This window comes from Xanthobacter flavus (assembly GCF_017875275.1).
In the GTDB taxonomy this organism is placed as follows: domain Bacteria; phylum Pseudomonadota; class Alphaproteobacteria; order Rhizobiales; family Xanthobacteraceae; genus Xanthobacter; species Xanthobacter flavus_A.
In genome coordinates this window covers 3,334,879-3,391,912 of the sequence record NZ_JAGGML010000001.1, presented here as the reverse complement: position 1 = coordinate 3,391,912, position 57,034 = coordinate 3,334,879, and the positions used below count along the sequence as shown (strand labels likewise).

At 67.6% G+C, this 57,034-nt stretch carries 49 protein-coding genes and 2 tRNA genes (2 of these 51 running past the window's edge); 27 read left to right on the top strand and 24 right to left on the bottom strand.

Features of this window, described 5'->3' with window-relative positions:
- Together J2126_RS16120 and J2126_RS16115 are read right to left on the bottom strand one after the other, a co-directional pair.
- Nucleotides 1–758, bottom strand: partial view of an aldo/keto reductase gene (locus tag J2126_RS16120; protein ID WP_432445341.1) — the 5' portion only. The gene continues 217 nt to the left of window position 1, outside the view; the window shows 758 of its 975 coding nt (coding positions 1–758); it begins with the start codon at nt 756–758; its stop codon lies beyond the left edge, outside the window.
- A 148-nt stretch (nt 759–906) separates the two neighbouring features.
- Nucleotides 907–1,899, bottom strand: coding sequence for an MBL fold metallo-hydrolase (locus J2126_RS16115; protein WP_209487911.1), 993 nt, complete (start codon nt 1,897–1,899; stop codon nt 907–909).
- A 175-nt stretch (nt 1,900–2,074) separates the two neighbouring features.
- Here J2126_RS16115 and J2126_RS16110 point away from each other — a divergent pair, with 175 nt between their 5' ends.
- Entirely contained in the window at nt 2,075–2,980 is a 906-nt protein-coding gene (locus J2126_RS16110; protein WP_209487910.1) for a LysR family transcriptional regulator, read from the top strand.
- 247 nt (nt 2,981–3,227) lie between these two features.
- On the opposite strand, the gene J2126_RS16105 is transcribed toward J2126_RS16110, so the two are convergent.
- Nucleotides 3,228–4,124: a LysR substrate-binding domain-containing protein gene (locus J2126_RS16105; RefSeq protein ID WP_209487909.1), complete on the bottom strand. Its 897-nt coding sequence runs from the start codon at nt 4,122–4,124 to the stop codon at nt 3,228–3,230.
- 219 nt (nt 4,125–4,343) lie between these two features.
- Between J2126_RS16105 and J2126_RS16100 the strand changes: the two genes are divergently transcribed.
- The 4 genes from J2126_RS16100 to hpaI are packed head-to-tail and all read left to right on the top strand — an operon-like array spanning nt 4,344 to nt 8,015.
- Nucleotides 4,344–5,603 (top strand): MFS transporter, encoded by a 1,260-nt coding sequence (locus J2126_RS16100; RefSeq protein WP_209487908.1) that lies wholly within the window; start codon nt 4,344–4,346, stop codon nt 5,601–5,603.
- The gene (locus tag J2126_RS16095; RefSeq protein WP_209487907.1) at nt 5,600–6,439 is read left to right on the top strand and encodes a cyclase family protein; all 840 of its coding nucleotides are present in this window, start codon (nt 5,600–5,602) and stop codon (nt 6,437–6,439) included. The genes J2126_RS16100 and J2126_RS16095 overlap by 4 nt, the downstream gene beginning before the upstream one ends.
- 22 nt (nt 6,440–6,461) lie before the next feature.
- Nucleotides 6,462–7,244 (top strand): 2-oxo-hept-4-ene-1,7-dioate hydratase, encoded by a 783-nt coding sequence (gene hpaH / locus J2126_RS16090; RefSeq protein WP_209487906.1) that lies wholly within the window; start codon nt 6,462–6,464, stop codon nt 7,242–7,244.
- Between the two features lie 9 nt (nt 7,245–7,253).
- Nucleotides 7,254–8,015, top strand: a complete 762-nt coding sequence (hpaI, locus tag J2126_RS16085) for a 4-hydroxy-2-oxoheptanedioate aldolase (protein ID WP_209487905.1) — start codon at nt 7,254–7,256, stop codon at nt 8,013–8,015.
- On the opposite strand, the gene J2126_RS16080 is transcribed toward hpaI, so the two are convergent.
- The gene (locus tag J2126_RS16080; protein ID WP_245327957.1) at nt 8,012–8,914 is read right to left on the bottom strand and encodes a LysR family transcriptional regulator; all 903 of its coding nucleotides are present in this window, start codon (nt 8,912–8,914) and stop codon (nt 8,012–8,014) included. The genes hpaI and J2126_RS16080 overlap by 4 nt on opposite strands.
- Before the next feature lie 172 nt (nt 8,915–9,086).
- On the opposite strand from J2126_RS16080, the gene J2126_RS16075 reads away from it, so the two are divergent.
- Together J2126_RS16075 and J2126_RS16070 are read left to right on the top strand one after the other, a co-directional pair.
- Nucleotides 9,087–9,935, top strand: coding sequence for an MFS transporter (locus tag J2126_RS16075; RefSeq protein WP_209487903.1), 849 nt, complete (start codon nt 9,087–9,089; stop codon nt 9,933–9,935).
- A 23-nt stretch (nt 9,936–9,958) separates the two neighbouring features.
- Complete coding sequence (locus J2126_RS16070; RefSeq protein ID WP_209487902.1) at nt 9,959–10,729, top strand: siderophore-interacting protein; 771 nt, start codon at nt 9,959–9,961, stop codon at nt 10,727–10,729.
- A gap of 476 nt (nt 10,730–11,205) precedes the next feature.
- On the opposite strand, the gene J2126_RS16065 is transcribed toward J2126_RS16070, so the two are convergent.
- The 7 genes from J2126_RS16065 to J2126_RS16035 form a co-directional block, all read right to left on the bottom strand.
- Nucleotides 11,206–11,282: transfer RNA gene (locus J2126_RS16065), tRNA-Arg, on the bottom strand.
- A gap of 177 nt (nt 11,283–11,459) precedes the next feature.
- Complete coding sequence (locus J2126_RS16060) at nt 11,460–12,944, bottom strand: ATP-binding protein (RefSeq protein ID WP_209487901.1); 1,485 nt, start codon at nt 12,942–12,944, stop codon at nt 11,460–11,462.
- Nucleotides 12,945–13,125: 181 nt separating this feature from the next.
- Nucleotides 13,126–13,425, bottom strand: coding sequence for an HPr family phosphocarrier protein (locus tag J2126_RS16055; RefSeq protein ID WP_348634403.1), 300 nt, complete (start codon nt 13,423–13,425; stop codon nt 13,126–13,128).
- A 52-nt stretch (nt 13,426–13,477) separates the two neighbouring features.
- A complete protein-coding gene (locus J2126_RS16050; RefSeq protein WP_209487899.1) occupies nt 13,478–13,879 on the bottom strand; it encodes a PTS sugar transporter subunit IIA in 402 nt (133 codons plus the stop codon).
- A gap of 108 nt (nt 13,880–13,987) precedes the next feature.
- Nucleotides 13,988–14,443, bottom strand: coding sequence for an HPr kinase/phosphorylase (locus tag J2126_RS16045; RefSeq protein WP_209487898.1), 456 nt, complete (start codon nt 14,441–14,443; stop codon nt 13,988–13,990).
- Nucleotide 14,444: 1 nt separating this feature from the next.
- On the bottom strand, nt 14,445–16,208 hold the full coding sequence (locus tag J2126_RS16040; protein ID WP_209487897.1) for a sensor histidine kinase: 1,764 nt from the start codon (nt 16,206–16,208) through the stop codon (nt 14,445–14,447).
- A 31-nt stretch (nt 16,209–16,239) separates the two neighbouring features.
- Nucleotides 16,240–16,938, bottom strand: coding sequence for a response regulator transcription factor (locus tag J2126_RS16035; protein ID WP_029557293.1), 699 nt, complete (start codon nt 16,936–16,938; stop codon nt 16,240–16,242).
- Between the two features lie 272 nt (nt 16,939–17,210).
- Between J2126_RS16035 and J2126_RS16030 the strand changes: the two genes are divergently transcribed.
- Entirely contained in the window at nt 17,211–17,927 is a 717-nt protein-coding gene (locus tag J2126_RS16030) for a HugZ family protein (RefSeq protein ID WP_209487896.1), read from the top strand.
- A gap of 184 nt (nt 17,928–18,111) precedes the next feature.
- On the top strand, nt 18,112–19,725 hold the full coding sequence (locus tag J2126_RS16025; RefSeq protein WP_348634321.1) for a phosphoenolpyruvate carboxykinase: 1,614 nt from the start codon (nt 18,112–18,114) through the stop codon (nt 19,723–19,725).
- Between the two features lie 75 nt (nt 19,726–19,800).
- Here J2126_RS16025 and J2126_RS16020 read toward each other — a convergent pair whose 3' ends face one another.
- Nucleotides 19,801–20,214, bottom strand: a complete 414-nt coding sequence (locus tag J2126_RS16020) for a MucR family transcriptional regulator (RefSeq protein ID WP_209487894.1) — start codon at nt 20,212–20,214, stop codon at nt 19,801–19,803.
- A 491-nt stretch (nt 20,215–20,705) separates the two neighbouring features.
- On the opposite strand from J2126_RS16020, the gene msrB reads away from it, so the two are divergent.
- The 8 genes from msrB (at nt 20,706) to rsmA (ending at nt 31,397) form a co-directional block, all read left to right on the top strand.
- On the top strand, nt 20,706–21,149 hold the full coding sequence (gene msrB / locus J2126_RS16015) for a peptide-methionine (R)-S-oxide reductase MsrB (RefSeq protein WP_209487893.1): 444 nt from the start codon (nt 20,706–20,708) through the stop codon (nt 21,147–21,149).
- Complete coding sequence (locus tag J2126_RS16010) at nt 21,124–23,235, top strand: S9 family peptidase (RefSeq protein WP_209487892.1); 2,112 nt, start codon at nt 21,124–21,126, stop codon at nt 23,233–23,235. The genes msrB and J2126_RS16010 overlap by 26 nt, the downstream gene beginning before the upstream one ends.
- Nucleotides 23,236–23,375: 140 nt before the next feature.
- On the top strand, nt 23,376–24,683 hold the full coding sequence (locus J2126_RS16005; RefSeq protein WP_209487891.1) for an LptF/LptG family permease: 1,308 nt from the start codon (nt 23,376–23,378) through the stop codon (nt 24,681–24,683).
- Nucleotides 24,684–24,685: 2 nt separating this feature from the next.
- Nucleotides 24,686–25,783, top strand: coding sequence for an LPS export ABC transporter permease LptG (lptG, locus tag J2126_RS16000; protein ID WP_209487890.1), 1,098 nt, complete (start codon nt 24,686–24,688; stop codon nt 25,781–25,783).
- A gap of 110 nt (nt 25,784–25,893) precedes the next feature.
- Nucleotides 25,894–28,317: an LPS-assembly protein LptD gene (locus J2126_RS15995; RefSeq protein WP_348634319.1), complete on the top strand. Its 2,424-nt coding sequence runs from the start codon at nt 25,894–25,896 to the stop codon at nt 28,315–28,317.
- Nucleotides 28,318–28,414: 97 nt separating this feature from the next.
- The gene (locus J2126_RS15990; RefSeq protein ID WP_209487888.1) at nt 28,415–29,323 is read left to right on the top strand and encodes a peptidylprolyl isomerase; all 909 of its coding nucleotides are present in this window, start codon (nt 28,415–28,417) and stop codon (nt 29,321–29,323) included.
- A gap of 149 nt (nt 29,324–29,472) precedes the next feature.
- Nucleotides 29,473–30,522 carry a 4-hydroxythreonine-4-phosphate dehydrogenase PdxA gene (pdxA, locus tag J2126_RS15985; RefSeq protein ID WP_209487887.1) on the top strand — a complete coding sequence of 350 codons (1,050 nt, stop codon included), beginning with the start codon at nt 29,473–29,475 and terminating at the stop codon, nt 30,520–30,522.
- The gene (rsmA, locus tag J2126_RS15980; protein WP_209487886.1) at nt 30,519–31,397 is read left to right on the top strand and encodes a 16S rRNA (adenine(1518)-N(6)/adenine(1519)-N(6))-dimethyltransferase RsmA; all 879 of its coding nucleotides are present in this window, start codon (nt 30,519–30,521) and stop codon (nt 31,395–31,397) included. Before pdxA ends, rsmA begins: the two co-directional genes overlap by 4 nt.
- A 14-nt stretch (nt 31,398–31,411) precedes the next feature.
- On the opposite strand, the gene metH is transcribed toward rsmA, so the two are convergent.
- The 3 genes from metH to J2126_RS15965 form a co-directional block, all read right to left on the bottom strand.
- Entirely contained in the window at nt 31,412–35,176 is a 3,765-nt protein-coding gene (gene metH / locus J2126_RS15975; protein WP_432445340.1) for a methionine synthase, read from the bottom strand.
- 93 nt (nt 35,177–35,269) lie between these two features.
- Entirely contained in the window at nt 35,270–36,211 is a 942-nt protein-coding gene (gene metF / locus J2126_RS15970; RefSeq protein WP_209487885.1) for a methylenetetrahydrofolate reductase [NAD(P)H], read from the bottom strand.
- The gene (locus J2126_RS15965; RefSeq protein WP_209487884.1) at nt 36,211–37,230 is read right to left on the bottom strand and encodes an ArsR/SmtB family transcription factor; all 1,020 of its coding nucleotides are present in this window, start codon (nt 37,228–37,230) and stop codon (nt 36,211–36,213) included. Before J2126_RS15965 ends, metF begins: the two co-directional genes overlap by 1 nt.
- Before the next feature lie 248 nt (nt 37,231–37,478).
- Between J2126_RS15965 and J2126_RS25380 the strand changes: the two genes are divergently transcribed.
- Together J2126_RS25380 and J2126_RS15955 are read left to right on the top strand one after the other, a co-directional pair.
- Nucleotides 37,479–38,675 carry a L,D-transpeptidase family protein gene (locus J2126_RS25380; RefSeq protein WP_245327375.1) on the top strand — a complete coding sequence of 399 codons (1,197 nt, stop codon included), beginning with the start codon at nt 37,479–37,481 and terminating at the stop codon, nt 38,673–38,675.
- 184 nt (nt 38,676–38,859) lie between these two features.
- Nucleotides 38,860–39,435: an HdeD family acid-resistance protein gene (locus tag J2126_RS15955; RefSeq protein ID WP_209487883.1), complete on the top strand. Its 576-nt coding sequence runs from the start codon at nt 38,860–38,862 to the stop codon at nt 39,433–39,435.
- Between the two features lie 124 nt (nt 39,436–39,559).
- Here J2126_RS15955 and J2126_RS15950 read toward each other — a convergent pair whose 3' ends face one another.
- The 3 genes from J2126_RS15950 to J2126_RS15940 all read right to left on the bottom strand — a co-directional run bounded on the left by J2126_RS15950 (nt 39,560) and on the right by J2126_RS15940 (nt 44,659).
- Nucleotides 39,560–42,703, bottom strand: a complete 3,144-nt coding sequence (locus J2126_RS15950) for an efflux RND transporter permease subunit (RefSeq protein ID WP_348634318.1) — start codon at nt 42,701–42,703, stop codon at nt 39,560–39,562.
- Nucleotides 42,700–43,938, bottom strand: a complete 1,239-nt coding sequence (locus J2126_RS15945; protein WP_209487882.1) for an efflux RND transporter periplasmic adaptor subunit — start codon at nt 43,936–43,938, stop codon at nt 42,700–42,702. Before J2126_RS15945 ends, J2126_RS15950 begins: the two co-directional genes overlap by 4 nt.
- Nucleotides 43,939–44,041: 103 nt before the next feature.
- A complete protein-coding gene (locus J2126_RS15940) occupies nt 44,042–44,659 on the bottom strand; it encodes a TetR/AcrR family transcriptional regulator (RefSeq protein WP_209487881.1) in 618 nt (205 codons plus the stop codon).
- Between the two features lie 157 nt (nt 44,660–44,816).
- On the opposite strand from J2126_RS15940, the gene J2126_RS15935 reads away from it, so the two are divergent.
- Nucleotides 44,817–45,902 (top strand): WD40/YVTN/BNR-like repeat-containing protein, encoded by a 1,086-nt coding sequence (locus J2126_RS15935; RefSeq protein WP_209487880.1) that lies wholly within the window; start codon nt 44,817–44,819, stop codon nt 45,900–45,902.
- Between the two features lie 3 nt (nt 45,903–45,905).
- Nucleotides 45,906–46,187 carry a MoaD/ThiS family protein gene (locus J2126_RS15930; protein WP_209487879.1) on the top strand — a complete coding sequence of 94 codons (282 nt, stop codon included), beginning with the start codon at nt 45,906–45,908 and terminating at the stop codon, nt 46,185–46,187.
- A 2-nt stretch (nt 46,188–46,189) separates the two neighbouring features.
- Here the strand turns inward: J2126_RS15930 and J2126_RS15925 are convergent, their stop codons facing one another.
- Both J2126_RS15925 and J2126_RS15920 read right to left on the bottom strand, forming a co-directional pair.
- Nucleotides 46,190–47,176 (bottom strand): phosphoglycerate dehydrogenase, encoded by a 987-nt coding sequence (locus tag J2126_RS15925; RefSeq protein ID WP_209487878.1) that lies wholly within the window; start codon nt 47,174–47,176, stop codon nt 46,190–46,192.
- Nucleotides 47,177–47,346: 170 nt separating this feature from the next.
- Complete coding sequence (locus J2126_RS15920) at nt 47,347–47,844, bottom strand: Hsp20 family protein (protein WP_209487877.1); 498 nt, start codon at nt 47,842–47,844, stop codon at nt 47,347–47,349.
- Between the two features lie 262 nt (nt 47,845–48,106).
- Here J2126_RS15920 and J2126_RS15915 point away from each other — a divergent pair, with 262 nt between their 5' ends.
- Together J2126_RS15915 and J2126_RS15910 are read left to right on the top strand one after the other, a co-directional pair.
- Nucleotides 48,107–48,607 carry a hypothetical protein gene (locus tag J2126_RS15915; protein ID WP_209487876.1) on the top strand — a complete coding sequence of 167 codons (501 nt, stop codon included), beginning with the start codon at nt 48,107–48,109 and terminating at the stop codon, nt 48,605–48,607.
- Nucleotides 48,608–48,722: 115 nt separating this feature from the next.
- Nucleotides 48,723–49,664 (top strand): alpha/beta fold hydrolase, encoded by a 942-nt coding sequence (locus J2126_RS15910; RefSeq protein ID WP_209487875.1) that lies wholly within the window; start codon nt 48,723–48,725, stop codon nt 49,662–49,664.
- Nucleotides 49,665–49,843: 179 nt separating this feature from the next.
- Here J2126_RS15910 and hisN read toward each other — a convergent pair whose 3' ends face one another.
- A complete protein-coding gene (gene hisN, locus J2126_RS15905) occupies nt 49,844–50,629 on the bottom strand; it encodes a histidinol-phosphatase (RefSeq protein ID WP_209487874.1) in 786 nt (261 codons plus the stop codon).
- Between the two features lie 1,139 nt (nt 50,630–51,768).
- Nucleotides 51,769–52,656, bottom strand: coding sequence for an N-formylglutamate amidohydrolase (locus J2126_RS15900; protein WP_209487873.1), 888 nt, complete (start codon nt 52,654–52,656; stop codon nt 51,769–51,771).
- 190 nt (nt 52,657–52,846) lie between these two features.
- Here J2126_RS15900 and cpdR point away from each other — a divergent pair, with 190 nt between their 5' ends.
- From cpdR to hemH, 3 genes are all read left to right on the top strand, one after another.
- Nucleotides 52,847–53,209 carry a cell cycle two-component system response regulator CpdR gene (gene cpdR / locus J2126_RS15895; protein ID WP_209487872.1) on the top strand — a complete coding sequence of 121 codons (363 nt, stop codon included), beginning with the start codon at nt 52,847–52,849 and terminating at the stop codon, nt 53,207–53,209.
- 86 nt (nt 53,210–53,295) lie between these two features.
- Nucleotides 53,296–53,370: transfer RNA gene (locus tag J2126_RS15890), tRNA-Val, on the top strand.
- A gap of 175 nt (nt 53,371–53,545) precedes the next feature.
- Complete coding sequence (hemH, locus tag J2126_RS15885) at nt 53,546–54,604, top strand: ferrochelatase (protein ID WP_209487871.1); 1,059 nt, start codon at nt 53,546–53,548, stop codon at nt 54,602–54,604.
- 10 nt (nt 54,605–54,614) lie between these two features.
- Here hemH and J2126_RS15880 read toward each other — a convergent pair whose 3' ends face one another.
- Together J2126_RS15880 and J2126_RS15875 are read right to left on the bottom strand one after the other, a co-directional pair.
- Nucleotides 54,615–55,544: a methylated-DNA--[protein]-cysteine S-methyltransferase gene (locus J2126_RS15880; protein ID WP_209487870.1), complete on the bottom strand. Its 930-nt coding sequence runs from the start codon at nt 55,542–55,544 to the stop codon at nt 54,615–54,617.
- Nucleotides 55,545–55,631: 87 nt separating this feature from the next.
- Nucleotides 55,632–56,405: an SDR family NAD(P)-dependent oxidoreductase gene (locus J2126_RS15875; RefSeq protein WP_209487869.1), complete on the bottom strand. Its 774-nt coding sequence runs from the start codon at nt 56,403–56,405 to the stop codon at nt 55,632–55,634.
- Nucleotides 56,406–56,708: 303 nt separating this feature from the next.
- Here J2126_RS15875 and J2126_RS15870 point away from each other — a divergent pair, with 303 nt between their 5' ends.
- Nucleotides 56,709–57,034, top strand: the 5' portion of a protein-coding gene (locus J2126_RS15870) for a protease inhibitor Inh/omp19 family protein (protein WP_209487868.1). 235 nt of this gene lie beyond the right edge of the window; 326 of the gene's 561 nt are visible here — the first part of the coding sequence; its start codon is at nt 56,709–56,711; its stop codon lies beyond the right edge, outside the window.

Genomic DNA, 57,034 nt, shown 5'->3' with positions numbered 1-57,034 from the left:
AGTACGGTCGTGACGGAAGGATGCGCCATGACCCACTTCAGGAAGAATTGCGCCCAGCTGGTGACGCCGAACTCTTGCGCGAAGCCCGGCAGCGGCCGTCCTTCGACCAACTTCATCAGGCGCGCCTTCTCGAGCGGCAGATTGATGAGCACGCCCATGCCCTTGTCGGCCGCCGCCGGGAGCAGGCGGCTCTCGGCCGTGCGGTTGAAGATCGAATAGTCGGTCTGGACGAAGTCCACATCGTCGCGTTCCACTATGGTGGTCAGCTGGTCCTGCGCCGCCGATTCGTGGTGGGTCACGCCCACGTGGCGGATCAGGCCCTCCCGCTTCCAGGCCTTCATCAGGGGGATGATGACGGGCGCGTTGGTGATGCTGTGGCATTGCATCATATTGATCGTGTCGCGCCAGGTGCGCAGCCGCGACTGCCGCAGGCTATCCTCGGCATGGCTCTCATGACCGAGATATTCTCCGGTGGCCCAGACCTTGTTGGCGAGGAACATCCCGTCCGATCCCGCATACTCCCCCATGAACTGACCGACACTGCCCTCGGCCGAGCCATAGAGCGGCGAGGTGTCGACGACGGGGCCGCCCGCGGCAACATACCGCTCGAATACTTGACGCAAAGCGTCGCGGCGCGCGCCGGGCTTCAGATCGAAGGTCAGGAAGGTACCGAGGCCGAGCGCCGTGAGCTGCTCGCCCGTGCGCGGCAGGGTGCGGGTCAACGCAGCCGGGCTGGGACCGGAAGCGGGCGAGGCCACCCCTGTCCCCTGGGTCTGTGCTGTCCCCTGGGTCTCGGCATTGGCCTGCGTGGCGAGGCCGAGCCCTGTTGCCGCCGCGCCCATCGTGCCGGGAAACCGCGTCGGTTGATCTTGGACTGGTTCATGAGGTCCTCCTCTGTCCCGAGCGTCAAAATTGCCAATTGGCCGGCACCCAGACGTAGGCGCCATCGGTCTTGAGCAGCCGGCCGAGGCCAGGAAACGGAAAGTGGAAGCCGAGCACGGGTACGCGATCCGCCGCCGCCCGGTCGAAGATGCGCCGGCGGGAGGCAAGGGCCGTGTCCTTGTCGCGGTCCGGGCCCGGGACCCAGGGCCGGTCAATGTTGACGACGGGGTGATAGGCGAGGTCGGCCGTCAGGAGCAGTTGGTCGTTGCCGGAATGGACGAGAAACGTGGCCATTCCGGGCGTATGGCCGGATGCGGCGATGGTCGTGAGGCCGGGCAGGATCTCGGCGCCGGCTCCATAGAGCGTGACATCGTTCTTCACCGGCTCAAGGCTGGTCTTGATGGCCGACGCGAAGCGCACGCGGAAATCCTGCGGGACCGGCATGTAGGAGAGATCGGGGTCGGTGCGGACGAAGAAATCCCAGTCCGCCTTCGGCACTAAGACGATGGCGCGGGGGAAGGCTTTGCCGCCGTCCGCCGTTCTCAGATTGCCCACATGGTCGGGATGGGTGTGCGAGATGACGATCGCATCGATATCGGCAGGACCGAGCCCGATTACGGCCAGATTTTCAAAGATGCGGCCACCATTCGGACCCATCGTCTTGCCCGCGCCAGCCTCGATCAGTATCCGCCGGCCGCCGGTTTCGATCAGCAGCGTGTTGAGATTAAGCGTCATGTGGTCCGTGGGGAGAAATGCGCGCCGGAGCACCGCCTGGAGCTCCGCCTCGGGCGCATCGCTGGCATAGACACGCGGCGGGCCGCCAATGACACCGTCACTCAAGACCGTTGCCCGGATGTCGCCGACACGGAAGCGGTAGCAGCCGGAATTGCCATCCGGCGCGGGTGCGGCCTTAGCCTTCGCGCTGCCGGAACCGCCAATGACAGGGACGATCGCACCCGATGCGCCTGCGACGGCGGACAGCATGATGGCGCGTCGGTTGAGGGTGAAGGCATTCATCGGTCTTCCCTTGCGGTTGGACGCACGTGCTTCATTCCAGCAGCAGGGCCGGAGGGGCCGGCGAGCGGACACCGGCCAGCGGCGCGCGTCAGTTACCCTTAAGGCAACCATGACATGCGGCCATTGAGCCGATAAGGTGCGCACCCACGATCAGCTTGATTAGTCCTGCTTCGCAATGAACCGGATCCGCCTGGACAGCTTCGACGTGTTCGTCTCGATCGTCCGCTGTGGCGGTTTCCGCGCTGCGGCGCTCGAGCGCGGCGTGTCGTCATCGGCCCTGAGCCAAACGATGAACGCGCTCGAAGAGACCCTGGGCATCCGGCTCCTCAATCGCACGACGAGGAGCGTGTCGCCCACGCAAGCCGGACAGCGCCTCCTCGAACGATTGACCCCCGCATTGAGTGACATCAGGCTGGCGATCGCGGAAGTCGACGAGTTGCGGGACACGCCGTCCGGAACGCTTCGGATCAACGCCCCGGCGCCGGCGGTCGATCATTTTCTTTGCCCGTTGGCGTTCGATTTCATGGATGCTTATCGCGAGGTGAACATCGACATCATCAGCGATGCGGCGGTCATCGACATTGTGGAACAAGGCTTCGATGCCGGCGTGAGGTTCGGCAATCAACTGGCACAGGACATGATCGCGCTGCCGCTCGGCCCGCCGCTGCGCTATGCGATCGTGGCCTCACCGGATTACGTCGAAAAGCATGGCCATCCACGGACACCACAAGACCTCATCGATCACGACTGCATCAGGCGCAGGTTTCCCGGCGGCACACTGGTCACGTGGCGGTTTTCCAATGGACATGACGAGATTGAAGCAACCCCTGTCGGCCGGCTGTTGGTCAGCTCCGCGCACAACGAGTTGCAGGCGGCGCTTGCCGGCAGAGGGATCGCGCATGTCTTCGATGACTATGCCAAACCTCATATCCGGGACGGCCGGCTCGTCGAGCTCCTCCCCGATTGGAGCCCGGCATTGCCGCACTGGTTCCTGTACTATCCGAGCCGCCGCCTCCCGAGCGCTGCGATGCGTGCCTTTCTCGATTTCGTCAGGCGCTATGAGTGGGAAGCCCAAGCGTAACAGCGCCTGTGTCTGTCTTCACGAGGACCGAATAGCGGCCGATGCCCGCCAGGGGCGGAAGCATGTCGGCCCATCGAGTGTCGCGCTCGCCGTCAGGCCGGTCCGGGTGCGATCCAGCTGGAGCTTCTCGGTCTATTGCCGCGCGAATGGCCTGCTGACGGTCGCCGCCTTCCCGAGTGCTGCAGCGGTTGCGGAGGGAACTGGGCGCCCCCCGGCAGGCGGGGGCGATCTCGCACCAAATCCGTGACTATCGCAGCGCGCGCATCTCGCCAACGATCCAGGCGATCTGATCGGCGTATTGCGTGCGCACGTCCTGACTGCGGCAGGCGAGGTGATAGGAGAAGATGCCGGGCACCGAGAGATCGAACAGGCGGACCAGTTCGCCGGTCCGCAGATAGTCCCGCACGACCAGCGAGCGGGCCATGGCGATGCCCTGGCCGGCGAGCGCACCACGGATGGTGAGGGCGATGTCGTCCAGCAGGGTCGACTGGGTTGGATAGAGGATCGGCAGGTCCGCCTTCTCAAGCCACAGGTTCCACGTCACCTGGGAATGCAGCAGCAATGGCACCTCGGGCATGCGCTCCAGCGACAGGTCGGGATAGCGCGCGAGGAAGGCGCGGCTGCAGACCGGAAACACCTCTTCGTCCACGATCTTTTCCACGATCATGCCGGGCACGTCCCCGGTGCCGTAGACGAGGGCGATATCGGTGTCGTCCGGGCACTTTTCCTCGAGGTCGGGCAGGCTCGTCATGCGCAGCACGACCGGGCCGAGCACCTGCTTGAACGCGTTGAGGCGGGGCAGCAGGAAATGCTCGGCCAGCGCCACCTGGAGTGACAGGTTCAGCATTTCGGGCCGCGGCACCGCCTGCGCATGGGCGACCGCATAGGCTTGGCTCAGATAGTCGAGCGCACGCCGGGTCTCGGCGGCCAGACTCCGGCCGACCATGGTCAGCGCCATGCGGTTGCCCTGCCGCGTGAACAGCGGCTGGCCGACGGCCTCCTCCATCGCGCGGATCTGGTGGCTCACGGCGCTGTGGGTGATGCACATCTCCTCGGCCGCCGACGTGAAGCTGCCAAGCCGCGCCGCCGCCTCGAAGCAGCGCAGCGTCTGGAGCGACGGCAGGGAGCGATAGAGTTGAGACATTCCAATTTCACACGCGGCCACGGACAAATGGCCTTGAGGCATGGGGCTCCGCCGCGTGCATGTCAATTCCGCTCACATCCCGCTTGAAAATTGACCAATTGCGGCCCGCACCCGCCATTCCTATCAAGGTCCAAAGCCCTGTCCGCCAAGGCAATTCATGGCCGAGGCGGAAAGGCCCGCGCAAAAGGCGCGGCAAGCAATAATCGTGGAGGAATTCCGATGAGCCTCGATGTTTCCGGCAGCCGCCCCGCGGCCGCCGGCACACGCTGGTATGTGGGCGCCACCAAAGCCCAATGGCAGTCGTTCTGGTCCGCCTATCTCGGCTGGGCCCTCGACATCATGGACCTGTTGCTGTTCGCGATGCTGATCAGCCACATCAGCGCGGACCTCGGCATGGAGCGCTCCACGGCGGGCGTGATCGCCTCGGCAAGCCTCGTGGCCACGGCTTTCGGCGGTCTCGTCTTCGGCTTCCTCGCCGACCGCATCGGCCGCACCCGCTCCATGGTGCTCTCGATCCTGTGCTACTCGGTGGGCACGCTGCTGTGCGGCTTCTCCCAGAGCGTGGCGCAGCTGATTCTGTTCCGCATGGTGGTCGGCCTCGGCGTCGGCGGTGAATGGTCGGCGGGCGCCGCGCTCATCACCGAGACATGGCCGGCCCAGCACCGCGGCAAGGTGATGGCCTGGGTGCAGAGCGCGTTCGCGTCGGGCTACGCGCTCGCCGCCATCGTCGCGGCGGTGCTGCTGCCGGTGATCGGCTGGCGCGGCGTGTTCTTCTTCGGCATCGCACCGGCGCTCCTCGCCTTCTGGATCCGCCGCCACACGCCGGAGCCGGAAATCTGGAAGCAGCAGACCCGCCGCCTGACCTTCATGGAGACGGTCAAGATGCTGAGCGGCGAGCACGGGCGCAGCACGCTGGTGTGCTTCGCCTTCACGGCGGCGGCCATGTGCGGCTACTGGGGCCTGTTCACCTGGATTCCCACCTGGCTCGCGACCCCCGTGGCCAATGGCGGCCCCGGTCTCGATCTCGTGAAGTCCACCACCTGGATCGTGGTGATGCAGGTGGGCGCGGCGCTCGGCTTCATTTCCTTCGGTTATGTGGCGGATTCGCTGGGCCGCAAGGTGGCCTTCATAGTCTACTTCGTGCTGTCGGCCATCGCGGTGCCGGCCTACACGATGATCTCGAGCCCCACGGTGCTGCTGGCCTTCGGCCCAGTGGTGGCCTTCTTCGGCACCGGCTTCTATTCCGGGTTTGCCCCCACCTTCGCCGAGCTCTTCCCCACCAATGTGCGGGCCACGGCGCAGGGCTTCATCTACAACGCGGGACGCGCGGTGAGCGCCCTCGCCCCCATGATGGTGGGCTTCCTCTCGGCGGGCTACGGCCTCTCGGGAGCCCTCGCCTTCACCGCCGGCTTCTTCCTCATCGCCGGCCTCATCGTCCTCATCTTCCTGCCTGAGACGAAGGGAGCCAAGCTCCAATGAATGCCGTCACTCCCGCGCCGTCCCGCAGCTTCGATTTCGACGACTGGCTGAAGGCCGCGCAGGCTGCCCGCCGGATCGACCTCAGCCACCCGATGCAGAAGGGCATGCCCATTCACCCGGCGCATCCGCCCTTCCACATCACCCTCAACAACCGGCACGGCGACGTGCTGCGCTCTTGTGGCCATTCCTCGTCGAACGAGCTGATGGTGACGAGCACCCACTCGTCCACCCACATCGATGCCCTGTGCCACGTCTCCGAGCATGGCGCGCTCTACGGCAAATATGATGCGGGCCGCGAGCAGCAGGGCACAGGCCTGTTCAAGGTGCACGGGGCGGAAACCATCGCCCCCATTTTCCGGCGTGGCGTGCTGCTCGATGTGGCGCGCGCGCTGGGCGTGGACGCGCTCGATCCCGCCCACGAGATCACCGTCGCGGAGCTGGAGGCGGCCGAGGCCGCGTCCGGCACGCGGGTGGGGGAAGGGGACGTGGTGCTGGTGCGCACCGGCTGGGCGGCCTACTGGCAGGATTCGCCGAAATATCTCGGCCTTGATTCCGCCGGCGCGCCGGGACCGGGCGTCGATGGCGGGCGCTGGCTCGCGGCGCGCAAGCCGTTCTCCGTGGGCTCCGATACGTCGGCTTTCGAGGTGATGAACCACCACAACATCACGTTGGAGGTGCACATGATCCTCATCGCCCAGAACGGCATCCACATCATCGAGAACCTGACCCTCGACGAGCTGGGCGCGGCGGGCCAGGGCGCCTTCGCCTTCGTCGCCCAGCCGCTGCGGATCACCGGCGCCACGGGCTCGCCGGTCCGCCCCCTCGCCCTCCTGTGACCACGCGCCGGAACACGCATCCATGATGACCGAAGAGGAGCGCCGTCTCGGCGCTGAATCGATTCTCAAGGCCGAGCGCGAGGGCAAGCCCGTCGTCCAGCTCAGCCGCACCTTCCCGCACATGGAGATCGAGGACGCCTACCGCGTTCAGGATCTGTGGGCGCAGGCGCGCATCGCCAACGGTGCCCGCGTGGCCGGCCACAAGATCGGCCTCACCTCCCGCGCCATGCAGATGGCCTCGAAGATGACCGAGCCGGACTATGGCCGCATCCTCGACGACGCCCTGTTCAATGACGGCGCCCAGATCCCCGCCGCGCGCTTCATCAAGCCGCGCCTTGAGGTGGAACTGGCCTTCGTGATGGGCGAGGACCTCGAAGGGCCGGGCGTGCGCATCTATGACGTGATGCGCGCCACCGAGTTCGTCGTGCCGGCGCTGGAGATCATCGACTATCGCACCGAGGTTCCCCGCGCCAGCGTCGACACCATCGCCGACAATGCCGCCTTCGCCGCCATCGTGGTGGGCGGCCGCGTCATCCGCCCCATGGACATCGACATCCGCTGGGTGGGCGCGACGCTGAGCAAGAACGGCATCATCGAGGAGAGCGGCGTCTCGGCCGCCATCATGGGCCATCCGGCGGCGGGGATCGCCTGGCTGGTGAACAAGCTCTCCGCCGTGGGCGCGAAGCTCCAGAAGGGGCAGATCGTGCTGGCCGGGTCCTTCACCCGCCCCGTGGATGTCGCCGCCGGCGACGTGATAACGGCCGATTATGGACCGGTGGGCGCCATCAGCGTCTCCTTCACCTGAGGCCTTCCCATGGACCTGCCCCGCAATGCCTTCAAGGCAGCCCTGATCGAGGGCCGCCAGCAGCTCGGCCTCTGGTGCACCCTCTCCAGCGCCTACGCCACCGAGGTGGTGGCCGGGGCCGGTTTTGACTGGCTGCTCCTCGACACGGAGCATTCCCCGGCCGAATTGACGACCGTGCTCGCGCAATTGCAGGCGGTGTCGGCCTATCCCGTCTCCCCGGTGGTGCGGCCGGCGGCCAACGACGCCGTGCTCATCAAGCGCCTGCTCGACATCGGCGCGCAGAGCCTGCTCATCCCCTATGTGCAAAATGCCGAGGAAGCCCGCGCGGCTGTCGCGGCCACGCGCTATCCGCCCGATGGCATAAGGGGCGTGTCCGCGCTCACCCGCGCCACCCGCTTCGGCCGGGTGAAGAACTATGCCCGCGAGGCCGCGCGGGAACTGTGTCTTCTGGTGCAGGTGGAGACGCAGGAGGCGCTGGACCAGATCGAGGCTATCGCTGCGGTGGAAGGCGTGGACGGCATCTTCATCGGCCCCGGCGACCTTGCGGCGAGTCTCGGGCACGTGGGCGACCTGAAGCACACCCGCGTGGTGGACGCCGTGGAAAATGCCGTCTCCCACATCCGCGCCGCCGGCAAACCCGCGGGCATCCTCACGGGCGATGCCGCCTTCGCGAAGCGCTGCATTGATCTCGGTACCACGTTCACCGCTATCGGCGTCGATGCGGGCATCCTCGCGCGGAACTTGGAGCAGTTGCTCTCGGCGTTTCGCTAGCCAAGTCCGGCGGGCCCGCGGCGCCTCGCAGCGTGGGAACTGCAGGCCGCCCGCAGGGTCGCGCGCAGCCATTTGTGGGCGGGGTCGGCATCGAAGCGGGGATGCCAGGCAAGTGACACGGCGAGCGCGTCGGTCTTCACCGGCAGGTCGAAGCTGTGGAGGCCGGCACGCGCCGGCTCCGTCAGCCGGGCGGGCACCGCGGCGACGTGGTCAGAGGTGCGCACGATGGCCAGCGCATCGTTGAAGTTGGCGACCGCAATGGCCACGAAGCGCTGCAGTCCCAGCGCGGCCAGCGCCACGTCAATGGGTCCCGAAAACCGGCCCCGGCGCGAGACGGAGACATGGGGAAAGGCAGCGAACCGCTCCGGCGTCACCTCCCCGGCGAGCGGATGGCCTGGGCGCACCACTCCGACGAAACGGTCGAAGAACAGCGCCTGCAACTGGATCTCCGGCCCCATGGCGCCGATGACGCCCACATCAGCGTCGATCCGCCCCTCGCGCAGGGCCTCCACATCCTCCTTGTCCTGATGGGCGAAGCGCAGCCGGACGTGCGGCGCCTGCTGCGCAGCCACTGAAGCCAGCGTCGCGCCGAAGGTGCCGACGAAACCGTCATTGGCGCGGATGACAAAGGTGCGCTCAAGGGTCGAAAGCTCGATCCCGTCGCCCCGCACCAGCGCCTCGGCCTCAGCCACGAGGCCGCGCAGCCGCTCGCGCAGGCCCTCGGCACGCGGGGTCGGCACGAGCCCCCGCCCCGCCCGCACCAGCACCGGATCGCCCAGGAGGTGACGAATGCGCGCGAGCTGGCGGCTCATGGCCGGCGGCGAGAGGTTCAGCCGCTGCGCCGCCCCCACGACGCTGCCTTCCGAGAGAAGCGCGTCGAGCGTCACCAGCAGGTTCATGTCGAGCGGCGGCACACGATGTCTTGTCGGTTTGGCGGGCAAGAGGGCGCCTCCGCATCAGTGCGTCTGATGCACTCATATAATAGCGACATTGCACTGTATGCAAACAAGGCCCGCCCCTATCGAAAGACCAGTTCAACGCGCCTGCGCGCTCCTTTCGACAGGATCCCACATGACCCGACAAACCTCTTCCCCCACCGCCCAACCGCACGCCACGGCCGCACACCGGCCCATCCATTCCGGCATGGTGCTGACCGGGCTTTGCCTTGCCATCCTGCTGTCGCAGCTCGGCACCAACATCATCAACGTCGCCCTGCCCACCTTGGTGAAGAGCCTCGGCGTGGACTTCGGGGCCGTCCAATGGGTGGTGGTGAGCTATCTGCTCGTCGTCACCGCCCTCATCGTCGGCGTGGGCCGTTTCGGCGACCAGCTCGGCAAGAAGCGCCTCTATCTGTGGGGGCTCGCCGTCTTCATGGCGACCCTGGTGCTGGGGCCGTTCTTCCTCTCGAAGGCGCTCGGCCTCGACACCCGCATGGTCGGCCTGGTGATGACGATCGGTCCCCTCGCCGCAGCCATCATGGGCGTGCCGGCCGGCACCTTGGCCGACCGCATCGGCCCACGGCGCGCCATGGTCATCGGGCTGGCGCTGTTCGCCATCGGGGCTTTCGCCATGTCCTGGGTGTCGCGTGATGGCGGCGTCGCCATCTACATCGTCGCCATCCTGTTCATCAGCATTGGCCTCGCCTTCTTCCAGACGCCGAACAACACCGCCGTGATGACCGATGCGCGCCCCGAACAGCGCGGCCTCGTTTCCGGCCTGCTGGCCCTTGCCCGCAATCTCGGCCTCATCACCGGCGCCTCGCTCATGGGCGCGCTCTTCGCCAGCGTCGCCGGCGATACGGCCACCGCCAACCCGGACCTCGTGACGGATGCCATGCGCTTCGCCTTCCGCATCGCCGCGTCCATGGCGGCTGCCGCCTTCCTTCTCTCCCTCACCACGCTGCGCGGACGTGGCGCCTGACGCGGTCACCAAGGACCTATCCAATGAAACAGAACAACACCGCCCTCGCGGGCACCGAACGCCCGGTGCCGCCCGAACGCCGGCTGAGGATCGCCGAGGTCCGGAAGGTCACCGAGGTGAGCCCGCACATGCGGCGCATCACCCTCGCCTCGACGGCGCTGATGGACTTTCCCGTCCGCCGCCCGGCCCAGTGGGTCAAGGTCTTCGTGCCGACGGCCGATGGCGGGAAGCCCAGCGGACGCGCCTACACCATCCGTCATTTCCGCGAGACGCTGTGCGAGATGGACATCGATTTCGTCCTGCATGGGGATGGCCCCTGCTCCACCTGGGCGCAGTACGCGGCGCCCGGCGATGTGGTGCAGATCGCCGGCCCGCGCGGCGGCTTCCGGCTCGATCCGGACGTCTCGCATCTGCTGATCGGCGGCGACGAAACGGCGCTTCCGGCGATCGGCGCGATTCTCGAGGCCCTGCCGGCCGGGCTTTCCGTCGATGCCTTCGTGGAAATTCCCGAGGACGCCGATGCCCAGATCATCCACTCGAAGGCCGATGTGGAGATCACCTGGCTCCCGCGCGGCAGCGGCGATGCCGGACAGCGCTCCACGCTCGCCGAGGCGGTGACGGAGGCGGAGGTCCCACACGACTCAGGCACTGTGTGGTTCGCCGCCGAAGCCTCGGTCGTGCGATCGGTGCGCCGCCACTTCCAACTTGATCGCAACATGCCGCGCGACCGTCTCATCGTTGCCGGCTACTGGAAGAACGGCGAGTCCGACTTCAGGGATAGCGAAGGCAGTTAGAACGACCGACGATGGCGACATGGCGACTCTCAGTCTGTCGTCAACTAGACGGGCAGAAGAGCGGGTCGTGTGGCAAGGCATCGGGCCAGACCGACCCGCGCTCTCCTCCGTCGACTGACAAACGCCCGCCCTCTCCGCAATGGCATGCTCGCCCATGTTCCGGCTGAGGCGGGGGATGCTTCCCACGCTTGCACCATGCGGCTTGGGGGTGAAGCTCTCGGTATTCGGCTGAGGCTCCGGCCTCTGGCACGGCGGTGTCGTCGCATACACGATCGTCCTGCCCGGACGCCAATCGGGTGCCGGAGGAGACGGCATGAGCCGGCTGCCTCTGCCCGCCCAGCTTCATCCGAGACAGCCAACTACGCCAGTCCAAACGCTGCTTCTGGTGATGACCCGGTGATGACCCGACCGCGCCAGGACGCCTTTACGCACCCGAGCATGCGGGGGAAATTATCGTTTATTGTCTTTAATTTAGGTGGCGCGCCGGGGAAGATTCGAACTCCCGACCCCCAGATTCGTAGTCTGGTGCTCTATCCAGCTGAGCTACCGGCGCCTATGCCCGGGACCGGCTGGGCCGGTCGAGAAAGCGGGGAGCTTTCCGGGACGTTCGCGGCTTGGAATTCCGCGAGGCCCGTCTGCTACTCCTTTTCACCGGAGGGTGCAAGGCCCCTGCGCCGGATCGCATGAGCGGCAGGCTGCAAAGCGTCCGCCTTGTGGAAAACTCGGCGCATCACGCCCGGATGCGCTCGCGGCGGTGATGGCGGCTTTCCGGCTGGTCGGGGATGGTGATGCTGAAGGTCGTGCCGGTCTTGGTGTCCAAAAGGCGGATGTGGCCGCCGTGGGCGCGCACGAGTTCGTCGGCGATGGGCAGGCCCAGCCCGGTCCCGCCGCGTCGCGCCGAGGAGACGAAGGCCTCGAACAGATGGTCTCGCCGGGCTGCGGGGATGCCGGGGCCGGTGTCGCTCAGTTCGATCTCCACAACAGGCCCCTTGCGGCGGGCGCGGATGCGGATCTGGTCGCGCTCGGGATCGAGCGGCGCCCGCGCCTCCAGCGCCTGAAGGGCATTGCGGGTGATGTTGAGGATGACCCGGAACAGTTGGTCGGGATCCGCGTCCGCGGTAAGGCCGCGCTCCACGTCCACCACCCAGCCAACGCTGGCACCGCTGCCAGACGAAAGGCCGAGGGTCTCGCGCACCTCCTCGAACAGATGGGCCAGCTGCACGTCGCGCCGCTCCGGCAGCGGCTCCTTGGCGCGGCCGTAGGAGAGGGTCTGCTCGCAATAATGGATGGCGCGGTCGAGGGCGGCGAGCAGCTTCGGCGCGAACCGCTGGACCGTCGGGTCCGGCACGGACGCGAGGCGGTCCGACAGCAGCTGAGCCGATGACAGGAGGTTGCGCAGATCGTGGTTGATCTTCGACACGGCGAGGCCGAGGGCCGCGAGGTGGCTCTTCTGGTGCAGGGTGTGGGAGAGCTCGCGCTGCATCTCCGCCAGCGCCTCCTCCGCCGTGCCGATCTCGTCCGAACGGCCGGAGGGCACGATGATGCGCGAGGCGTCCTCCGGATCGTTCTGGAAGGCGGACATGCGCTCGGTGAGGCGCCGCATGGGGCGCACGAACAGCCAGTTGAGGCTGACATAGACCAGCACGCCCGCCGCCACCGCCACGGCCAGCGAGATCAGCAGCACGGTGGCCGCGAACCGCAGCAGCGCGATGCGCAGTGGCGTCTCGCTCAGCACGATCTCGATGAAGTCCGCACCGCGCGGCGGCTCGCCGACAATGCGCAGGATGCGACCATTCTCCGAGACCAGCGTGTCCAGCGCATCGTGCACCGCGCTCCACAGCGTGGTCTCGCGCATGTCGATATGCACATTGGCCTCGGGCGGCATGTCGGAGGCGGCGAGAAGGCGGCGGGTGCCTTCGCGCTTCACCACGATCACCTTGGCGCCCACGCTGTCCAGAAGCTCGCGGGTGAGGTCCGCCGTCACGCCATCCTGGGGCGCGGCGTCGAGGACGAGGGCGGCGGTGCGGGCGGCGGCGAGGCGGTCGGACAGCCAGGCGATGCGGTAGTTGGCGATGGTCGGCACCAGCACGGCGATTTCCGCCGTGGCCACCACCGCCACCGTCAAGGCGAGCAGCTTTGCCGACAAGCCGAGGCTCCACCGGCGGCGCTTGGGCGCCGGTGCCTCCTCGGGCTTATGGCTCCTCGGCTCGAACATCGTATCTGATACGGGGGGAAGGCCCGTCCCGGATCCATCGGGCCCAGTGCGCGAGGGATCAGAATTAAGAAATAGGCAACCATTCGGGGCTGAGCCAGAGCAACCTCAATTTGAGGTAAACGGCCGAGCGGCAGCGCTCGCGCTTTTGCGTGCCCGCCGACGTGCGGGCTGGGCGCCTGCCCTATTCTTCCTCGCCGAAGCGATCCGCGACGAGGGTCCCGAGGGCCTCGATGACATCAGAGGCTTCGCGGCCGGTTGCGGTGACGGTGACGCAGGTGCCTGGCCCGGCTGCAAGCATCATCAGGCCCATGATGGAGTTTCCGCCCACCGCCTCGCCGCTGCGGCACACGGTGACCATGGCGTCGAAGCGCTCCACCGTCTGCACGAACTTGGCGGAGGCGCGGGCGTGGAGGCCGCGCTTGTTGATGATGGGTAGCACGCGCACCAGCGCCTCGGGGGCGATGGGCCGGCCGCAGGCAATGGCCGGGTCTTCGACACAGCCGGCCGGCTCACAGCCGGCGTCGGCGAAAAGCTCAGTTACCGGAGAGGACGCGGCTTGCGACATTGATGTATTTCCTACCGGCTTCCTGGGCGACGTCCACGGCCTGGGCCAGCGGCATCTCCCCGCGCACCTTGGCGAGCTTGACCAGCATGGGCAGGTTGATGCCCGCCACCACTTCGACGTCGGGCGTGTTCATCACCGAGATCGCGAGGTTCGAGGGCGTTCCCCCGAACATGTCGGTCAGGATCACCACCCCGTCGCCGGTGCGCACGCGGTCCACCGCGTCGATGATGTCCTGACGCCGCCGCTCCATGTCGTCTTCAGGACCGATGGTGACAGCGGCGATCTGGGCCTGCGGGCCCATAACGTGCTCCAGCGCGGAGCAGAATTCATCTGCCAGACGGCCATGTGTGACGAGGACGAGACCGATCATGCTTCCTCCGCCCTCACCTCCCCCGGATGAAGGCCTCCCGCGCTGCGGGATGGCCATATTCAGAGGGGCTCAAAAATTACGCAAGGGGTGCAACGCACAAAAGCACATTTAGTTTTCGTAAGCCTGCGTTCTGAGAATGCAAGCGATTACGAGCGGCGCGAGCGCTAGGTCACGGACGGGAATCCGCGAAATTTCAATACCTTGGATGTTGTCCCGGAGTTCGGCCGGCTCCGGCATCCGCGCCATTTCCGATGCCCTCAGATCGACCACGTGCCGCACTGCGACGTGCGAACGGTGCGCCATGCGCCGCACACCAATACCGCGAAGCTCGATGAGGCCCGCAAGCAGAGGCGGTGGACGAGCGATCAGCATACCACCCTCGACCGCAAGCACCACCCGGTCGTCCGCCACAAGCTCGGCCGGTGGCAGGACGCTGGGGCCGTCGAGGATAAGGCGCAGCGCGAGCGTGGATTTTCCGGAGCCCGACGGCCCGCGGATGAGGAGCCCCGCATCCCCCACGGCGACGCAGCTGGCGTGGAGGGTGGGCGGCGCGTCCGCTGTCATGTCAGCCGGCCGGCAGGCGCACGATGAAGCGGGCGCCGGTCACATGGGGGGTGCCGTCGGGGTCGGTGACGGTGCGGTTCTCGGCCCAGATGCGCCCGCCGTGGGCCTCCACGATCTGCCGCGAGATGGAGAGGCCGAGGCCGGAATTCTGGCCGAAGCCCTGATGCGGGCGATCGGTGTAGAAGCGCTCGAAGATGCGCGAGAGGGCGTCGGGGCGGATGCCCGGCCCGTCGTCGTCCACAACGATCTCGGCCCCGTCCTTGACGCGCCGGCAGATGACGCGAACCGAGCCGCCCTGGGGCGAGAAGGAGCGGGCGTTGGAGACGAGATTGTCCACCACCTGCCCGAGGCGGGAGGCGTGGCCGGCGATATTGAAGTCCTGCGGCGCCCCCGCCGCGCGTTCGAAGGCGAGGGAGACGTTCACGCCATCGTCCTTGCGCACGTCCTGGGCAAGGCCGACCACCATCTCCAGAAGCTGCTTCAGGTCCACCGTCACGGCCTCCTGCCGCTGCAGCTCGGCGTCGAGGCGGCTGGCGTCGGAGATGTCGGAGATCAGGCGGTCGAGACGCTTCACGTCGTGCTGGATCACCTCCAGCAGCCGCGAGCGGGAGGAATCGGTCTTGGCGAGCGGAAGCGTTTCCACCGCGCTGCGCAGGGAGGTGAGCGGATTCTTCAATTCGTGCGCCACATCCGCCGCGAAACTCTCGATGGCCTCGATGCGGTTGTAGAGCGCGCTCGTCATGTCGCGCAGGGCGCCGGAGAGATGGCCGATTTCGTCGGCGCGGGCGGTGAAATCGGGAATTTCCACGCGGGTCTTGATACGCCGGCGCACCCGCTCGGCGGCGGCCGCCAGCTTGCGCACGGGATCGGCGATGGTGCCGGCGAGCAGCACGGAGAGCAGCACCATCACCGCCGCCGCGACAAGGAAGACGCGCACGATGACGAAGCGCTCGGCCTTCACCGCCGCGTCGATCTCGCCACTCTGGGTCGAGAGCAGCAGCACGCCGAGGATGGCGCGGAAGCGCTGGATGGGCACCGCGACGGAGACAACCACCTGCCCGCGCTCGTCCACCCGCACCTCGCTGGCCTTGGTGCCGAGCGCCGCGGAGGCGACCTCCGGATAGCTCTTGCCGGCCTGCGGCCCCATCTCCCGGTAGAGCGGCAGGTCGCCCCGACCGAACCACAGCTGAAGCCCCAGCCACGCGCGCTCCAGGAAACCGGGCTTCGGCTCGTTGGGCGAGGGCAGATCGAAGCGCAGGATCTCGCCGCGCGAATAGAGCGAGCGGGAATCCAGCAGCAGCTGGCCTTCCCGATCGTAAATGCGGGCGCGGGTGCGGGTGGGGCCGACGAGGCGGCGCAGCACGGGGGCGACCCGCTCGGGATTGATGGGGAATTCCAGCGGCGCGAAGCCGTCCTCGGGGCCGTAGCTCTCCCCCGCCTGCAATTCCAGCAGGCGATCGGGATCGAGCGTGATGGCGTTGGTCTCCACCTGCGCCGAGGAGGCGATGGCCGCGGCAATGATCTCGCCCTGCACCAGAAGGCTCTGGATGCGCGCGTCGATGAGGCCGGAGCGGAATTCCGACAGATACAGGATGCCGGAGACCAGCGCGCACAGGCCAGCAAGGTTCAGGAGCACGATGCGCCGCGTAAGCGACGAGAAGCCCTTGAACGCCACAAAGCGGCGCACCCGCCGGACGGTGGCGAGAATGCCGCCCGCCGGCTCGCTCGGGCGCTCCAGCGGCGCTTCGTTGGTCTCGACCGTCATTTGGCGCCGAACCTGCCGCGCGCGGCCCGGATCACTCCTTGAACCGGTAGCCGACGCCGTACAGGGTCTCGATCATCTCGAAGGAATCGTCCACCGACTTGAACTTCTTGCGCAGCCGCTTGATGTGGCTGTCGATGGTGCGGTCGTCCACATAGACCTGATCGTCATAGGCCGCGTCCATCAGGGCGTTGCGGCTCTTGACCACGCCCGGGCGCTGGGCGAGCGCCTGGAGGATCAGGAATTCGGTGACGGTGAGCGTCACCGGCTCGGCCTTCCAGGTGCAGGTGTGGCGTTCGGGGTCCATGCGCAGGTTGCCGCGCTCGAGAACCTTGGCGCTGTCCACCTCACGCGGGGCGGCGCCGTCCTTGGCTCCGGCGCGGCGCAGCACCGCCTTCACCCGCTCCACCAGCAGGCGCTGGGAGAACGGCTTCTTGATGAAATCGTCGGCGCCCATCTTGAGGCCGAACAATTCGTCGATCTCCTCGTCCTTGGAGGTGAGGAAGATCACCGGCATGTCGGTCTTCTGGCGCAGGCGGCGCAGCAGCTCCATGCCGTCCATGCGGGGCATCTTGATATCCAGGATGGCGAGGTCCGGCGGGTTGGTCTTGAACCCGTCGAGAGCCGAGGCGCCGTCCGTGTAGGTGTCGATGCGGTAGCCCTCCGCCTCCAGGGCGATGGAGACCGAGGTCAGGATGTTGCGGTCGTCGTCGACAAGGGCGATCGTGGGCATGACACCTCTTTGGAGCCGTCCGGGCGGTCCGCTGAACACGGGCCTTCAAGCCGGCCACCTGTTGCGGCCGCATCTTGCGGTGAACCGCGTTCGCGTGGCCGAAATGTGACACACAAGACTCGTTTGACGCAAAGTAGCGGGATTCTCCACCGACACCAAATGGCGTCGGCGGAATAGCCTTAATCAGCGTTGCACTTTCCCCAGCGGCGCGTCGCCCCTTGCGCCGGCACGCCGCGCGGGAGCATCGTGGCACCGCCCCGTGGGAGGAGACCATGACCAAGCCGTCCGCGACCGCCGTCCGCCACCTCGTGCGCGAGGCCCGATTCGGCGCCCTTGCAACGCTGGAGGGTGACGGCGCGCCTTATGCCTCCCTGGTGGCCGTGGCCACAGACCCCGAGGGCAGGCCGACGCTGCTCATCTCCCGCCTTGCCCGGCACACCCGCAACATCGCCGGCGACGCGCGCGTCTCCCTCCTCGTTTCGGCCGCCGGCGCCGACGACCCGTTGAACGCCCCGCGCGCCAGCCTTGTCGGGCGCATCGTCCCCGCCCCGGCCCCGGAGGTGCGCGCCCGCTATCTCGCCCGGCATGAGGCCGCTGCGGGCTATGCCGATTTTACGGATTTCGCCTTCTATGCCATCGACATATCCGAGGCGCATCTGGTCGAGGGCTTCGGCCGCATCGTCGACGTGCCGGGAGAAATGCTGGTCACCTCCTGGCAGGGAGCGGAGGCGCTGGCCGGTGGGGCGGAGGGCGTGATCGCGCACATGAACGAGGACCATGCCGACGCCGTGCATCTCTACGCCACCGTTCTCCTCGGCGCGCCCGATGGCAAGTGGCGGATGCTGTCGCTCGATCCTGAGGGCTGCGAACTGATCTGCGGCGATCTTGTGCGGCGCCTGGATTTCACCCGACGCACCGAAGACCTTGCTGCAGTGCGGCAAGAACTGGTGAAGCTTGTCACTGACGCTCGACGCGGGACGGCAGCCTGAATTTAAACGTTTAATCTGCTTTCGTCGGAGTTTCCTTGACGGCCAACTCCCTCTAGCGTGCTCGCCGCGGCTTCGAGGGATGCGCAAAGACATCCCCGGCCCGACACCTCCCGCATAACTCTGTGAGAGCGGGATGGCGGCTTGAATGCCGGCGTCACGCCGGCGGGAATTTGGAGGATTTTTCGTGCTCGAAACCGGTCACCGGAACAGCGCCTGCGGCGCGGACACGTTCGGCCTCAAGCATCTCACGGCGGTGCATTGGAATCTTCTGGAGCCCGCCCTCTACGAGCACGCGCTGGCGCACAAGGAGGGGCATCTGTCCTCCGGCGGCGCGCTGATGGCCGTGACCGGCGCCCACACCGGCCGCAGCCCCAAGGACAAGTTCGTGGTGCGCGACGCCAATACCGAGAGCGAGGTCTGGTGGGACAACAACGGCGCCATCACGCCGGCGCAGTTCGAGGCGCTCTATCAGGACTTCCTGAAGGAGGCCGAGGACAAGACCCTGTTCGCGCAGGATCTCTATGGCGGCGCCGATCCGGCCTCGCGCATCAAGGTGCGCGTCTACACCGAGTTCGCCTGGCACTCCCTGTTCATCCGCACCATGCTGCGCCGCCCCGAGCGGGCCGAGCTTGACGGCTTCGTGCCGGAAATGACCATCATCGACCTGCCGTCGTTCAAGGCCGATCCGGCGCGCCACGGGGTTCGCTCGGAGACGGTGATCGCGGTGGATTTCTCTCGCGGCATCGTGCTCATCGGCAATTCGTCCTACGCGGGCGAGATGAAGAAGTCGGTGTTCACCGCGCTGAACTACATCCTGCCGAAGAAGGGCATCATGCCCATGCACTGCTCGGCCAACGTCGGAGAGCAGGGCGACGTCTGCCTGTTCTTCGGCCTGTCCGGCACCGGCAAGACCACGCTTTCGGCCGATCCCAACCGCACGCTTATCGGCGATGACGAGCACGGCTGGAGCAAGGACGGCGTCTTCAACTTCGAGGGCGGCTGCTACGCCAAGACCATCCGCCTCTCGGCGGAGGCCGAGCCCGAGATTTTCGCCGCCTCCAACCGCTTCGGCACGGTGCTGGAGAATGTGGTGCTCGACAAGGTGACCGGCGTGCCCGACTTCGACGACGGCAGCCTCACCGAGAACACCCGCTCCTGCTATCCCCTCGCCTTCATCCCCAACGCCAGCCCCACCGGCCGCGCCGGCCAGCCGAAGAACGTGGTGATGCTTACCTGCGACGCGTTCGGCGTGCTGCCGCCCATCGCGCGGCTCACCCCGGCGCAGGCGATGTATCACTTCCTCTCCGGCTACACGGCGAAGGTCGCGGGCACCGAGAAGGGCGTGAAGGACCCCGAAGCCACCTTCTCCACCTGCTTCGGCGCGCCCTTCATGCCGCGACATCCGTCCGTCTACGGCAATCTGCTGCGCGACCTCATCGCCGAGCACGGCGTGGACTGCTGGCTGGTGAACACCGGCTGGACCGGCGGCAAGTTCGGCACCGGCCGGCGCATGCCCATCAAGGTGACCCGCACGCTGCTGACTGCGGTGCTCGACGGCTCGCTCAAGGGCGCCTCGTTCCGCACCGATCCCTATTTCGGCTTCGAGGTGCCCACCTCCGTGCCGGGCATCGAGCCGCACATCCTCTATCCGTCCAAGACCTGGGCGGACAAAGCGGAGTTCGACGCCACTGCGCGCCGGCTGGTCTCCATGTTCCGCGACAACTTCGCGCGCTTCGAGACCCATGTGGACGCCGCCGTGCGCGATGCCCAGCCGCAGGTGCGCATCGCCGCGGAGTGAGCGGCCTCTCCAGAAGCCCAAAGCAAAAAGGCCCGGCGCAGCGCGCCGGGCCTTTGTCTTTCAGGGAGAAGCCGTTCAGCTGCGGCGGCGCTGCTGGCCGAGACCCATCTGCTTGGCGAGCTCGGAGCGGGCGGCGGCATAATTGGGGGCGACCATGGGATAGTCGGCCGGCAGGCCCCACTTCTCGCGATACTGCTCGGGCGTCATGTCATAGTGCGTGCGCAGGTGGCGCTTCAGCGACTTGAACTTCTTGCCGTCCTCCAGGCAGATGATGAAGTCCGGATGCACGGAGCGCTTCACCGCAACCGCCGGCTTCAGCGGCTCCGCGCCGGCCGGCGCCTCGCCGGTGCCGAGGCGCGTGAGGGCGAGGAAGACGTCGTTGATGAGGGCCGGCAGCTCGGTCGCGGCGACCGTGTTGTTGCCGACATAGGCGGAGATGATGTCCGTCGCGAGCTCGATGAAGGCCGTCTGTTCCGTTGTGTCGCTCATGGGATCTGCTTCGCGTTGAGATGGCTTGAGAGGACTGCGCCGTCGGTCAGGTTTCGCGGTTCCGGACAATCAGGACACGCGCAGCCGAGAACTCGGCGCGCGCCAGAAAGGTGGAGCCCAGTGCAGCCAAGGCACCCCCAAGACGCAGCACACTCCCGAGACGCTTTCGCGGCGCCCCGTCTCGATGGTCCGCAGACCCAAAGTGTCCGAACCCCGGACAGTGTACATACCCTGATCAGTCGCCCACGCACGGATGCTGCGATGGCCCCTGTAGAGACCGTGTTAGTTTCGCAGTTTCAACTTTGCAACCGATATTTCGGCAATGCGGCTCATCTTCGTCAGGTGACTCAAGATCGCAGATCTGCGCGTCCCCTCCGCCGCCCCGCCGACAGCCACGGCAACAGGCACGCCCGCGGGCATGTGATCGGGAGAGCCTTGCCGTCGCCATTGGGAATGCCTACCTCTGCCACAGATCAGACCGGGGTTCCTCCATGCCCACCTCTGCCCCTTCCGACGCGGACCACACCAAGGTCGTGAAGAGCGAAAGCGAATGGCGTTCCTGCCTCACGCCGGAGCAGTTCCGAATCACCCGCCAGGCCGGCACCGAGCGCGCCTTCACCGGCCCCTACTGGGACGAGAAGCGCGCCGGCCTCTATTCCTGCGTCGCCTGCGGCGCGCCGCTGTTCCGCTCCGAGAGCAAGTACAATTCCGGCACGGGCTGGCCGAGCTTCTTCCAGCCGGTGTCGCCGGATGCGGTCGTCACCCATGAGGACGTCTCCCACGGCATGCGCCGCATCGAGGTGCGCTGCGCATCCTGCGACAGCCACCTGGGCCACGTCTTTCCGGATGGCCCGGCGCCGACCGGCTTGCGCTTCTGCATGAACGGCACCGCCCTCTCCCTGACCCCGGATGGCGAGGCAGACCGTGGCGCCTGAGCCGCCGCGCGCCCCTCGCCGCCCGTCGACCCGTACCGTCCACGGCATTTCCCTCACCGACGATTACGCCTGGCTGCGCGCCGACAATTGGCGCGCCGTCATGCGCGACCCCTCGGTGCTGGACGGCGACATCCGGGCTTACCTTGAAGCCGAGAATGCCTATGCGGACGCCTGGCTCGCGCCGCTCGGCGAGCTGAAGGCGAGGCTGGTCGCGGAAATGCGCGGGCGCATCAAGGAGGATGATTCCTCCGTGCCCGCGCCGGACGGCCCCTTCGCCTATTATTCCCGCCACCGGGAAGGGGGACAGCATCCCCTCGCCTGCCGCAAGGCCCTGCCAGACGGCGAGGAGGAGATCCTCCTCGATGGCGACAGGGAGGCTGAGGGCAAGGCCTATTTCCACTTCGGCCACTGGCGCCACAGCGCCGACCACCGCCGCCTCGCCTATTCCGCCGACACCTCCGGCGCCGAGCTCTATTCGCTGCGCATCCGTGACCTTGCGACCGGCGCCGACCTGCCCGACGCCATCGAGGAGACAACCGGCGACCTGTTGTGGAGCGCCGACGGGGACGTGCTCTATTACATCCGCCGCGACGCCGAGCACCGCCCCTCCCTCGTCTTCCGCCATGTCATCGGCACAGCGCCGGAGACGGACACGCTGATCTATGAGGAGCCGGACAAGGGCTTCTTCGTCTCGCTGGGGGAAACCCAGTCCCGCCGCTACGGGCTGATTGCCTGCGGCGACCACGAGACTTCCGAGGTCCACCTCTTGGACCTTCTCGACCCCGCCGCGCCTCCCCGCTGCATCGCGCCCCGCACCGAGGGTGTGCGCTACGAGGTGGAGCACCATCCCGACCTCGGCGGCGTCGATACCCTCGTCTTCCTGACCAACGCCGACAACGCGGAAGACTTCAAGATCACCGTGGCGCCCGTCGCCACGCCCGGGCGCGACCACTGGCGCGATCTCGTCCCGCACCGTCCGGGCTGCATGATCCTGAGTCACACGGTGTTCAGCGGCCACATGGCCCGCCTGGAACGCGAGGGTGGTCTGCCACGCATCGTCATCCGGGCGCTCGCGGATGGTGCGGAGCATGCCATCGCCTTCAACGAGGAGGCCTATGCGCTGGGGATGTCGGCCGGCTATGCCTTCGACACCACGCAGTTGCGCTTCACCTATGCGTCCATGACCACGCCGTCCGAGGTGTGGGACTACGACATGGCAAGCCGCCGCCGCGAAATGCTGAAGCGGCAGGAAGTGCCCTCCGGTCACGACCCGGCGCATTATGTGACGCGCCGCCTGATGGCGAAGGCGGCGGACGGCGAGAACGTTCCGGTCTCCCTGCTCTATCACAAGGACACGCCGCTCGACGGCTCCGCGCCGCTGCTGCTCTACGGCTATGGCGCCTACGGAATCACCATCCCCGCCGGCTTCGCCACCAACCGGCTGTCGCTGGTGGACCGCGGCTTCATCTATGCCATCGCCCACATCCGCGGCGGCACGGACAAGGGCTGGCGCTGGTACGCCGACGGCAAGCTGGCGAAGAAGACCAACACCTTCACCGATTTCATCGCCGCGGCCGCGCACCTGGTGGCGGAAGGCTTCACCCAGCCTGAACGAATCGTCGCCCAGGGCGGCTCGGCGGGCGGGATGCTGATGGGAGCGGTGGCGAACATGCGGCCGGACCTCTTCGCCGGCATCGTCGCCGAGGTGCCGTTCGTGGACGTGCTGACGACCATGCTGGACGACACCCTTCCCCTGACCCCGCCGGAATGGCCGGAGTGGGGTAATCCCATCGCCGACGAGGCTGCCTTCCACCGGATCCGGGGTTATTCACCCGTGGATAATGTAAGCGCGCAGGCCTACCCCTCCATCTTCGCCCTCGCCGGGCTCACCGACCCGCGCGTGACCTATTGGGAGCCGGCGAAATGGATGGCGCGGCTGCGGGCGGCGGACACCGGCGGGCGGCCCCTGCTGCTGCGCACCAATATGGATGCCGGCCACGGCGGCGCCGCCGGGCGCTTCGACCGGCTCGACGAGGTGGCGCTGGTCTATCTCTTCGCCCTGAGAACGGTTGGCCGCGCCGGCTGAGTCGCGCAGCCATTCACAGGCGGACGCCGGGCATTTCCCTACCGGCATTTGCGCGGCGGGCGGCTTCCGGCTATCCAGAGCGCGCTGTCGATCGACATGCGAGTGAGGGGGCGGCTCCGCGCATTTAAAGGCATGCTGTGATGGGCCGTCTGGATCGTTACATCTTCTCCACGGCGGCTGTCGCCTTCCTGGGAGTCGTGGTCGTGCTCGCGGGCATGATCTGGGCGACGCAGGCGCTGCGGCAGCTCGATCTGGTGACGAGCCAGGGCCAGACCATCCTTGCCTTCATCGCCATCACCAGCCTCACCATGCCCACGCTGGTGCTGGTGATCGCGCCGGCCGCCCTGTTCATCGCGACCGCCTACACGCTGCTCAAGCTCAACGGGGACAGCGAGATCGTGGTCATGGCCGCCGCCGGCATGGGGCCGTGGCGCCTGCTGCGCCCGCTCATCGTGCTGGCGATCCTGGTCTCCCTGTTCTGTTCCTCACTGGCGGTCCATGTGGTGCCGGCCAGCCTCACCAACTTTCGCGAGCAGGTGACCAAGGTGCGCGCGGACGTGGTGTCCTTCGTCGCCCAGCCCGGCCGCTTCGTGAACCTCACCCAGGGGCTCGTCTTCCATGTGCGCGAGCGCTCCGCCAACGGCGTGATGCGCGGCATCTTCATCAATGACGCGCGCGAGAAGGAGGTTTCTACCTACCTCGCAGACCGGGGCCAGATCGTCGAAAGCAAGGCCGGCATCTTCCTGGTGCTGGAAAACGGCTCCATTCACCGGCGTGGCGGCGACATGTGGAGGACCGAGGCGACGCCCCAGCCGACCCCGGAGGAAGCCCGTGCGGCCGCCCGCGCCAAGCTCGCCGCTCAGAAGACCGACCAGAGCACCCCGGCGGCGGCCCAGCCCCCGGCCGGCGACCAGAAGCAGGGGCGTTCCGAGAGCAAGGCGGCCAATTCCTCGGTGGTGGAATTCCAGCGCTACGCCTTCGACCTCTCCTCGCTGGCGCCGGACACCAAGGGCGTGGACATCAAGCCCATGGAGCGGCCCCTGTCCTATGTGATGAGCCCGCCGCCCGAGGACATGTATGTGCGCTTTTTCCCCGGACGATATCGGGAGGAGCTGCACAAGCGCCTGTCGGCGGGGCTCTATCCCATGGCCTTCTTCGCCATCGCCGCCGCCGCGCTCGCCCAGCCGCGCACCACCCGCCAGAGCCGTGGCGCGGCGCTCACCGCCATCATCCCGGCCATGGGGCTGGTGCAGATCGGCAATTTCGCCATCGCCGGCCAGCTGAAGGCCAATGCGGCGGCGGTGCCCCTGATCTACGCTTTGCCCATCGTCACCGTCATCATCTGCGCCATGATCCTGCAGGGCTGGATCCGCATCGCCCCGCCGGCGGCGCTGACGGCGCTGGGCGCCGCCATCCGGGCGCGATTCGCACGGCGGGCAGCGGCCTGACGATGATCGGACGCATCCTCGGCTTCTATTTCGCGCGGCGCTTCGCGCATGCGGTGGCGGTGATCTTCCTGTCCTGCGTCACGCTGATCGTGCTCGTGGACTTCCTGGAGATGGCGCGGCGCACGGCGGACCGCGAGCAGGTGACGGTGAGCCTTCTCGCCCTCCTCACCATCTACCGCGCGCCCGCCTTCACCGAGCAGCTCCTGCCCTTCGCCGTGCTGTTCGGCGGAATGGTGACGTTCGTCATCCTGTCGCGCCGGCTGGAGCTGGTGGTGGCGCGGGCGGTGGGGCTTTCGGTCTGGCAGTTCATTACCCCGCCGGTGCTCGTGGCCTTCCTCGTGGGCGTCTTCGCCACCTGCGTGTTCAACCCCGTCTCCGCCGACTTCAAGGAGCGCGCCAACCAGATCGAGGGCGACATCTTCGCCAGCGGCGGCGGCACGCCAGGGCTCACGCAGTCGAAGAAGGACTTCTGGATTCGCCAGCAGAGCGTGGACGGACAGTCCATCATCCAGGCCCAGTCCTCCCGGCAGGGCGGTCGGGTGCTCTCGGGCGTGGTGATTTTCGAGTTCGATCCCTCCGGGAACTTCATGGAGCGTGTAGAGGCCAAATCTGCAACTTTGGGAGATGGTGCATGGATTCTTACCGGCGCCAAGGTGCTCGTCCCGGGCCTCGATCTTGCCTCCTATGATACCTACCTGATTGCCACCAAGCTCGACCCGAAACAGATCCAGGATTCGCTGATCGCCCCGGAAACCGTGTCGTTCTGGCAACTGCCGTCGGCTATTCGCAGTGCGGAACAGTCCGGCTTCGGCGCGGAAAAATACCGCCTCCAGCTCCAGAGTCTTCTCGCAAAGCCGTTTCTGCTGGTGGCAATGGTGCTGATTGCCGCGGTCGTGGGGCTTCGCGTCTTCCGGTTCGGGGGTGTGGGCCAGACGATTCTCGGTGGCGTGCTTGCGGGCTTTCTGCTTTATGTTGGGACCAAGCTCGCCGAGGATCTCGGAGAGGCTGGAATCGTTCATCCCGTTGCTGCTGCGTGGTTTCCAGCAGTCACCGGGATTTTGCTGGGGGCGCTCATTCTGTTGCATCGGGAGGACGGATGACGGTCGGGCATCCCCCCGCCGCTGAGCTGACTGCCGGGACCCTTCGCACTGCGGTGCGTGGGACGGGCGGTCGCGCGTCCGCACGCGTCTCCTCGGCAGCCGCCTTTAGCGTGTTCCTTGCCGGTCTCGTCGCCCTCTTCGCGCCGATGGATGGCGCCCGCGCGCAGTCCGCACAGCCGAGCCAGAACACCACGCCGGGCAGCAACCTGCTCACCGCGCGTCAGCTCGACCCGAACCAGAAGATGCTGGTGACGGCCGACCAGCTCGAATACGACTACCAGAAGGACACCGTCTCCGCCGTCGGCAACGTCCAGATCTATTATGACGGCTCGTCCCTCGAGGCTCACCGCGTGGTGCTGGACCGCAAGGCCAACACCCTGCGCGCGGAAGGCAACGCCCGCCTCAAGGACAAGGACGGCAAGATCATCACGGCGGACACGCTCCAGCTGACGCAGGACTTCAAGCAGGGCTTCATCGATTCCCTGCGCCTCGACACGCCGGACAACACCCATTTCGCCGCCGTCCGCGCTGACCGGACCGACGGCAACATCACCGTCTTCCAGAATGGCGTCTACACGGCCTGCGAGCCATGCAAGGACGACCCCTCCAAGCCGCCGCTGTGGCAGATCAAGGCCAAGAAGATCATCCACAACGACGACGAGAAGATGGTCTATTACCAGGACGCCTGGGTCGAGTTTTTCGGCATGCCGGTGGCCTACTTCCCGTTCATGTCGTCGCCCGACCCGACGGTGAAGCGCAAGACCGGCTTCCTGATGCCGGAGTTCTTCTCCTCCAGCCAGATCGGCTACGGCGTCGCCGTTCCCTTCTTCTGGAACATCGCCCCCGACCGCGACCTGACCCTCACGCCCGCCTTCCTGACCCAGCAGGGCGTGCTGATGCAGGGCGAATGGCGCCAGCGCCTGATCAACGGCAGCTACACCATCCGCGCCGCCGGCATCGTGCAGGAGAACCCGCAGGAGTTCATCACCACGTCCAACGGCTTCACCGAGGTGCTGCCCGGCTTCCGCGACAACCGCGGCGCGGTGGAAAGCTCCGGCGCCTTCGCGCTGAACAAGTTCTGGACCTTCGGCTGGGATGCCACCATCGCGTCCGACCGCACCTTCCTGCGCGATTACAACCTGATCCCCGACACCACCACCACCAAGACCTCCACGGTCTACCTGACGGGCCAGGGTGATCGCTCCTATTTCGACCTGCGCGGCCTCTATTTCCTCGGCCTCGCAGTGACCGACGACCAGCAGCGCCAGCCCATCGTCGGCACGCTCAACTACAGCAAGGTGTACGACAAGGCCCTGTGGGGCGGCGAGGCCGGGTTCAAGATGAACCTCACCAGCCTCACCCGCGAGCAGGCTGACTTCATCGGCACCTCCGAGCTGACGTCCGCCATCGGCACCGTCGGCGTGCCCACCGGCGCCTGCACCCTGTGGTCGCCGAACGCGAAGGAATGCCTGCTGCGCGGCGCGCCGGGCGACTACACGCGCTTGTCCGGCGACGTCTACTGGAAGAAGACCATCACCGATTCCCTCGGCCAGCAGTGGACACCGTTCGTCACGGCGCGCGTGGACGTGGCCTCGGTCAACACCTCCTACCTGCCCCCGAGCTACCAGTTCGGCCCCGCCTACGCCAACCAGAACCCGCTCCAGTCCGGCAGTGACGACCTCATCCGCGCCATGCCCGCGGTGGGCCTCGACTACAAATACCCCTTCATCTCCGCCGAGAGCTGGGGCACCCAGACCATTGAGCCGAGGGCACAAATCATCATCCGCCCGAACGAGAGCGACATCGGCCGGTTCCCGAACGAGGACGCCCAGAGCCTGGTGTTCGACGACACCAACCTGTTCGAGGTGAACAAGTATTCCGGCTATGACCGGGTGGAGGGCGGCAGCCGCCTGAACCTCGGCGTGACCTACACGGCCGCCATCAACGGCGGCGGCCTGTTCACCGCCGTGGTCGGCCAGTCCTACAATCTGTTCGGCAAGAATTCCTATGCCTACGGCGACATGGCCAACACCGGCCTTGAGTCGGGCCTTGAGACCTCGGCGTCGGACTACATCGCCAAGTTCGGCTACTCGCCCACCAAATATCTCGAATTCGTGACCCGCTTCCGGTTCGACGAGCAGAACTTTTCCATGCAGCGGTTCGAGCTGCAGGCGCGGGCGGAGATCGACCGCTTCAACGTGGCTCTCACCTACGGCCGCTACGAGGCGCAGCCGCTGCTCGGCTATTACGACCAGCGCGAAGGCATCTACACCAATGCCTCCTACAAGCTGAACGACAACTGGGCGTTGCGCGGCGCCATCCGCTACGACTTCGCGGCGGGCGAGGTGGACTACACCCTGCTCGGCCTGAGCTACATCGACGACTGCTTCACCCTCGCCCTGAACTACATCTCCGACTACACCCTCAACGGCCCCAACGCGCCGCCGGTGACCAAGGTGATGTTCCGCATCGGCCTGCGCACCCTCGGCGAAGGTGGCTTCTCCACCAGCTTCGGCTCCGAATCCTCGAATTGATGCCGGCTGGAGTGTGGCCGCCATGGCCACGCTCGCGCAGCCGCATTGCCGCCACAGGATGAAGACACAAGTCGCAGGCAGCCCCCCGGACAGGACCATGCCTTTCGCACGCCTTCTTCTCCTCGCCGCCGCCCTTCTCCTGCCCGCGCTCGTGGTGGGCTCGCCCGCCCGCGCGCAACAGGTCGTGGTGGTCGTCAACGGCGATCCGGTCACCAGCTACGACGTCTCCCAGCGCCAGCTCCTCCACAGCATCATCGAGCGCAAGCCGATCAGCGCCAAGGAAGCACTGGAGGAACTGATCGAGGAGCGCATCAAGATCCAGCAGGCCAACCGCCTCAAATTGGACGTGGACCAGAAGGACGTCGACCGCCTGTTCGCCTCGATCGCCGAGCGCTCCGGCCGTACGCCCGAGCAGCTCTCGTCCGGCTTCAAGCAGCAGGGGCTCGGCGACCGGACCTTCAAGCAGAAGCTGCTGGCCGATTACGTCTGGGGCCAGTACGTCCGCGCCCGGTCGGGCACGGTGAACATCCGCGACGCCGACGTGATCGCGGCCCTGCAGAAGCGCGGCGAGACCCAGATGGTCGCCACCGAATACACGCTCATGCCCATCGTCTTCGTGGTTCCGCGCAACGCCAGCAACCACGCCGCCCGCCTCGCCGAGGCCAATGCCCTCAAGTCGCGCTTCACCGATTGCGACAGCGGCGAGCAGATGGCGAAGTCCATGAGGGAGGTGGTGGTGCGCCCCAAGGTGACGCGCCTGTCCTCCGAGGTGCCCGCCCAGCTCAAGCAGATCCTCGACAAGACCGAGGTCGGCCGGCTCACGCCGCCGGAAGTCGCCCAGGCCGGGGTGGAGACCTTTGCCATGTGCGGCAAGCGCGAGGTGCGCGGCGAGAGCTCCCAGAAGCGCGAGATCAAGGACGAGCTGACCACCAGCCAGTTCACCGCGGAATCAAAGAAATTCATGGCCGAGCTGCGCAAGCAGGCACTGATCGAATACCGTCGCTGACCGGCGGCGGCACCTTCCGTCCGCCGGCAAGGCTCCGGTCTTTGGCCACGCGCGCGGTCTTCACGCCAACCACGATCCTCTTCGCTTGAAAATGCTCTATGGTCGGCTCCGCGCCCGCACCGGGCGCCGCTGATGCTGACAAACCTCTGATGGCCGCCCTGTCTCCCCTTGTCCTCGCCCTCGGCGATCCCGCCGGCATCGGCCCCGATATCGCGCTCGCAGCCTTCCAGCGGCGGCACGCGGCGTCTGTCCCGCCCTTCATCGTCGCCGGCGATCCCGCAGCGCTCGCCGCCCGCGCCCGCCTGATCGGCCTCGACCTGCCGTTGGTCGAGACGACGCCCGAAACTGCTTCCCCGCGCTTCACGGACGCCCTTCCGGTTCTCCCCGCTGGCCCCGCCTTCACCGGGCGCGCAGGGTTGCCGGACGCCTCCTCCGCCGCCTGCGTCGAGGCGAGCCTCGCCACCGCCCTCGGCCTTGTGACGGCCGGACGCGCGGCGGCCCTCGTGACCAATCCGCTCGCCAAATCGGTCATGTACGACGCCGGCTTTCCCTTCCCCGGCCACACCGAGTGGCTCGCCCACCGCGCGTCCGCGCCGGGCCGGCCGGCGCCGCATCCGGTGATGATGATCTGGTCGGACAAGCTTGCCGTGGTGCCCGCCACCATCCACGTCCCCTATGCGGAGGTGCCCGGCCTCCTCACCATCGACCTTCTGGTCGAAACCGGCCGCATCGTCGCCCGGGACATGGCGCGGCGCTTCGGCATCGCCCGGCCCCGCCTCGCATTCTGCGGCCTCAATCCCCATGCGGGCGAGGACGGCACGCTGGGCGGTGAGGACGAGGCCATCGTGCGGCCCGCCGTGGAGGCGCTGAAGCGCGAGGGCATCCTCGCCACCGGCCCCCTGCCCGCGGACACGATGTTCCACCCGGAAGCACGGGCACGCTATGACGTGGCGGTGGGCATGTATCACGATCAGGTTCTGATCCCGGCCAAGACGCTCGCCTTCCACGACGGGGTGAACGTGACCCTCGGCCTGCCCTTCATCCGCACCTCGCCGGACCACGGCACGGCGTTCGACATCGCGGGGACGGGCCGGGCCAATCCCTCCAGCCTGATCGCCGCGTTGAAGCTCGCCCGGCGCCTTGCCGATGCGGAGCGGGCGGCAGCCCCGGCTCCTGCGCCTGCGCTGGCCCGCGCATGAGCGCGCTCGACGATCTGCCGCCGCTGCGCGACGTCATCCGCAAGCACGGCCTCTCGGCGCAGAAGTCGCTGGGGCAGAACTTCCTCCTGGATCTCAACCTCACCGGCCGCATCGCCCGCGCCTCAGGGCCGCTGGAAGATGTGACGATTGTGGAGGTCGGGCCCGGCCCCGGCGGGCTCACCCGTGCGCTTCTGGCGCTGGGCGCGAAGCGCGTCATCGCCATCGAGCGCGACCGGCGCTGCATGGATGCGCTGGCGGAGGTCGCCGCGCATTATCCCGGCCGGCTGGAGGTGATCGAGGGCGACGCGCTGAAGGTGGACGTGCGCCCCCTCATCGGGGAGGGCGAGGCGCGGGTCGTCGCCAACCTGCCCTACAACATCGCCACCGTGCTGCTGGTGGGCTGGCTCTCCACGGACCCGTGGCCGCCGTGGTTCTCCTCCCTCACCCTCATGTTCCAGAAGGAAGTGGCGGAACGCATCGTGGCGGAGCCGGGCTCCAAGGCCTATGGACGTCTCGCGGTGCTGGCGGGCTGGCGGACCAAGGGAAAGATCGCCTTCGATGTCGCCCCCTCGGCCTTCGTGCCGCCGCCCAAGGTCACCTCCTCGGTCATCCACTTGGTGCCGCGCCCGGAGCCCCTCCCCTGTGCGCTGTCGGCCCTTGAAAAGGTGACGGAGGCCGCCTTCGGCCAGCGCCGCAAGATGCTGCGGCAGAGCCTGAAGACGCTCGGCGTGGATGCGCAGGCCCTGCTCGATGCCGCCGGCGTCGAAGAAACCGCCCGCGCCGAAGAGATCGACGTGGCCGGCTTCGTGCGGCTGGCGAACGCCTTCTCGCAGGGCGTCGGGCGCCAGTTTGGCGCCCTGTCCGCGCTCAAGTAAGCGAGGGGGCGGCTTTACTCCGCCGCCTCCACCCGCGCCGGGTCGTAATTGAGGATGGGGGCCAGCCAGCGCTCGGCCTCCGCCACGGTCCAGCCCTTGCGCTTCGCGTAATCCTCCACCTGATCGCGCTCGATGCGGCCGACGCCGAAATAGGCGCTCTCGGGATGGGCGAAGTAGAGGCCGGACACCGCCGCGCCGGGCCACATGGCGAAGCTCTCGGTGAGGTGGATGCCCGCCTTCTGCGTGGCATCCAGCAATTCGAAGATGGTCGCCTTCTCGGTATGGTCGGGCTGGGCCGGATAGCCCGGCGCCGGGCGGATGCCGCGATAGCGCTCGGCGATGAGATCGTCGTTGGGGAGGGCCTCGTCCGCCGCGTAGCCCCACAAGTCGGTGCGCACCAGATGGTGCATGCGCTCGGCGAAGGCCTCGGCGAGGCGGTCGCACAGGGCCTTGAGCAGGATGGCGGAATAATCATCGTTGGCCGCCTTGAAGACCGCCACCCGATCCTCCTCGCCGATGCCCGCCGTCACCGCGAACCCGCCCACATAATCGGCGACGCCGCTCTCCAGCGGGGCGACGAAATCGGACAGCGCCAGATTATGTCGTCCTTCCCGGCGCGACAGCTGCTGGCGCAGGGTATGCAGGGTGGCGAGCGGGGTCTTCCGCGTGTCGTCGCGGAACAGCAGGATGTCGTCGCCCACGGCATTGGCGGGCCAAAAGCCGACCACGGCGCGGGCCGTCACCCACTTCTCGGCGACGATCTTCGCGAGCATCTCCTGCGCATCGGCGAACAGCGCGCGCGCCGGCTCGCCCACCACGGCGTCTTCCAGAATGGCCGGATAGCGCCCGGTCAGTTCCCAGGACTGGAAGAAGGGCGTCCAGTCGATGAAGGGCACGAGGTCCGCGAGGTCGTGGTCCTCGAACACGCGGGTGCCGAGGAAGGAGGGCTTCTCCGGCGCGCGGGCCGAGAAATCCAGCTTGAGAGCATTCTCGCGCGCCTTGGCGAGCGTGAGGCGCTGCTTGTTGGCGTCGGCGCGGGCGTGGGCCTCGGCGAGCCTGGCATATTCCGCGCGCACGTCGGCCACATAGGTGCCGCGCGTCTCGGTATTGAGGAGGTTCGAGACCACGCCCACCGCGCGGCTCGCGTCGGTGACATAGACCGTCTGCCCACGCTCGTAGCGCGGCGCGATCTTCACCGCCGTGTGGACGCGCGAAGTGGTGGCCCCGCCGATGAGCAGCGGCACGGCGAAGCCCTCGCGCTCCATCTCGGCCGCGACATGGACCATCTCGTCCAGCGAGGGCGTGATGAGGCCGGAGAGTCCGATCACGTCAACCTTCTCGTCCCGCGCTACCTGGAGGATCTTCTGCGTGGGCACCATCACGCCGAGGTCGATGACCTCGTAATTGTTGCACTGGAGCACGACGCCCACGATGTTCTTGCCGATGTCGTGCACGTCGCCCTTCACGGTCGCCATCAGCACCTTGCCGGCGGCCGAGGCGGAGGTGACGCCCATCTCCTCCTTTTCCTTCTCCATGAAGGGCATGAGGTAGGCCACCGCCTGCTTCATCACGCGGGCGGACTTCACCACCTGGGGCAGGAACATCTTGCCGGCGCCGAACAGGTCGCCGACCACGTTCATGCCGGACATCAGCGGGCCTTCGATGACGTGCAGCGGGCGCGCCACGTTCTGGCGGGCCTCCTCGGTGTCGGCCTCCACGAAATCGGTGATGCCGTTGACCAGGGCATGCTCCAGCCTTTTCTCCACCGGCCAGGTGCGCCAGGCGAGATCGGCCTCCTTCTTCTCCTTTCCGGCGGCACCCTTGAAGCCCTCGGCGATTTCGAGAAGCCGCTCGGTGGCGTCGGCGCGGCGGTTCAGCACCACGTCCTCGCACGCCTCGCGCAAGGCGGGCTCGATCTCGTCATAGACGGCGAGCTGGCCGGCATTGACGATGCCCATGTCCATGCCCGCCTGGATGGCGTGATAGAGGAACACGGCGTGCATCGCCTCGCGCACCGGCTCGTTGCCGCGGAACGAGAAGGAGAGGTTGGAGACGCCGCCCGACACATGGGCGTAGGGCAGGCTCTGGCGGATGAAGCGGGTCGCGTCGATGAAGGCGACGCCGTAGCCGGAGTGCTCCTCGATGCCGGTCGCCACCGCGAAGACGTTGGGATCGAAGATGATGTCTTCCGGCGGGAAGCCCACCTCATCGGTCAGGATGCGATAGGCGCGCTCGCAGATGGAGGTCTTGCGGGCATAGCTGTCGGCCTGCCCCTGCTCGTCGAAGGCCATCACCACCACGGCGGCGCCATAGGCGCGCACCAGCTTGGCCTTCTCGATGAAGGCTTCCTCACCCTCCTTGAGGGAGATGGAATTGACGATGCCCTTGCCCTGCAGGCGCTTCAGCCCCTGCTCGATGATCTCCCACTTGGAACTGTCCACCATCACCGGCACCTTGGCGATGTCCGGCTCGGCGGCGACGAGGTTCAGGAAGGTGATCATGGCGGCCTCGCTGTCGAGGAGGCCTTCGTCCATGTTGATGTCGATCACCTGCGCGCCGCTCTCCACCTGATCGCGGGCCACCGCCAAGGCGGCGGGGAAGTCGCCGGCGGTGATGAGCTTGCGGAAGCGGGCGGAGCCGGTGACGTTGGTGCGCTCGCCCACGTTCACAAACGGAATCTCGGGGGTCAGCTCGAACGGCTCGAGGCCGGAGAGCCGCAGGCGCGGCTCCAGCTCCGGCACGACGCGCGGCGCCTTGCCCTTCACCACCTCGGCGATGGCCCGGATGTGCGCGGGCGTGGTGCCGCAGCAGCCGCCCACCACATTCACGAGGCCGGAAGAAGCAAACTCGCCCACGAGCGCCGCCATGGCCTCGGGGCTCTCGTCATACATCCCGAACTCGTTGGGCAGGCCCGCATTGGGATAGGCGCAGACGAGGGTGTCCGCCACCCGCCCGATCTCGGCGATGTGGGCGCGCATCTCGCGCGCGCCGAGGGCGCAGTTGAGGCCGATGGAGAAGGGCTTGGCGTGGCGCAGCGAATACCAGAAGGCGCTCGGCGTCTGGCCCGACAGGGTGCGGCCGGAGAGGTCGGTGATGGTGCCGGAGATCATCACCGGCAGGCGGAAGCCGCGCTCGGCGAACAGCTTCTCGATGGCGAAGATGGCCGCCTTGGCGTTCAGCGTGTCGAAGATGGTCTCGACGAGGAGGATGTCCGCGCCGCCGTCCACGAGGCCGCGCGCCTGCTCGAAATAGGCGTCGGCCAGATCGTCGAAGGTCACGGCACGGAAGCCGGGGTCGTTCACATCAGGCGAGATGGAGGCGGTGCGGTTCGTGGGGCCGAAGGCGCCGGCGACGAAGCGGCGGCGGCCGTCTTCCTTCTGGGCGATGTCCGCCGCCTCGCGGGCGAGCCGCGCGCTCTCGAAATTCAGTTCGTAGACGATCTCCTCCATGCCGTAGTCGGCCTGGGCGATGGAGGTGCCGGAGAAGGTGTTGGTCTCCACCATGTCCGCGCCGGCGCGGAAATATTCGAGGTGGATGGCCCGCACCGCGTCGGGCTGGGTGAGGCTGAGAAGGTCGTTATTGCCCTTCACGTCCCGCGGCCAGTCCTTGAACCGCTCGCCACGATAGCCCGCCTCGTCCAGCTTCAGCTGCTGGATCATGGTGCCCATGGCCCCGTCCAGCACCAGGATGCGCTCGGCGGCGGCCTTGGCGAGGTCGGCGAAGATGGTTTCGGCGTGGGTCGCGGCAGAGGTCTGGGCGGCGTTCATGGGGGCGGTCATTGGGGGCGGTCTCGGGGCTCGGGGCGACGCGGGGGCGCGCCTTCCGTGAAAGACGGGCCGGCGCGAAAGGCGCCGGCGGGAAGGGGGTCGCGCTCAGACCGCCATCGCCTGCGGCACCGGCTCTGCATCGGGGCGCAGCCCGAGCAGGTGGCAGATGGCGTAGACGAGGTCGGCGCGGTTCAGCGTATAGAAATGGATATCGGTGACACCACGATCAACGAGGTCCGTCACCTGCTCCGCCGCCACCGCTGCGGCGATGAGCTTGCGGGTCTCGGGATCGTCATCCAGCCCCTCGAAGCGCTTCAGCAGCCAGCCCGGCACGCTCGCCCCGGTGCGGGTGGCGAAGTTCGACGCCTGCTTGAAGTTGGTCACCGGCAGCAGGCCGGGCAGGATGGGGATGTCGATGCCCCTGGCGCGCACCTTGTCGAGATAGCGGAAATAGACGTCGTTCTCGAAGAAGAACTGGGTGATGGCGCGGGTGGCCCCGGCATCGACCTTGGCCTTCAGGGAATCGATGTCCGCATCGAGGCTCGCGCTTTCCGGGTGCTTCTCGGGATAGGCCGAGACGGACACCTCGAAATCGCCGATGCGGCGGATGCCCTCCACGAGATCGCAGGCGTAGGGATAGCCCTCCGGGTGCGGCTCGTATTTGGTGCCGACGCCGGTGGCCGGATCGCCGCGCAGGGCGACGATGTGCTTCACGCCGGCATCCTTGTAGGCCCGCACCACGTCATCGATCTCGGCGCGGCTGGCCCCGACGCAGGTGAGGTGCGCCGCCGGATGCAGGTCGGTCTCCTTCACCAGACGCGAGACGGTTGCGTGGGTGCGCTCACGGGTGGAGCCGCCCGCGCCGTAGGTGACGGACACAAAGCTTGGATGGAGCGGCGCCAGCCGGCGGATGGAGGACCACAGCGTCTTCTCCATCTCCTCCGTCTTCGGCGGGAAGAATTCGAAGGAGACGTTGACCGGCGGCCGGTCCATCTCCCGGCTCGCCCGCACGGGCACGGCGGCGGAAATGGGGGCGGGGGTGGTCATCAGGCAATCTCCCTGTGGGCGAGGTCGGCATCGGCCATTTCGGAACGCGGATCGCGGGCGAGCCAGAGCGAGACGGTGAGGCCGTCGCCGGAGCGGACCTCGGGGGTGAGGGTGTCGAAGGACACGAGATCGAGGCCGGCGGCGGCGAGCCATCCCTCCACCGTCGCCCGCTCGAAGCCGAGATGGCGATGGGCGTGGGCCTCGCGCAGGAATTCGAGCCCGTGCGGGGCGAAGTCCACCACCAGCAGCCGACCGCCGGGCGCAAGAACCCGCGCCGCCTCCTTCAGGGCGCGGCGACCATCATCGAGATAGTGCAGCACCTGATGCACGATCACCGCGTCGAAGGCGTCGCGCGGGACGGGAACGGCATAGATGTCGCTCTGGCGCAGCAGGCAGTTGCGCACGCCGGCGCGCTCCAGATTGGCGCGGGCGACGCCCAGCATGTCGGGAGACAGATCGACCCCCATGCCGCGATCGATATCCGGTGCGAACAGCTCCAGCATCCGGCCGGTGCCGGTGCCGAGATCGAGCAGCGAGCGGATGGGGGCGCCGGCGAAGGCGCGGCGGACGGCCGCTTCCACCGCGGCTTCGGGTACATGCAGGCGGCGGATTTCGTCCCACTGGCGGGCATGGGCGGCGAAATAGCCCTGCGCGGCGGAGGCGCGGGCCGCGCGCACCGCTTCCAGCCGGGCACGGTCCCCGGCGAGGACGGCATCGTCCCGGTCCAGCAAGTCGAGCAGGCTCTTGGCGATTCGCCCGCCCGCGCCTTCGGCGGCGCGGCGGTAGAACACCCAGCTGGCCTCGCGGTGGCGATCCACCAGCCCGGCATCCGCCAGAAGCTTCAGATGGCGCGAGATGCGCGGCTGCGACTGCCCAAGGATTTCGGTGAGGTCGGAGACGGTCAGCTCCGCCTCTCCCAGCACCGCGATCAGGCGCAGGCGCGTATCCTCCCCCGCGGCCTTGAGGCCCTCGAGGACGGCGGCGAACGAGGAAGGCGCGGGCTTGAGCCGATCTGACATAAAGATATCTTTATATCCTTAGCGGCTGCCGTTCAAGTCTGCTTCCACTTCGCGCGCTATGCCCCGCGCGCCACAGTGCGATCACGATCGCGCGGCTCGCGGAATCTCGCATTGCGGGGGACCCGGCGCGGGCCTAAAGGCGTTTAACGAAAAGGCCTGCAACGCAGGAGCAAGTTACCGCCAGACGGGCCGAATTTTTCCGCGACCCGTTTCCAATTTCGTCACGTTTCACGGTTAACACCTCTAACATGACCCTTCGAAATACCCTCCTCCTCGCCGCCGTCGGCGCTTCCGTCCTGGCCGCTCCAGCCTTTGCCCAGGGGCAGTACGGTGGGCCGAACTACAGCCTGCCGGGCGCGCAGCAGGATGATGCTACCGGCACCCTCCCGCCCGCGCCTGTCGGCGGCTATGGCGAGGCGCCTCCCGGCTATTCGGATCCATACTCGCGCCAGCAGGCGCCGGTGCGCCGCGATCAGGTCGAGCGCACGGACCTTCCCGCGCCGGGCCAGCCCTATCCCCAGCAGGCGTATCCGCAGCCGGCCCAGCAGGGCTATCCGCAGCCCGCGCCCGGCGGCTACGCCCGCGGCCCGGTGGCGGTGACGCCGGATGCCGGCCCCTATCCCGGCGCGGTGCCCGCCCAGGGTCAGCAGGCCTACGGCGGCCAGCCTGTCTACAATGCCGCCCCCGACCTTTACGGACGGCAGGCGACGCCCACCGCCTATGAGCCCGCGCAGCCGGCCTATGGCCAGCAGCCCGGCTATGGCGGCTCCGGCCGCGGCGCCGTGGATCAGGATGCGCTCTATGCCAGCCTGAACACCGCGCCTGCCCCGGCCGGAACCTATGGCCCCAATTCCGCCGTGGTGCCCGGGACGACCGAGGCGCCGTCCGGGCCGCGCATCGAGAATGTCGACCCGACCGAGCCGGTGCCCGAGCGCTTCCGCCGCCAGACCGTGGACTATGTGACCACCCAGCCGGCGGGCACCATCGTCATTGATACGCCGAACACGTACCTCTACTTGGTGCTCGGCGGCGGCAAGGCGATCCGCTACGGCATCGGCGTGGGCCGCGAGGGCTTCACCTGGGCCGGCACCGAGAAGATCACCGCGAAGAAGGAATGGGCCGACTGGCGCCCGCCGTCCGAGATGATCGAGCGCCAGCCTTATCTGCCGCGCTTCATGGCCGGCGGCCCCGGCAATCCGCTCGGCGCCCGCACCATGTATCTCGGCGGCACCATCTACCGCATTCACGGCACCAACGAGCCGCAGACCATCGGCAAGTTCGTGTCCTCCGGCTGCTTCCGCATGCTGAACGCGGACGTGGAAGACCTTTACGATCGCGCCAAGGTCGGCACCAAGGTGGTGATCCTGCCGAAGGCCAATTCCGCGCCGCAGGCCAATGCCGCTCCGGTCTCCACCGCCTCGACGGGCAAGCCCGCCCAGCGCTGATTTCGGCCCGGCCCGCCGGGACAGACAGGTTTCAGACGGCCCGGCCCCCGCCGGGCCGTTTGCGTTTGTGCGCCGGACGAGGTTCTGCCCGTCCTCCGCAATCTGCCGGAGCCGAAGCCCCCTGTGCGCGGCGTTCCGCTTCGATATGATGCCACGGCAGCGATGACGCTGACTGGAGAGGCACATGTCGACGCCCGTTTCCACTCCCGCTTCCACGATGGCCGACCAGTTGCACGCCGTGCGCGCCAGTTGGGGCTGGTTTGCCGTCCTCGGCATCGCCTTCATCGTGCTCGGCTTCATCGCCCTCGCGCACGTGCTCGCCTCCACCGTCGTCACGGTGCTCTATGTGGGCGCGCTCATCATGGTGGGCGGCGTGGTGCAGGTCATCCATGCCTTTCGGGTGCAGGGCTGGGGCCGCTTCTTCTACTGGCTGGTGGCGGGCGTGCTCTATGTCGTGGCCGGCGGCCTGATGATGTACAACCCGCTGCTCGGCGCCGGCGTCCTCACGCTGATGATCGGCGTGGCGCTGGCGGTGGAAGGCATCTTCCGCCTGTTCGCCGGCTTCGGCTCCAAGCACGGCAAGGGCTGGGGCTGGATCGTGGTGTCCGGCATCGTCACCCTGCTGCTGGGCCTCATCATCATCGCCCGCTGGCCGGTGAACTCGGTCTACATCCTCGGCCTGTTCCTTGGCGTGGACCTCATCGTCAACGGCGTGGGCACGCTGATGTTCGGGCTCGCCCTGCGCGAGAAGAAGAACTGAGGCCACCCTCGGTTCGACGTCGGAAAAACAGCCCCGCCCGTCCGCGGCGGGGGCGATGCCGGGAACGGGCGGGGCGCACGGCCCCGGGGGACGTCGGGGCGCGTTCTGATTGAGATGGCGGGCATCATTCCGCCGGCTGCGGCAGCGCGGCCGGCGCGGGCTCCTCGTTCGTGACCTTCACGCGGAACCAGGTCGCATAGAGCGCCGGCACCACGAGCAGGGTCAGCACGGTCGCGACCAGCAGGCCACCCATGATGGTGACCGCCATGGGCCCCCAGAACACGCTTTCCGCCAGCGGGATCATGCCGAGCACCGCAGCAAGCGCGGTGAGCACCACGGGCCGCGCCCGGCGCAGCGTCGCCTCCACGATGGCATGGTGGGGCGTCGCGCCGTCGCGGATGTCGTGGTCGATCTGGTCCACGAGGATCACCGTGTTGCGCATGATCATGCCGGCCAGCGCGATGAGGCCGAGCAGCGCCACGAAGCCGAACGGCTTGTGGGCGATGAGCAGGGCCGCCGCCGCGCCGATGAGGCCAAGCGGCGCCGTCGCCAGCACCAGGGCGAGGCGCGAGAAGCTCTGCAGCTGGATCATCAGCAGCGTGAGCATGACGATGATCATCACCGGGAACACCGCCGCCAGCGAGGCATTGGCCTTGGCGCTCTCCTCGATGGAGCCGCCGGTCTCGATGCGATAGGCGGGCGGCAGCTCGGCTTTGAGCGCCGCCAGCTTCGGCAGGAGGCGGGTCGTCACATCTGGCGGCTGCACACCGTCGCGCACGTCGCCGCGCACGGTCAGCACGAGGTCGCGGTCGCGCCGCCACAGGATCGGCTCCTCATGGGCATAGCCGATGCGGGCGACCTGTCCGAGCGGCACGGCAAGGCCGTTGCGGGTGGTGACGGTGAGCGCGGCGAGATGCTCCAGGTCCACCCGCTCCTCCGGCACGGCCCGCGCCATCACATCGATGAGCAGATTGCCCTCGCGCAGCTGGGTGATGGCGTAGCCCTGCAGCAGGGTCTGCAGCGTCTCGGCAATGTCGCGCGGCGAGGTGCCGAGCGCGCGGGCGCGGTCCTGGTCCACGGTGAGGGTGATGGACTTGACCTGCTCGCCCCAATTGAGGTGCGGGTCGATCACGTCCGCGTCGGACGCCATCACGAGGCGCACCTTCTCGGCGATGTCGCGCACCGCGATGGGATCCGGCCCCACCACGCGGAACTGCACCGGGAAACCCACGGGCGGGCCGAACACGAAGCGGTCCACGCGCACCCGCGCCTCCGACAGCGCGCCTTCCGCCAGCTCGGCATCGAGCCGGGCCTTCAGCCGCTCGCGGGCCTCCACATCCTTCGCCACGATCACGATCTGCGCGAAGTTCGGGTTGGGCAGCACCGGATTGAGGCCCAGCCAGAAGCGCGGCGCGCCGCGGCCCACATAGGTGGTGCTGGTGGCCACGTCCGGATCCTCGCCCACCAGCGCCTCCGCCTTCTTGGCGGTGGCCTCGGTGACGGAGATGGAGGTGCCCTCCGGCAGCCGGATCTCCAGGAACAGCTCGGGGCGCGTGGAGGTGGGGAAGAACTGCTGCTGCACCAGGCCGAACGCCACCACCGAGCCCGCGAACATCGCAACCGTCGCGCCGATGACCATGAAGCGGTGGCGCAGGCAGAATTCCAGCGTCCCGCGCAGCATCCGGTAGAGACGGCCGTCGTGCATCTCGTGATGCCCGCCCGCCTTCTTCATGTCCGGCAGCAGCACGGTGCCGAGATAGGGGGTGAAGATCACCGCCACGAACCACGATGCGATGAGCGCGATGCCCACGACCCAGAAGATGCCGCCGGCATATTCGCCCGACGACGACTTGGCGAAGCCCACCGGCAGGAAGCCGGCCGCCGTCACCAGCGTGCCGGTGAGCATGGGGAAAGCGGTGGATGTCCAGGCGTAGGTGGCGGCGGACATGCGGTCCCAGCCCTCCTCCATCTTCACCACCATCATCTCGATGGCGATGATGGCGTCATCCACGAGGAGGCCGAGGGCGATGATCAGCGCCCCCAGCGTGATGCGGTGGAGGTCCATGCCCGCCGAGAACATGATGAGGAAGACGATGGCGAGCACGAGGGGCACCGAGAGCGCCACCACGATGCCGGTGCGGAATCCCAGCGACAGGAAGCTCACCACCAGCACGATGACGAGGGCTTCGAGGAACGTCTTCAGGAACTCGCCCACCGATTCGGAGACGATGTGCGGCTGGTCGGCTACCTGCGTCACGTCGATACCGTGGGGCAGTTCCGAGGTGGCCTCGGCCATGGCGCCCTTCAGCGCCTCGCCGAGGGTGAGGATGTTGGCGCCCTGCGCCATGGAGACGCCGATGCCGATGGCCGGCAGCCCGTTCTGGCGCATGAGGAAGGAGGGCGGGTCCTCATAGCCGCGCCGCACCGTGGCGATGTCGCCGAGGCGCAGCAGCGCGCCGTTCACCGCCACCGGCACCTCGGCGATGGCCTCGACGCCGGTGAAGGCACCGGTGACGCGCAGATTGATGCGGTCGGAGCGTGTATCCACCGCGCCACCCGCCACCACGGCGTTCTGCCGGGCCACGCTGTCGAAAAGCTGTGTCGGCGTGATGCCGAGATTGGCGAGGCGGGCGTGGGAGAATTCAATGAAGATCTTCTCCGGTCGCTCGCCGATCAGATCGACCTTTTCCACATCGGGCACGCGCAGCAGGCGCTGGCGGATGATCTCGGCCTGCCGCTTCAGCTCGGCCGGCGCCGCCCCCTGCCCGCTCAGGATGTAGAGGGCGGAATAGACGTCGCCATATTCATCGTCGAAGCCGGGACCGATGACGCCGGCGGGCAGATCGCCGCGCACGTCGGAGACCTTCTTGCGCACCTGGTACCAGAGGTCCTTGACCTCCTTGGCCGGCGTGTTGTCGCGCAGGAACACCTGCACGAAGGAAACGCCGGGGCGCGAATAGCTCTCCACCCGGTCGAGGTGCGGCAGCGATTGCAGCTTCTTCTCGATGGGATCGGCCACCTGCGCCTGCATCTCGGAGGCGGTGGCGCCGGGCCACGCCGCCTGCACCACCATGACCTTGATGGTGAAGGAGGGATCCTCGGCGCGGCCGAGGTTGAAATAGGAATAGGCCCCCGCCGCACCCAGGAGGATGATGGCGAACAGGGTCAGCGCGCGGTGGGTGATGGCCCAGCGCGAAAGGTTGAAGCGCGAGGCGCCGCCCTGCGAGGAGCCGGACGCCGGATCATGGGGGGAGCCGGCGGCGCTCACCGGCGCTGCTCCGCTACGCTTGTGCCGAGCGCGGGCGCCTGCGCCCGGCGGGTCTCGATCGCCGGCAACCGCTCGACCACCTCTGTCACCGCGGGCGCCTGCACCGTGCGCACCTTCTGTCCGGGCAGCAGGGTCTGCACGCCGAGCACCACCACCGCATCCCCCGGCGCGACACCGCCGGAGAGCAGCACTTCGTCGCCCGTATAGGCCGCGATCTCAACCGGGCGGGCGACGATGGCATGGCTCGCGCCATCCACCACGAACACCTGCGGGCCATGCCCGCGATCAATGAGGGCCGAGAGCGGCAGCCGGGCCACCTGCTGCTGGTCCTTGGGGCGCAGCGTCACGGTGGCGGTCATGCCCAGCGCAACGGTTTCATCCGCGCCCTCCAGCGTGAAGCGGGCGGGATAGGTGCGGGAGGTCGCGTCCGCCTGCGGCGACAATTCCCGCAGCCGCGCTGGAATGCGCCGGCCGGGATCAGCCCAGAGGGTCACGACGGCATCGGCCGTGCGGGCATCGGCGAGCGCGGTTTCGGGCAAGGAGACCAGCGCCTCCTTCTCGTCGAGGCGGGCGACGCGCACGATGGTCTGGCCGGAGGCCACCACCTGCCCCGGCTCGGCCGAGGTCGCGACCACCACGCCCGCCGCATCGGTCATCAGGTCGGCATAAGAGAGGCGATTCTCCGCCAGCTCCAGCGAACGCTTCGCCCGTTCGAGGCGGCCGATCGCCTCGTCCTTGGCGAGCGACTTGCGGTCGAGATCGGCATTGGAGGCGGCGCCCTTGGCGGTCAGCGCCCGATAGCGGGTGTCCTCGATCGTCGTCTGGGCGAGATTGGCGGTGGCGGCCTGCATCTCCGCCTTGGCACTTTCCAGTTCCAGCTTGAGATCTTCCCTGTCGAGCTGAGCCACCACAGTGCCGGGCTCGATCCGGTCGCCCACCTCCACCAGCCGCTGCACGACCTTGCCCCCGACCCGGAAGGCGAGGTCGATCTCCCGGCGGGCGCGGACCACGCCGACGAAGCTCTTCTGCGTCTCGCGCGGGCGGAAGGCCACGGTCGTCACCTGCACCGGACGGGCGATGATGGCCGGAGCGTCCTTCGACGCGGAAGCCTCACCCGCATTGGCCGGATTTTCCTGCCCGCATCCCGCGAGGAGAGACGCGGACGCGGCGAACAACAGCGCGGCCATGCCCTTCAGGCGGCGGCCGGATCGGATCGGAACGGCGAGGCGGGTCATGGAACGATCCTGTGGCTCGAAGCCTATCGACTATGAATTCAACACTGACGATTTTCGTCGATCATCACTTTTACGACGCAGAAAGGCGCTCCGCTCACTCCTGTCAGGGGAGAGACGAACGCTCGACCTCGATACTTCTCAGAATGAAACGCAGGCTCTCGCTCAGCGCGCCTTCCTGGTCCTCGTCGCCGATATTCTGCGCGACCAGCACGGGATGGCAGAAGCGGATCAGCGCGCTCTGGATGTACCGGCTGACCTTGCCGGGGTCATGGGCCACGAACACCCCTTGGGCGATGCCGTCGGCGAGGACGCGGGCGGTCAGGTCGCACAGGCGCGCCTTGTGCGCTTCTATGGCTTCCCAATTGTTCTCGATGGCGACCAGCACCATGTCGTGCACGCGCCGCTCCTCAAGGAAATTCTCCTTGTGATAGCGCATGATGGAGAGATAGGCGGCGAGAATACGCTCCTGGGGCGAACCCCCGTCCGCAACCGCAGCCGCCACCTCCGCCTCGCTCTCGATGAGGCAGCGGCTGCAGATGGTCGCGACGATCGCGGTCTTGGAGGGAAAGAAGCGGTAGACGTTGGCCGCCGACATGCCAAGCTCGGCGGCGATATCCGCCACCGCCGTCTTGGCGAAACCCATGCGGCGGAACAATTCCTCCGCCGTGCGCGCGATGCGCTCCCGGGTCTCGTCCGCCGTCTCCTTCACCCTGATGTTCACGCCAATCTCCAAAAACTGACGATTATCATAAATCGTCAGACTTCTAAATCCAAGCCCGAGATTCGCGCCGTCGCAAATTTTATCCCCGCCCTGTCGGCGCGTCGCCTGCGCCTGCGTCCTCCGAGGGACCCAGAGCCGGGACCGGGGAGGACAAGAGATGGCGCAGAAGGTGCTCATCCTGATCGGAACGAAGAAAGGCGCGTTCATTCTGGAGAGCGACCCCGCCCGGAAGAGCTGGGCGCTGCGCGGTCCGTTCTGCGACACTTGGCCGACCAACCATGTGGTGGGCGATCGGGCCTCCGGCCGCATCTATGCCGGCGGCGGGAATGAATGGTTCGGGCCGGCGGTGTGGCAGTCGGACGATCTCGGCGCCACCTGGACCCATTCGTCCCGCGGCCTCGCCTCTGCCGAGGGCGAGGCGCCGGTGAAATCCGTCTGGAGCCTCGCGCCGGGCGCGAACGGCACGCTCTACGCCGGGGTCGAGCCGGCCGGCCTTTTCCGCTCCGACGATGGCGGCGAGAGCTTCACCGCCCTCGATAGCCTGCAGAAGCACCCGTCCCGCGGCGATTGGGGTCCCGGCGGCGCGGGCCTCATCCTCCACTCCCTCGTGCTCGATCCGGACGATCCGGAGGCGCTGTGGGTGGGCATCTCCGCCGCTGGCGTCTTCCACAGTGCCGATGGCGGACGCACCTGGAGCGCGCGCAATCGGGGCACCCGCGCGGACTACATGCCCGAGGACCAGCGCTATCCCGAGCACGGCCAGTGCGTGCATTGCGTGGTCAAGGCGCCGGGCCTGCGTCATCGGCTCTATCAACAGAACCATTGCGGCATGTACCGCTCCGACGACGGCGGCATCTCGTGGCAGAGCATCGAGCAGGGCCTGCCCTCCAGCTTCGGCTTTCCCGCCGCCGCCCATCCGCGCGATTCCGAAACGCTGTTTCTCGTGCCGCTCAACGGCGACACCGCCGGCCGCTTCATGCCGGACGCGAAGGCCGCCGTCTGGCGCACCCGCGACGGCGGCGCCTCATGGCAGGCGCTGCGGACGGGACTGCCGCAGAAGGACGCCTATTTCAACGTGCTGCGGCAGGCCATGGCCACCGACACGCTGGAGCCCGCCGGCGTCTATTTCGGCACCGGCTCCGGCGAGATCTATGCCAGCGCCGACGAGGGCGAGAGCTGGACGCGGCTCGCCCAGCACCTGCCCACCATCTCCTCCGTGGAGACGCTGGTGGTGGAGGCCTGAGCGGTGGCGGAGGAAGCCGCACCGGTGAAGGTGCGCCTGCCGGCCCATCTCGTCCGGCTGTTTCCGGAGGGGGAAACCTATGTCGAGCTGGAGGCGCGCACGGTCGACGAGATGATGCGCCAGCTGGAGGCCCTGTGGCCAGGCATGCGCGACCGGCTGTGCGACGAGCGCCCCGCCATCCGCCGGCACATCAATGTGTTCGTCGACGGCCGGCGGGCGCGGCTGGACACGCCGCTGCGGCCCGGCGCGGACGTGTTCGTGCTCACCGCCATCAGCGGTGGCTAGAGTTACCGGCCGTCGGCGATGAGGCAGCCGGGCGGAAACTCCGTCCCATCCAGCGCCGCAACCACGCATTGCGCCGAGATGAGGTTGCCCCGGGCCAGCGCCTCGGCGCTGGAGCCGGAGGCATGGGCGGTGGCCACCACATCGGGCCGCGCCGCCAGCGCAGCGGCGACGGGGAGCATCGCGGCATCGGCCTCGGCCTCGAACACGTCCAGCCCGGCGCCGCCGATGCGCCGCGCCTCCAGTGCCGCCAGCAGCGCACGGTCATCCACGAGGCCGCCACGCGAGGTGTTGATGACCACCGCGTGGGGCTTCATGGCAGCGAGCGCGGCAGTGCCGATCATGTGCCGGGTCTCTGAGGTCAGCGGCGCGTGGAGGCTGATGATGTCGCTCTGCGCGATGAGGTCGTCCAGCGGCACATAGTCCACGAAGGGGAAGTCGGGGTCGGGGGTGCGGGTCGCCACCAGCACCTTGGTGTCGAAACCGTGCAGGCGCCGCGCCACCGCTTTTCCGATGCGGCCGAGGCCGACGAGGCCCACGGTCTTCCCCGTGAGGTCGAAGCCCGAGAGCACCCGCCAGTCGCCGGCTGCGATGGCGAGGTCGCTTTCCTTCAGCCGGCGCAGAAGCGCGAGGATCATCGCCAGCGTGTGATCCGCCACCGCGTCGTCATTGGCGCCCGCCGCGATGGTCACAACGCGGCCCAGCGCCTTGGCCGCCGGCACGTCAACCCGGTCATAGCCGACGCCCCGGCGGGCGATGACCTTGAGTTCGGGATGGGCGGCGAGGATCTCCCGCGTCACCGCGCGCTGGCCGACGATCCAGCCTTCGGCCCCCTCCAGCAAGGCGCTCAGCGCGGCATCCGGAATGTCGGAATCGAGGGCGTCGCCCGGCAGGCCGGAGGGCACAGCGATGCAGCCATGCTCGGCGAGATATTCGGCGGCGGTGGCATCGAACAGGCGGGTGGTGATGAGAACCTTGCGGGGGGCGGGCACGGGCGGGCGACCTTCTCAGCGGGAGATATGTCCCCCTCCTCTCCCGGCTGCGTCGAGAGATCAACCCCCCGGGGGCATGCGCGTCATCTGCGCACGGCAACGGAAAAGGGCGGCGCTCGCGCACCGCCCCGAAGGCGGGCGAGCCGAAGCCCGCCCTGTTCCTGTCCGCGTCAGGCCGCCTGAGCGGTGCTCCCGGCGGTCGAGCCCTCGATGGAGCCTTCGATCGTCTTGGGAGCAGCCGTCGAGCCCGCGATGGGGATGATGCGGGGCTTCTTGGCTTCGGGAATGTTGCGCACGAGGTCTACGTGCAACAGGCCATTCTCAAGCACCGCGCCCTTCACCTCCACATGGTCGGCGAGCTGGAAGCGACGCTCGAACGCGCGCGCCGCGATGCCGCGATACAGCACCTGCGCGCTGTCGGACGTCTCGGACGACGCCTTCTCGCCCTTGAGGGTGAGGGTGTTCTCCTTCACCTCGAGGCCAAGCTCGGCCTCGGTGAAGCCCGCCACGGCCACCGTGATGCGATAGGCGTTCTCGCCCGTGCGCTCGATGTTGTAGGGCGGGTAGGTGGGCGCCGCATCCACGCCGCCGACGGAATCGAGCAGCGAGAACAGACGGTCGAAGCCGACGGTGTTGCGGTACAGGGGAGCAAGGTCAAACGTACGCATGGCATATCCTCCTTTGAAGCGACATGCGGGACCCGCATAGAGCCGGGTCCGGTCAGGCGCCGTCAGGTCTCTGCCCGGCGCCTTTTCGGATGTGGGGAGGCGCTTTTGGGGCGTCAAGGGGTGCCGGCATCGTTCAATCTGAACGGGGGATGAACGGCGGCGCAGGGCCGCGTTCACGCGCTGCAGCTAGACTTTTCCCAACGACATCTGCTCCGTGCGCGGCGTCATCCGCTCGGCGGCGGGGGCAACGGGAGATCGGGCGATGCGGGCCTGTTCGGCCGCCACTGTGGCCTTCTTCCTGATGGCGCTCGTTCCGCCGGTTGCGCCGGCCGCCGCCCAGTGCGGGGCCGCCCCGGCCGCCGCAGAGGTCGACCTTCCGGCGAAGCCGCCGCCCCTGCGCACGCATCACCCCCCCAGCGAGGCCGGGACCCTCGGCTTTCCCTCAGCGACGCCGGCCCGCGCCGCCGCGGCGACCGCCACGCAAATGCCGGATGAGGCCCCGCTTCTGCCCGGTGCCATCTCCCCCCGCGCCTACAGGCCCTACCAGGCCGCTCCCGCCGGCCCCCGTCCACTCACCGCCGAGACTGTGGCTCCGAACCTGGAAGCCCGCGGCTTCCGCCAGATCAGCGGCGTGCGCCAGCGCGGCCAGAGCTTCCTCGCTGAAGCCACAGGCCCCCGCGGCGAGCGGGTGCGGCTGGTGCTGGACGCAGCGAGCGGCGACATCAGCGGCATGCAGGTCATCGGAACCGCAGAGCAACGCTGACGCACGCTCCCCGCCGGCGATGCGGACGAGACGGCGATTGTGGACCGGGCGCCCGGCGTGTAACCCTCAGCCCCAGCAATCCGCAACGAAGCCCGCCTTCACCGCCGCGAGCCTCATGACGCTCTATTCCCTGCCGAACAATCCGGTGCCCGAAGGCGCGATCACGGGCGAGATCACCGCCCGCGACGGCGTGCGCCTGCGCTTCGCCCGCTTCCTGCCGGAGGGCAAGGCAAAGGGCACCATTGCCCTCCTCAGCGGCCGGTGCGAATTCATCGAGAAGTATTTCGAGGTGGTGCGCGAACTGCGATCGCGCGGCTTCGCCGTGGCCGTGCTCGACTGGCGGGGACAGGGCGGCTCGCAACGGCTGCTGCGCAACCGCCTGAAAGGGCATGTCACCCGCTTTTCGGACTATCTGCTCGACCTTGAGGCGTTCGCCCGCGAGGTGCTGCTGCCGGATTGCCCGCCGCCCCACTTCGCGCTCGCCCATTCCATGGGCGGCTCGGTGTTGCTCTCGTCCGTGCTGGAGGGGCACCGCTGGTTCGACCGCATGGTGCTGAGCGCGCCCATGCTGGGGCTCGATTCGGTGCCGTTCGAGGGAATCGTGCGGCCGACCGCCACCGTTCTCTCCCACCTGGGCTTCGCCCGCGCCTTCGTGCCGGGCGGACGCGGGCGCACGCTGGCGCGGCTGAAATTCGAGGGCAACCCGCTCACCTCGGACCGGGGCCGGTTCGACCGCACGCAGGCTCTGGTCACGGCCTATCCGCAGCTCGACCTCGGCGCGCCAACCATTGGCTGGCTCGCGGGCGCCTATTCCACCATGGCCGAATTGACCCATCCCGACGTGATCCCGCGCATCCGCCAGCCGCTGCTCATCATCGCCGCGGGGGGGGAGCGGCTCGTCTCCAACAAGGCGATCGAACACTTTTCGGCGCGGCTCATCGCCGGCGCCCATGTGGTGGTGCCGGCGAGCCGCCACGAACTCCTGATGGAACGCGACATCTTCCGCGCCCAGTTCTGGGCCGCGTTCGACGCCTTCATTCCGGGCACGCCGATCTGAGAGGTGTTACGTTGCCACGCTCAGGCGCCGCGCGGGCTTGAGACCTTGCCACGCTCAGGCGCCGCGCGGGCTGGCTTTGCGTTGCCACGCTCAGGCGCCGCGCGGGCTGGCTTTGCGTTGCCACGCTCAGGCGCCGCGCGGGCTGGCTTTGCGTTGCCACGCTCAGGCGCCGCGCGGGCTTAGCCGCCGGTGAGCTGGCGCAGCGCCGCCTCATGGACCTTGCGGCTGCCGGCCGCGACCACCCGGCCGCCGGCCACCGGCGAACCGCCCTCCCAGCTGGTGACCACGCCGCCGGCCCCCTCGATGATGGGCACGAGGGCGATCACGTCGTGATCCTGCAGGCCGGTCTCGATGACGAGATCGATGAGGCCAGCCGCCACCATGCAATAGGCGTAGCAATCGCCGCCATAGCGCGAGAGGCGCACGCGCTCCTCCACGGTGCCGAAGGCGGCGCGGTCCTCGTCGTTCATGAGGCGGGGGCTGGTGGTGTAGAGCACCGCATCCTCCAGCCGGTCGCAGGCGCGGGTGGCGAGAAGCCGCTCGCCCGCCGGACCGCGATAGCGCGCCGCGCCGCCGTCGCCGAAGAAGCGTTCGCCGATGAAGGGCTGGTGCATCATGCCGTAGACCGGATCGCCGTCCTTCAGAAGGCCGATCAGCGTGCCCCAGGCCGGCAGGCCGGCGATGAAGGATTTGGTGCCGTCGATGGGGTCGAGCGCCCAGGTGTAGGGCGCCTGCGCGGCGACATTCTCGAATTCCTCGCCGATAATGCCGTGGGCGGGAAAGGTGGAGCGGATCAGCGCGCGCATGGCCTGCTCGGCCGCCCGATCCGCCTCCGTGACCGGATCGAACGCGCGACCCGCGCTCTTGTCCTCGATGCCCAGCGCCGTGCGGAAGAAAGGCAGGATGGCCTCGCCCGAAACAGTCGCAAGCTGATGGACAAAGGCGTCGAAATCGACGGCGGTCATGGGGGCTCCGGAAAGGTCGGGCGGACTGGACGTGCCCGCGGCGGGAAGAAAGCGCGGGCGCGGACCGCTGCCAAGGGAAATCTGCTGGGGGCAGTGCCGGATGGGGCGGAGGACGTCCCGCGGCAAAGCGAAGGACAATATTACCGCAACGCAAAACGAGACCCGATCGCTGGATTGCCCCTTGCGGCACCGAATGACCGCATAGGAGGCACATGTCGCGCTCATAACGCGCACAGAATGTGCATATCGATTTCAAGCGATTGAAATTAAATGGTTTTAAAATTTGAACGCTTGCACAAACTATCTGCCTGACACGGGCTTGATGCAAAGGGGGCCGATCGTCATATTGATGCAGCGCGGCATTGCTTGTTGCGGTGCCGCTGCCCTCCTTGGGCGTTTCCTCCCTAGACTTGGGCCGCTGTTCACAGCGGCCCCTTTCTTTTTCGGCGCCCTGTCGCCGAGGGTGGCCCAAGCCAGCGCGCTTGCAGCGCGGGGCACTCTCCTCCCCGTCTCCGCCAGCAGCCGAACACTCGGGCATCCCTTGGGACCGTCGGGTGACCGGACAATCCCCACCTGCGCGCGTTCTCAGTTTCGGTGAGGTTCGGCCGACCGCATCGCGGGAGCCGACTCGCGCCAAGCTGGCGCTTCGGCAAAAAAATCTCGCCGCGCTCGGCCTCGCGCCCGATCGGGGAGCGCAGCCTGCACGATAAAATCCTTTTAAATTTCAATGCCTTGTTCTGGTATACCAGACTGCGACAAACGCGCACTTGATTTATGGCACTGCACTAGGCTATTTGTGCATTGCGACACGGCGATTGGCGTCGCTGTGTCGCTGCCCTCCTTGGGCGTTTCCTCCCTAGACTTGGGCCGTCTGCTCACGCGGACGGCCCCTTTCTTTTTGGGCTGGCCGATCCGGCATTCGCCGTCACCCGCCGCCCTGTCTAGGCCCCTCTCGTTCCATCCCTGGATGCGGTCTTGCGCCGCCATTCGATCCCGTGTCTCGCGGACTTCTTCGCATGGCGAAGCCTGTCCGGGCCGGAATTCGATGGTGCCTGAGTAATTCCTCGGCAGCCGTGCGCAATTGGTAGCCTTGCCATACGAAAAACGCAAGGCACCTTATGCAAAAACGCAGAGCTTTGTCATTCAGCTGCCGCACGGAGCGGGGCGAGGCCCTCCGACACCGCGACGAACAGATCCCCCATCAGGGCGAGAATGTCGGCCTGAACCCGCACAAATCCGCCATTTCGCTCATAGGCGGCCTCGTCCATGTAGAGGCTGCGGTTGAGCTCGATCTGCACCGCGTGCAGCCCGGCGGAGGGGTTTCCGTAGTGCTCAGTAATATAGCCGCCCGCATAGGGCTTGTTGCGCACCACCCGATAGCCGCGGCCGACCAGCGACCGCTCGATGGCGTCCGTCACCAGCTCGCTGCAACTCGTCCCGTACCGGTCACCGATGACGAAATCGGCCCGCGCCACCTCGTCCCGCGCCGAAGAGGAGGGCATGGAATGGCAATCCACCAGCACCGCCATGCCCCATTCGCGCTGGATGCGGCCGACGAGGCGGCGCAAGGTCTGGTGGTAGGGCTTGTAATAGGTCTCGATGCGTTCCAGCCCCTCGTTCACGGCGAGGCGGCGGGGATAGATTTCCTGCGCGTCCCCGACCACCCGCGCGATGGTGCCGAGCCCGCCAGAGACGCGAATCGACCGCGTGTTGGCGAAGGGCGGCAGCCGCCCCTCGAACATGCGCGGGTCGAGTTCGTAGGGCTCGCGGTTGAGATCGAGGAAGGAGCGCGGGAACAGCGCGCGCATCATCGGCGCGCCCAGGGCGACGCAATCGCCGAACAGTTCGTCGACGAACGTGTCCTCGGAGCGGCGCAGGGTTGCAAAGTCGAGGCGGGTCTGCTCGACAAAGCTGCGCGGATAGATCCGGCCGGAATGGGGAGAGTTGAAGAGGACAGGCGCGCGCGCCTCGACCGGAGTGAGCACCTCGAATGCGGGTTCAATGGTGTCGGCGAGACAGGCGGTCATCAAGAACCCAGCACCTTGGATCAATTCCGGAATTCACACGGGCGGCCGGCGGAATGATGGCCCGGCGGGACACCTTTTGTGAAGGGGCGGCGTGGCTTTCACTTCGAATTTACCCGATTGCGGCAGACAGGTCATATGAACCCCCTGCTTCGGCCGGGGGCGGCCAGAACATGACATCAGGGGAAGCGGCGTGGCCAAGATCCTGCTCGCTGAAGACGATAACGACATGCGGCGCTTCCTTGTGAAGGCGCTGCAGAACGCGGGCTATTCCGTCGCCTCCTGCGACAACGGCCGCTCCGCCTACGAACGCATGCGGGAGGAGCCGTTCGAACTGCTCCTCACCGACATCGTGATGCCGGAGATGGACGGCATCGAGCTGGCCCGCCGGGCCACCGAGCTCGATCCGGACCTCAAGGTGATGTTCATCACCGGTTTCGCGGCGGTCGCCCTCAATGCGGAAGGCGAGGCCCCTACCGAGGCCAAGGTGCTGTCCAAGCCGTTCCATCTGCGCGACCTCGTAAGCGAGGTGGGCAAGATGCTGGCGGCGGCCTGAGCCGTCATCCACAGGCCGGACCATCGTCTTACAGACCCGCCTTGCCTCCGGCGATTTGAGCCGATATAGAGGCGGCTCCTGCGAGGGGGCGCGTAGCTCAGCGGGAGAGCACTACGTTGACATCGTAGGGGTCACAGGTTCGATCCCTGTCGCGCCCACCATCCCTCACTTCACCTTCCGGCGGCGATCCGCCCGGCGACATCTGTCGTCCGGGCCTTCATCGTTTCCCGGCGCGGCCATCCGGCACGGTCACGGCGACGTATCAGCTGGGCGCCGTCCGGCGCATTGACGCGCCCCGGCCGAGGCGCCATCTCACCGGCAGCAGCCGAGGACCTGATGATCGACGCTCCCGCCTTCTCCCCCGACACCGCCCATTTTCCCAAGGACCACCCCAAGGTGGCGTTCGGGCGCATCGGCGTGCTCATCGTCAATCTCGGCACGCCGGAGGCGACGGACTATTGGTCCATGCGCGCCTATCTCAAGGAATTCCTCTGGGATCGGCGGGTGATCGAGGTGAACCGCGCGCTGTGGTGGTTCGTGCTCAACGCCATCATCCTCACCAAGCGCCCCGGCCCCAAGGGCCGCGACTATGCCAGCATCTGGAACACCGAGCGCAACGAAGGCCCGCTCAAGACCATCACCCGCGACCAGGCCGAGAAGCTTGCCGCCCATTTCGCCGGCATCGACGACCGCATCGTGGTGGATTTCGCCATGCGCTACGGCAAGCCGCCCATCGCCGAGCGCCTCGCCGCGTTGCAGGCGCAGGGATGCGAGCGCATCCTGCTGGTGCCGCTCTATCCGCAATATGCCGCCGCGACGTCAGCCACGGTTTGTGACAAGGCTTTTGATGCGCTGAAAGCCATGCGCTGGCAGCCGACGCTGCGCGTCGCCCCGCCCTGGCATGACGATCCGGTCTATATCGATGCGGTGGCGCGCGACCTCGAACGGCATCTGGCGGCGCTGGACTTCGAGCCGGAGGTGATCCTCGCCTCCTTCCACGGCGTGCCGAAGTCCTACCTCCTGAAGGGCGACCCCTATCACTGCCAGTGCGCCAAGACGGCCCGCCTGCTGCGCACGCGGCTCGGAATGGACGAAAAGCGCTTCCGCCTCACCTTCCAGTCCCGCTTCGGCCGCGAGGAATGGCTGAAGCCCTATACGGACGAGACCGTGAAGGCGCTCGCCGAGAGTGGCGTGAAGCGGCTCGCCATTTTCAACCCCGGATTCGTCGCCGACTGCCTCGAGACGCTGGAGGAGATCGGCGTCGAGAACCGCGAAATCTTCGAGCATGCCGGCGGCGAGAAATTCGCCGCCATCCCCTGCCTCAATGCGGGGGACGAGGGCATGCGGGTGCTGAAGACCGTGGTGGAGCGGGAATTGCGGGGCTGGGTCGGCTAGCCCCCTCGCCTCACTCCCCCTTCGGCTCCACCTTCGCGGCTTCCCAGCCGAGTATGGCGCGCTTGCGCGTCAGGCCCCAGTGATAGCCGGTGAGATCGCCGCTCTTGCCGATGACGCGGTGGCAGGGGACCACGAAGGAGATGGGGTTCTTGCCCACCGCCGCGCCCACGGCGCGCGCCGCCTTGGGGCTGCCGACGTGCTCGGCGATGCTGGAATAGGTGGTGGCGCGGCCCATGGGGATGCGCAGCAGCGTCTCCCACACACGAATCTCGAAATCCGTGCCGATGAAGACGATGCGGAGCGGCTGGTCGCCCCGGCCGGCGGCGGGATCAAAGATTTGCGCCACCAGCGGCGCGGTGGACGCCGGATCTTCCACATAGGTGGCGTTGGGCCAGCGCGAGCGCATGTCCGCGAGCGCGGCCGCCTCCTCTCCGAGATCGGCGAAGGCGAGGCCGCACAGCCCGCGCGGCGTGGACATGGCGAGCGCCTGCCCGAACGGCGAGGGATGGAAGCCGAAGCGGATCACGAGGCCCGCGCCGCCGGTCTTCCACTCGCCGGGCGACATGGCCTCGTGGACCACAAACAAATCATGCAGCCGTCCGGGACCGGAGAGGCCCAGTTCCAGCGCTGCATCGAGCACGTTGGGGCATTCGGCGACGACGCGCCGGGCGCGATCCAGCGTCACGGCCTGGAGGAACGCCTTGGGCGTGAGGCCGCACCAGCGGCGGAACAGATCGGTGAGGGCGCGGGCGGAGACGCCGGTGGCGGCGGCAATCTCCTCCACCTCCGGCTGCCGGCGCACGTTGCGGGAGATGTATTCCACCGCCCGGCGCACCACGTCGTAGTCGCGGGCGGCGATGTCGAGCGGCGCGGCCGGCGTTGCCGTCAGCGTCGGCGCCGCCGCGGGCAGGATGAGATCGGGGGCATCGAGCGCCAGCACGGCACGTCTCCTTCTGATCGAGCGTTGCCCATCTCAGCAGGCGCCGCAAGGGCCGGCCACCCGATTTCCCCGCCCCGGTCCAGCCTCTCAGGCCGGATCGCGGCGCACGGTCAGCCCGTTGAAGGTCTGCTGCCCGGCCATGCACTGGATGCGGTTGATGTTGACGTGGCGAGGCATGGTGCAGGCGAAATAGACCTGCTCGGCGATATCTTCGGCCGTCATGGGCGTGTATCCGGCATAGACCTTGTCCGCCTTGTCCTTGTCGCCGGAGAAGCGGACCACCGAGAATTCGGTCTCCACGAGGCCCGGCTCGATATTGGTCACGCGCACGCCGGTGCCAGCCACGTCCGCCCACAGGTTCAGGGAAAACTGCTTCACGAACGCCTTGGTGGCGCCGTAGACGTTGCCGCCCAGATAGGGATAGTCGCCGGCGACCGAGCCGGTGAACACCACATGCCCCTCCCCGCGCTCCACCATGGCGGGCAGGCTGGCGCGGACGGTGGTGAGCATGCCCGTGATGTTGGTCTCCACCATGGTCTTCCATTCGTCCATGTCCGCCTTCTGCGCGGGCTCGAGGCCGAGCGCCAGGCCGGCGTTGGCGAAGACGATGTTGTAGTCGGCGAACGGCGCCGGCAGGCTGGCGAAGGCATCGAACGTGGCCTTCTCGTCCCGCACATCAAGCTCAAGCGGTAGAATGAGGTCGCCGAACTCGGCCTTGAGGCTCTCCAGCCGATCGGCCCGGCGCCCCACCGCCACCACCTTGGCACCCGCACTCGCGAAGCGGCGGACGGTGGCGGCGCCGATGCCGGATGTGGCTCCGGTCACGATCAGGGTCAGGGTGCGCGGATCGAGCATGGCCATGGAAAGCTCCAAGCAAGGCAAGGACAGGGGGAAGGGCGCAGAAATCGGGCCGCCAACGTGCGCCGGTCATTAAACCGCCTTAACCATCGCGTCTATCCGCCGCCCTGAAACGGTACCTAAATACGTCATCAGCCTTGCTAACGCCACGATCTCGGGGAAAGGTTCGTTTACCCGCAGCCGGCTAGGGTTCGCGCCTGTCAGTTGCGGTCCGAACGTCAATGGCGTCCCGTGCGAGCCACCCAGGGGCGGGTGGCGGTTTTCGTGCGAAGGCGCTAGGTTGCGGATACGTCCGGAGAACAGTGGATGAAGGTGGTTCTGGTTACGGCGGCGCTGGCGCTGACCCTTGGCGGGTGCAGCACGGAGCTCGACGGCTTCGGGGCGAAGCCGTCCGCCACGGCGGCCAATCGCGTGCTCACGGCGCCGACGGCGGCGGTCGAATCCTCGCCCGTGCCCGGCAACGTGTCCACGGCTGCTGCCGATACCGCCACCGGCGCCATCACGCCGCGTACCACCGCCTCCAACGTGCCCCTCACCCCGCCTCCGGCCAATCCAGGTGCCACCGCCTTCGCGCCCAGCGCGGCGAAGGAGCAGATGTCCGGCTCCTGGAATTTCTCCTGGGACGGCGGCAA

Bases quoted from the DNA above. Each gene is read 5' to 3' on its own strand.
- J2126_RS16040 (WP_209487897.1), bottom strand. From the start codon at position 16,208: ATGACGGTCGAGACCAACGAAGCGCCGCTGGAGCGCCCGAGCGAGCCG.
- J2126_RS15900 (WP_209487873.1), bottom strand. From the start codon at position 52,656: ATGACCGCCTGTCTCGCCGACACCATTGAACCCGCATTCGAGGTGCTC.
- msrB (WP_209487893.1), top strand. From the start codon at position 20,706: ATGCCCACCTCTGCCCCTTCCGACGCGGACCACACCAAGGTCGTGAAG.
- J2126_RS16045 (WP_209487898.1), bottom strand. From the start codon at position 14,443: ATGACAGCGGACGCGCCGCCCACCCTCCACGCCAGCTGCGTCGCCGTG.
- pdxA (WP_209487887.1), top strand. From the start codon at position 29,473: ATGGCCGCCCTGTCTCCCCTTGTCCTCGCCCTCGGCGATCCCGCCGGC.
- J2126_RS16035 (WP_029557293.1), bottom strand. From the start codon at position 16,938: ATGCCCACGATCGCCCTTGTCGACGACGACCGCAACATCCTGACCTCG.
- J2126_RS16075 (WP_209487903.1), top strand. From the start codon at position 9,087: ATGACCCGACAAACCTCTTCCCCCACCGCCCAACCGCACGCCACGGCC.
- J2126_RS15990 (WP_209487888.1), top strand. From the start codon at position 28,415: ATGCCTTTCGCACGCCTTCTTCTCCTCGCCGCCGCCCTTCTCCTGCCC.
- J2126_RS16005 (WP_209487891.1), top strand. From the start codon at position 23,376: ATGGGCCGTCTGGATCGTTACATCTTCTCCACGGCGGCTGTCGCCTTC.
- J2126_RS15955 (WP_209487883.1), top strand. From the start codon at position 38,860: ATGTCGACGCCCGTTTCCACTCCCGCTTCCACGATGGCCGACCAGTTG.
- J2126_RS16070 (WP_209487902.1), top strand. From the start codon at position 9,959: ATGAAACAGAACAACACCGCCCTCGCGGGCACCGAACGCCCGGTGCCG.
- J2126_RS16020 (WP_209487894.1), bottom strand. From the start codon at position 20,214: ATGAGCGACACAACGGAACAGACGGCCTTCATCGAGCTCGCGACGGAC.
- metF (WP_209487885.1), bottom strand. From the start codon at position 36,211: ATGACCACCCCCGCCCCCATTTCCGCCGCCGTGCCCGTGCGGGCGAGC.
- J2126_RS16080 (WP_245327957.1), bottom strand. From the start codon at position 8,914: ATGAACCTGCTGGTGACGCTCGACGCGCTTCTCTCGGAAGGCAGCGTC.
- J2126_RS16115 (WP_209487911.1), bottom strand. From the start codon at position 1,899: ATGAATGCCTTCACCCTCAACCGACGCGCCATCATGCTGTCCGCCGTC.
- rsmA (WP_209487886.1), top strand. From the start codon at position 30,519: ATGAGCGCGCTCGACGATCTGCCGCCGCTGCGCGACGTCATCCGCAAG.
- J2126_RS25380 (WP_245327375.1), top strand. From the start codon at position 37,479: ATGACCCTTCGAAATACCCTCCTCCTCGCCGCCGTCGGCGCTTCCGTC.
- J2126_RS15945 (WP_209487882.1), bottom strand. From the start codon at position 43,938: ATGACCCGCCTCGCCGTTCCGATCCGATCCGGCCGCCGCCTGAAGGGC.
- J2126_RS16050 (WP_209487899.1), bottom strand. From the start codon at position 13,879: ATGATCGGTCTCGTCCTCGTCACACATGGCCGTCTGGCAGATGAATTC.
- J2126_RS15935 (WP_209487880.1), top strand. From the start codon at position 44,817: ATGGCGCAGAAGGTGCTCATCCTGATCGGAACGAAGAAAGGCGCGTTC.
- J2126_RS16010 (WP_209487892.1), top strand. From the start codon at position 21,124: ATGGCGAGGCAGACCGTGGCGCCTGAGCCGCCGCGCGCCCCTCGCCGC.
- J2126_RS16105 (WP_209487909.1), bottom strand. From the start codon at position 4,124: ATGTCTCAACTCTATCGCTCCCTGCCGTCGCTCCAGACGCTGCGCTGC.
- hisN (WP_209487874.1), bottom strand. From the start codon at position 50,629: ATGACCGCCGTCGATTTCGACGCCTTTGTCCATCAGCTTGCGACTGTT.
- J2126_RS15875 (WP_209487869.1), bottom strand. From the start codon at position 56,405: ATGGCCATGCTCGATCCGCGCACCCTGACCCTGATCGTGACCGGAGCC.
- J2126_RS15915 (WP_209487876.1), top strand. From the start codon at position 48,107: ATGCGGGCCTGTTCGGCCGCCACTGTGGCCTTCTTCCTGATGGCGCTC.
- hemH (WP_209487871.1), top strand. From the start codon at position 53,546: ATGATCGACGCTCCCGCCTTCTCCCCCGACACCGCCCATTTTCCCAAG.
- hpaH (WP_209487906.1), top strand. From the start codon at position 6,462: ATGATGACCGAAGAGGAGCGCCGTCTCGGCGCTGAATCGATTCTCAAG.
- J2126_RS15920 (WP_209487877.1), bottom strand. From the start codon at position 47,844: ATGCGTACGTTTGACCTTGCTCCCCTGTACCGCAACACCGTCGGCTTC.
- J2126_RS15910 (WP_209487875.1), top strand. From the start codon at position 48,723: ATGACGCTCTATTCCCTGCCGAACAATCCGGTGCCCGAAGGCGCGATC.
- J2126_RS16095 (WP_209487907.1), top strand. From the start codon at position 5,600: ATGAATGCCGTCACTCCCGCGCCGTCCCGCAGCTTCGATTTCGACGAC.
- J2126_RS16060 (WP_209487901.1), bottom strand. From the start codon at position 12,944: ATGTTCGAGCCGAGGAGCCATAAGCCCGAGGAGGCACCGGCGCCCAAG.
- J2126_RS16110 (WP_209487910.1), top strand. From the start codon at position 2,075: ATGAACCGGATCCGCCTGGACAGCTTCGACGTGTTCGTCTCGATCGTC.
- hpaI (WP_209487905.1), top strand. From the start codon at position 7,254: ATGGACCTGCCCCGCAATGCCTTCAAGGCAGCCCTGATCGAGGGCCGC.
- lptG (WP_209487890.1), top strand. From the start codon at position 24,686: ATGATCGGACGCATCCTCGGCTTCTATTTCGCGCGGCGCTTCGCGCAT.
- J2126_RS16030 (WP_209487896.1), top strand. From the start codon at position 17,211: ATGACCAAGCCGTCCGCGACCGCCGTCCGCCACCTCGTGCGCGAGGCC.
- J2126_RS16100 (WP_209487908.1), top strand. From the start codon at position 4,344: ATGAGCCTCGATGTTTCCGGCAGCCGCCCCGCGGCCGCCGGCACACGC.
- J2126_RS15965 (WP_209487884.1), bottom strand. From the start codon at position 37,230: ATGTCAGATCGGCTCAAGCCCGCGCCTTCCTCGTTCGCCGCCGTCCTC.
- metH (WP_432445340.1), bottom strand. From the start codon at position 35,176: ATGACCGCCCCCATGAACGCCGCCCAGACCTCTGCCGCGACCCACGCC.